Source organism: Pseudogemmobacter sp. TB195 (genome assembly GCF_058313095.1).
Genome location: NZ_JBZEGG010000009.1, coordinates 1 through 56,000, shown reverse-complemented (window position 1 = coordinate 56,000; position 56,000 = coordinate 1). Strand labels below are relative to the sequence as shown.

Sequence of the window (56,000 nt, the reverse complement as noted above, 5' to 3'; positions counted from 1 at the left end):
CCGCGCTGTCACCATAGACGCGGATCTGGATGCGGCTGCCAACCGGCACCTCGAATTCGCCCGCCGTGATGTCATTGAGGTAAAGCACCGGCTTGCCGGTATAGGCCGGGGGCCGCGCCCAGCCCTCCCAGACCGGGCCGGAGGGAATGGCCTGGGCGGGGCCGGGGCCAATGGCCACCACTTCAGCCGCGCGCCAGAACGATCCGAACAGAGCCGCCATCACCGCCGCCGTGAGCGCGACATAGCGCAAAGACCAGCGGTCACGTGACGCGAGTTGCAGATCCGGCGGCACCGCGCGGGCCGCACGCGCCTTTTCCGCCATCCGCGCCAGGTGAACCCGCCAGACCGCCGACGATTGCGCATCATCAGCCCCGATCGCCTGGCTGTCCCGCAAAGTTGCAATGGGGCGCCCGGGCAGCGACGCATCAAGGCGGATCAGCGCCTCATCCGAAGTCGGGCGGCGGAATTTCCGGAAGCCCCAGATCAGCGAGACCAGCACCAGAAGGGCCACCAGCACCAGCCCGATCTGCACCTGCAAGAGCGTTCCGACCTCATGCAGCCCGAAAGCCGCCGCCGAAAACGCCAGCAAAAGCACGGTCCAGAGCGGCCAGAAGGCGCGCGCAAGGCGCTCTGCCCAAAGCCCCGCCAGCGTCAGGCGACGCGGCCATTTCAGCGCGTTAAGCGCTGCTGCGGTCGCGGTGTCGCTGTTCGACGGGGCCTGTCGCGCTGCCATCCGGTCTCCCTTCGCCACGTGCCCCGAAGGGTCTCGCGGAGGTTACTGATCCTTCATCCACGCGGGCAGTCTATCGCGCGCGAGGATTTCGTCAAAGGTAGGGCGTTCCCGAATGACAGCGAATTGATGCCCATTGACAAGAACTTCGGGAATCAGCGGGCGGGTGTTGTATTCGCTGGCCATCACCGCGCCATAGGCCCCCGCAGACCGGAAGGCGACCAGATCGCCGTCGCTCAGCAGCGGCAGATCGCGCGCTTTCGCGAAAGTGTCGCCGGTCTCGCAGACCGGGCCGACCACGTCGAAGGGTTGCGTCGGATTACCTGGCGCCCCCTCAACCACCGGCACGATATCGTGCCAGGCGTCATACATCGACGGGCGCACCAGATCATTCATCGCGGCGTCGAGGATCAGGAAATCCCGCCCCTCGCCGTTTTTCACATAGATGACCTCTGAGACGAGGATGCCGGAATTGCCGGAAATCAGCCGTCCCGGCTCGATCTCGATCTCGCAGCCGAGATGGCCGAGCTTGCGCCGGATCATCTGGCCATATTCGACCGGCAGAGGCGGCGCCTCATTCGAGCGCGTGTAAGGAATGCCCAGCCCGCCGCCAAGGTCGAGCCGGGTGATCTCATGCCCGTCCGCGCGCAGCACTTCGGTCAGTTCGGCCACCTTGTCGAAAGCGGCCTCAAACGGCGCGAGCTCGGTCAGCTGACTGCCGATATGCACGTCGATGCCGACGACTTTCAGGCCCGGAAGCTTCGCGGCCTCGGCATAGACCGCGCGCGCGCGGGCGATGGGGATGCCAAATTTGTTCTCGGATTTGCCGGTTGCGATCTTGGCATGGGTTTTCGCGTCGACATCGGGGTTCACGCGAACGGTGATCGGGGCCAGCTTGCCCAGTTCAGTCGCGATTTCAGAAATCGCCCGCATCTCGGGCTCAGATTCCACATTGAACTGGCGGATACCGCCTTCCAGCGCAGTGCGGATCTCGTCACGGGTCTTGCCAACGCCTGAAAAAACAATGCGTTCGCCCGGCACGCCAGCGGCTTTCGCACGCAGATATTCCCCTTTCGAGACCACATCCATCCCGGCACCAAGATCGCCCAGCACCTTGAGCACCGCGACATTCGACAGCGATTTGATCGCGAAACACACCAGATGCGGCAGCGGCGACAGCGCCTCGGAAAACAGGCGGAAATGGCGGGTCAGGGTTGCGGTGGAATAGACATAGAACGGGGTGCCGACCTCGGCCGCGATCTCGGGGATCGCCACATCCTCGGCATGAAGAATACCGCCCTGGTAAAGGAAATGATCCATGCCCTGCCCTTTCGCATCCCGCATCCGCGCCTTGCTATAGCAGAGCGCCGCAAGAGCGCAATTCGGCGATGGCCCGGAAGGGGGTGGCTCAGAACCCGGTGCTGAGGCGAATCGGCCCGAATCTTGTGCCGACATAACCGCCGCCGGTACTGGCGCCGACCGTCACCCCCGCCAGATTGGCCGAAGCGGAAGGAATGACGGTGCCGGTCCGCGACACATGCAGCCCAAGCGTCGGGTCATAGACCACCTGACCATCTGCCAGCGGGTCGCGTCTGGGCGCGCAACCCGCCAGAATGATGCAAAGGATCAGGCCCGCCCGGATCATCTCAGAAACTATGGCTCGCGCCGAGCCTCAGGCTGCCCGAAAAGCTGACCTTTTCGTCAGGATGCTTTGGCTCGCCCGCGACGCCGCAGGCGGCCAGAAGAACAGTCACTGCGAGAGACGCAATCAGACGCATCGGAAACTCCCTTTTCCCGATCGTGGCTCAGGCGAGCAGCGCTTTCCAGCGCGCGATCTGTTCGCGCACCCTGACCGGCGCGGTTCCGCCATAAGACACGCGCGAATTGACCGAATTTTCTACGCCCAGCACAGTGAAGACCTCATCCGTGATGCCAGGGTGAACGGATTGCATCTGGTCAAGGCTCAGATCCGGCAGGTCGATCCCCGCTTTTTCCGCCATGCCGACCAGGGTGCCGGTGACGTGATGCGCCTCGCGGAAGGGCAGGTTCAGGCGGCGGACCAGCCAGTCCGCCAGATCGGTCGCGGTCGAGAAGCCGGAGGCCGCCGCGAGCGTCAGGCTGTCGCGGTTCGCCGCCATATCCGAGACCATACCGGTCATGGCCGCAAGGCCCAGCATAAGGTTGTCAGCCGCGTCAAAGACCTGCTCTTTGTCTTCCTGCATATCCTTGGAATAGGTCAGGGCAAGGCCCTTCATGATGGTGAACAATGCCACGGTCGCGCCGAGAATACGTCCGAGTTTAGCGCGCAGAAGCTCTGCCGCATCGGGGTTTTTCTTTTGCGGCATGATCGACGAGCCGGTCGTCCATTTGTCGGAAAGACGCACGAAACGGAACTGCGCCGAGGACCAGATCACCAGCTCTTCGGCGAACCGCGACAGATGCATCGCAGTGATCGAGGCCACGGACAGGAATTCCAGCGCGAAATCGCGATCTGATACCGAATCAAGGCTGTTCGCGGTCGGACGGTCGAAACCGAGCGCCCCGGCGGTCATATGACGGTCAATCGGAAAGCTGGTGCCGGCCAGTGCAGCTGCCCCCAGCGGGCTTTCATTCATGCGTTTGCGCGCATCTTCAAACCGCGAACGGTCGCGGGCAAACATCTCGACATAGGCCATCATGTGATGGCCCCAGGTCACCGGCTGCGCAGTTTGCAGATGGGTAAAGCCCGGCATGACCCAGTCGGCCCCCTGCTCTGCCTGGACGATAAAGGCGCGCATCAGCGCGCTCAGACCGGAAATCGCCGCATCGCACTGATCACGCACCCAAAGGCGGAAATCGACCGCAACCTGGTCATTTCTCGACCGCCCGGTATGCAAACGCTTGCCCGCCTCGCCCACGATCTCGGTCAGGCGACTTTCGATATTGAGGTGGATATCCTCCAGCTCGACCCGGAACGGAAAATTACCAGCCTCGATTTCTGACAAGACGGTGAGGAGGCCTTCCCGGATCACCCCGGCATCGCTATCGGTAAGGATGCCCTGGGCCGCCAACATCGCGGCATGGGCGCGCGAGCCAGCAATGTCCTGGGCATAGAGCCGCTTGTCGAATCCGATCGAGGCGTTGATCGCCTGCATGATCGCATCCGGCCCTTCGGCAAAACGCCCGCCCCACATCTGGTTTGCGGCTTTGGACTGGTCCTCAGTAGACATGCTGGGCCTCGGAAAGATGGAGTTGGTGATGCGGCTGTTTCTGGCGGCTCTTTATACCGCGCTGGCGCTTGGTGCAAATGCAGCACTTGCTGAGAGTGCGGGGGGCGACGTGGCCAGCCTGCGCGAGGGCGACATGAAGAAGCTCCAGCTGCATGACGCCCCGATCGATCTGCCTGCGACAGAGCTGGTCACGCTCGACGATACGCCCGCATCGCTGGAGGATTACCGCGGCAAATGGGTGGTTCTGAATTTCTGGGCAACCTGGTGCGCGCCCTGCCGGGCCGAAATGCCATCCCTGAACCGGCTGCAGCTGGCCCTGCCCGACATCGCCGTCGTGCCGGTCGCGACAGGCCGGAATGAGCCCGCCGCGATCAGCCGCTTTTACGCCGAAGCCGGGATCACCAGCCTGCCGGCCCTGCGCGACCCGAAATCTGCGCTTTCGAGCCGGATGGGGGTGATGGCCCTGCCGGTCACCGTGATCCTGAACCCGGAAGGCCAGGAGGTCGCCCGGCTGATCGGTGATGCGGAATGGGACAGCGTGACTGCGCAATCCGTGCTTTCAGCGCTTGTGGCCAGCCACTAGGGCGCGGCGACAAAAGAGAGCCCGCATCCGTGCCGCCTGTGTGTCAAGGTCGCCGCAGCCCGAGAGGGGTCAGAGCGTGCAACCTGACACCTGCCGGCGCGCACGGCCTGCGTCGAACAGTTCATTGCCATGCGACACCTGGGCGGCCCCGATCGCCCCCCAACTGCGCTGGTCCGGTGCATGAGATTCGGGATCACACCGGGTCCGGGGGGCGCATTGCATCAGGTTTGAACTCGTGATGACCGACCCTGCGAGCAACAGCCCCCGCTCTGGCAGCCAACAAGGGTTACGACTCTGACAGAGTTCGGAAACATATCTCGGGCAGCGCAGTGCCGATGATATCGGGCGCAAGAACCTGATCATACGCGTGGCATCGATATGACTGATCACAGCCGCACAACATCGTCAGGTGCTGCTGCTGAGCAGAGGCAGACAGCTTGCCTGCCTGACCCGGCCATGACCGTTTTGTGCAACAAAACGGGCCGATTTCTTGAAAGAAATCGATTGCGCTTACAGATCGAATGTCGCGAAGACCGGGACGTGATCCGAGGGTTGCTCCCAGCCGCGCGCCGCGCGCAGGATCTTTGACCCGTGGCCGGCATTAGAGATATCGGGCGTCGCCCAGATGTGATCCAGACGTCGTCCCTTATCGGCCCCATCCCAGTCTGCGGCACGGTAGCTCCACCAGGAATAGAGCTTGCCTTCAGTAATATCCTGACGGGTGATGTCGACCCATTTCCCCGCATCCTGCGCCGCACCCAGATGCTCGACTTCGATGGGCGTGTGGCTCACGATCTTCAGGAGCTGCTTATGGCTCCAGACATCATCCTCGCGCGGCGCGATATTCAGATCGCCGACAAGGATCGCCTTCTCCGGTCGGTCAGCATGGAAGGCATCCCGCATCTCGGTCAGGAAATCGAGCTTCTGGCCAAATTTCACATTCTGCGCCCGGTCGGGAATATCCCCTCCCGCCGGCACATAGAAATTATGGATGGTCACGCCATTTTCCAGCTTTGCCGCCACGTGCCGTGCATGGCCAAGTGCCGCATAATCGCGATCCCCCGCATCTTCGAGCGGCAGTTTCGACAGGATCGCAACACCGTTATACCCCTTCTGCCCACGCGCCACCAGGTAGCGATAGCCAAGCGCCGCGAAGCCTTCGGTCGGGAATTTGTCGATCGGTGTCTTGATCTCCTGCAGGCAAAGCACATCCGGCGCGCCTTCTGACAAAAGCTTTGACACCAGCCCCTCGCGCAGGCGCACGGAATTGATGTTCCAGGTGGCAAGGGTAAAGCTCATCTCTCTCTCCGGCAGTCATGATCCGGCGCGGAGACTAGGCCGATGGCTGCGCAAAAGGAAGCCCGGCACCGCAGATGAGAAACGCGAGATACCGGGCATAAGTCCAACAGGGAGGTTCGGATAAGATAACACGAATCCGGGCATCACACAGCCTGGGGAAATCCCTGATCTACGGATCGGCAGAAAATCGTGCAAGGCCGCCACATAAGCCCGCACATAAGGTCCAGGCATGCGGTCTGCGGCGCACCGCAGGGCAAAAAAAGGCCGGGCAAGAGCCCGGCCAGTCCAACAGGGAGGATGCCGTGTCATAACCCCGACACGACAAGGGGAACTCTTGCACAACACAATGTCACGCTGACATCGCATCACCTGGCCATCATGCGCCGCAATCCATTAACACGTCGTGAATCAAGCGACATTATGGCGAATTCTAACGACTTTTCACTGGACGGCGAAAACACCACAGCTCACGCCACAAGCCTGTAGCCGCCGCTCTCGGTCACCAGCAGCCGCGCGTTCGAGGGATCGGGCTCGATCTTCTGCCGCAGCCGGTAGATATGCGTCTCCAGCGTATGGGTCGTGACCCCGGCATTATAGCCCCAGACCTCATGCAACAGCACATCGCGTGCCACCACGCCCGATTGCGCGCGGTAGAGGAATTTCAGGATATTGGTCTCTTTCTCGGTCAGGCGGATCTTCTTGTCCTTCTCATCCACCAAAAGCTTTTGCGCCGGACGGAAGCTGTAGGGCCCAAGCTGGAACACCGCGTCTTCCGACTGTTCATGGGTGCGCAGCTGCGCCCGGATCCGCGCCAGCAGCACCGGGAATTTGAACGGTTTGGTCACGTAATCATTCGCGCCGGAATCAAGCCCCAGAATGGTATCGGCATCGGTATCGTGACCCGTCAGCATCATGATCGGGCATTTCACGCCCGATTTGCGCATCCGGCGGCACAGCTCGCGCCCGTCGGTATCGGGCAGCCCGACATCGAGAATCACCAGGTCATAGATCGCGGCCTTGGCCTTCTCCATCCCCTCGGCGCCAGTGCGCCCCTCGAAGACGTCGAAATCCTCGGTCATCACCAATTGTTCAGACAAGGCTTCCCGCAGGTCGTCATCGTCATCCACCAGAAGAATTTTGCGAAGCTGGGCCATGATACGGTCCTTTCGTTTGCTTGGGAAAGAGATGCGCCGCGTTCACATTTCCCGCAAGATTTGCGACAAGGGAGTCACGGCCTCGTGTCGCAGGAGCAGGAAATATTTCAATTCTGTCATCCTGCGCCCAGATAAACGGGGTGAGGAGACGCGATATGACAGCAGCTGCCGGTGGCTTTTCTTCTCTCGGACCCGATATCACCGAGCGCCTTTCGCGCGCGCGCGGCGATTTGCGGATGGGTGTGCCGGTGGTGCTGGCGGGCGAGGGCGAGGCCGCGCTTGCCGTCGCCATCGAGCCGCTGGAGCCGCCGCGCCTGAGCGCATTGCGCAGCTTTGGCGAGCCGGAACTGGCGCTGACAGCCTGGCGGGCCGAAACGCTGAAAGCCTTTGCCTGTGACGGCGACATCGCCCGGATCGCCGTGCCATCGGGTGCTGATACCGCCTGGCTTAAGGCCATCGCCGATCCGCAGGATGATCTGCGCGTGCCGCTGAAGGGGCCGGTGCGGGGGCTGTACGGTGGTTCGGGCGCGTTGCACCGGGCGGCGGTGATGCTGGCAAAATCGGCGCATCTTTTGCCGGCGGCGCTGCTGGTGCGGGTTGAAAACCCGCTGCTGCTGGCCGCCGATCACGGGCTGACCTTCCTCAGGATCGACGAGGCACTGCCGGCCCTGTCGCGGCTGGCACCGCTTGCTGACGTGGTCTCGGCGCGGCTGCCAATGGCATTGGCCGGTGCGGGGCGGCTCCATATCTTCCGCCCCGATGACGGCGGCGACGAACATTATGCGATCGAAGTCGGCCAGCCCGCGCGCGACCGTCCGGTGCTGGCGCGGCTTCATTCCGCCTGTTTCACGGGAGACGTTCTGGGCTCGCTGAAATGCGATTGCGGCCCGCAGCTCCATGCCGCGCTTGCCCAGATGGGCGACGAGGGGGCGGGCGTCCTGCTCTATCTGAACCAGGAGGGTCGTGGCATTGGCCTTGCGAATAAAATGCGCGCCTATTCGCTGCAGGATCAGGGCTTTGATACGGTCGATGCCAATCACCGGCTGGGGTTTGAAGATGACGAGCGTGATTTCCGCATCGGCGCCGAACTGCTGCGCGGTCTCGGATTTCGCGAGGTGCGGCTTTTGACCAACAACCCGCGCAAAGTGGCAATGCTGGACAGCTGCGGGCTGAAAGTGGTCGAGCGTGTGCCGCTGAAGGTCGGAAAGACCCGCGAAAACGCGGCCTATCTGGCCACCAAGGCCGCCAGATCGGGGCATTTGCTGTGATCCACCCGGGACAGACCGCTGATGACCTTGTGCTGAGCCCTACAGGGCTTTTGTTCCGGGGTCGCCGTTTCGCCTGCACCATCGGGCGTGGCGGCATCTCGCGCGATAAACGTGAGGGCGATGGGGCGACGCCTTTCGGGCTGCATCATATCGTTGGCGGTTTCTACCGCCCCGACCGGCTGGCCCGGGCCGATGTGCCGGCCTGGGCGGAACCGCTGATCCCGGGAGATCTCTGGTCAGATGACAGCCGTGACCCGGCCTATAATTCCCATGTCCGGGCGCCGCATGGTTTCTCGCATGAGGATCTGCGCCGCGCAGACCCGCAATATGATCTGGTGCTGGTCACCGACTGGAACTGGCCCGATGCGACACCCGGCCGGGGATCCGCGATCTTCCTGCATTCCTGGCGCCGCCCGGGCTGGCCCACCGCCGGCTGCGTCGCCTTTGCACAGCCCGATCTTTTGTGGATCGCGCGGCGCATCCGCCCCGGGACAAGGCTGATCGTGCCCTATTTCGCCTAGGCACGATCCCCGAAAATCGCCGAGCCGACGCGGATATGGGTTGCCCCATGCGCCACGGCAAGCTCGAAATCCGAGCTCATCCCCATCGAGAGCCCCTCGACCCCGTTGCGCGCCGCGATCCCGGCCAGCATTTTAAAATGCGGCACCGGATCTTCGCCATCGGGCGGAATGCACATCAGCCCCACCACCGGCAGATACATCGCGCGGCAGGCCGAGATGAAATCATCGGCCTGGCCCGGCAGGATACCGGCCTTTTGTGGTTCTTCGCCCGTGTTGATCTGGATGAAAATATCGGGACTGGCGCCACGCGCATTGGCAAGGGTCGCCAGCCGCTCGGCCAGCGAGGGGCGGTCAACCGAATGGATCGCATCGAAAAGATCGACCGCAACCTTTGCCTTATTGCTTTGCAAGGGCCCGATCATATGCAGCTTTACGCCGGGGTATTTCGCCTTCCAGATGGGCCATTTGAAAGCCGCCTCCTGGACGTAATTCTCGCCGAAGACGCGCTGGCCTTCATCCAGCACCGCCTCGACCCGCGGGCCGGGCTGGACTTTCGAGACTGCGATCAGGGTGACAGAGCCCGCTTCGCGCCCCGCGGCCAGTTCGGCGGCGCGCAGCCTTGCGGTGATCCCGATAAGTGACATTGCCCGCACCTTTGCTGCCTCAGAACGCGCCCTGATTACAACGGTCGGGCACAGAAGGGAAACGCCAGAAATGAAAAGAGCGGGCAATGCCCGCTCTTTCCAAAGATATTGATCCGTTAAGATCAGAAGTCGAAGCGAACGCCGAGATCAGCTTTGGTGCCGTTGTTGGCGCCAGCTGCATCGCCGAAGCCCGACTGGATCGAACCCGAGATACGAGCGCCTTCGCCGAGCGAGTAGTCAGCGCCGATACCGTAAGCGGTGTCGTAGCCGGCACGATCCCAATCCGACACATATGCTTTCAGCGTGGTCGCGCCGAAGGTGTAGTTGCCGTAAAGGGTCACTTGCGTCGAGTCCGAAACACCACCAGCAGCGGTGTTGTAGTCGTAGTAGTTCAGGCCGACATTGCCGTCGCCGAAGTTATAGGCAGCACCGATGAAGTAGTCATCGTTGTCTTTGACGCCCCCCGACGACAGATTGATGCCGGCAGCAACCGAGATCTGGCCGTTCGACCAGTCAGCAGCCAGACCGATTTCTTCGTCGGCGTTAGCACCGAGAACAGTGGTCAGGTCCTTAGCGGTTTGATCCGGATCGACATACGAGAAGTACAGATTGATGTCGGAGATCGAATAGAACGCAGCAACACCAACGTAATCGGAGTTCTGGTTGGACGCAGCGCCTTTGGAGTTATAGGCGAAGAAGCCGTTCTGCGCATCGCCGAACGAGCTGTCATCGAAGCCCATTTCCGAATCATAGGTCAGGCGAACCGAGTCCCATGCGGTGTCGACGTTGCCGACCTGAACGGTCAGACCTTCGTAGCCGACCGAGAAGCGGGCCTTGTTACCGACGGTGGTGTCGTTGCCCAGGTCGTTCTGCAGACGCAGACGCGCGCCGAAGGTCACGCCGACATCGGTCTCGGTGGTAGCGTCGATATTCAGACGCAGACGACCAGCGATCTGGGTTTCTTCTTCGGTCCCAGCGATGCCCGAACCCGGGGTAACACCACGATCTTCGATGTACTGGAGACCGAAACGGCCGTAGCCCGAGATGGTCACATCAGCAGCGGCGGCCGAAGCGCCAGCAACCAGTGCGGTGGTTGCGATAAGAAGCTTTTTCATCGTATTCCCTCGATTGACTTCCAAGGATGGCCCAACTCAGGGGAATCCGAATTGGGTATGGATTGTATTTCTGCCTCTCAGGGCCTGATTGCAACGATGATGCCGCGCCCCGCCCGGAAACGCCTCGGCTGTGGTGCAGCAAAGTCACAGTCCTTTTTGCCCGCTGACAGCAGGCCGTCCGGGGCCGGGTGGCACCGGCTCTCTGCCCGGAATGCGGCCTCTGGTATTGGCACATTACAGCAGCATCACAGGCATCGCACCGCCGCCCCCTGGGCCTTACCGGCCAAAAAGCCTTGTTCCACACAGGTGGCTAAGCTAGACAGCCGTTTAAGTTAAACGGGAGTTTCCGATGGCTCTGGCGAAATCCGCGCGCAGCCTGCTTTGTGGCGGCCTGCTTGTTACCCTTGCGGCCTGCGGCGGCAATACTGGTGGAACCGCGGACGGGACCCGCGCCGGGGCGAGATCCGGCAATCAGGGCGCGGCAGAACTGGGCAATTCCCGCGAAAGATCAAACCGCGCAGGCGGCACGATCTGGAATCTCTTCGGCAATGGCGAAGATCCAAACACCACTGTCGAGGTGAACAAGTACATCTGGCAGGCCTCGCTAGAAGTTCTGAATTTCCTGCCGATCGAAAGCATTGACCCCTTTACCGGCGTGATCGTCACCGGCTATGGCCGCCCGCCGGGTGGTGGCCGTGCCTACCGCGCCACGATCTATGTGCAGGATCCGGCACTTGAGGCACGCAGCCTGAAGCTCGCATTGCAAAGTCAGGGCGGCGGCGCCGTGGCACCCGAGACCGTTCGCGCGGTGGAGGATGCGATTCTCACCCGGGCGCGGCAGCTCCGGGTCCGGGACAGCAAACTCTGATCACAGCCAGGATCGGGACGACCTGAGGCGGCTTCGGCCGCCTTTTTCATGTCACAGAAGAATATGCCTTGCAGCAAGGCGGCGCAGGCAGGGATCAGCGCCCCGCCCGCGCGGCTATCCGCAGAAAGACGCGCTCGACCAGCGCAAGCCCTGGCACTTTCATCGTCGAGCGCAGCGTCAGGTCCGCCTCGACCAGATCGGCGATGGCGGGTTCCAGGCTGAGCATGCCCCATTTCCTGAGCTGCCCCTGCATCCGATCCCGGCGCGGCCCGAAGACCCGCGCCTTTTGCAAGCCATTGCCTGCGCCGCCCGGATCGCTTGCCGCAAGATGCAGTGTGCGGAAATACCGTAACGCCTGGATGCAGAGGGTTACCGGCAATACGCCCTGCCCTCCCAGCCGCAGCATCAGCATACCGACCTGGCGGCTTTGCCCCTCGGCCACGGCGTTCAGGAGCTCGTCCACCTCGGCGTCAATCGTTGCCGGTGCCAGTGCCGCGACCTCATCCGGCGTCAAAGGCGTCGGATCCTGCCATTTATACAGCGCGATCTTCTCAAGCGTCTGCCGAAAGTCACCCGGATCCAGCGCCCGCGCAAGCTGCGTCAGATCATCCATCACCACCGCCGGGATCTGCGCGAGCCCGGCTCTGGCCAGTTCGGCTTCGATCTCTTCGCGGGTTGGCGGATCGTCATAAAGCCCGATGCAAACCGCATGGGGCATCTTTTCAAACAATGACTTAAGTGCCGATTTGCCCTTCAGGTCGCCCGCCGTGGCAACGAGCACCGCATCGCCCGGCTTCCAGTCCTTCAGCGCCTCGGTGAAGGTGGCGGTCAGCCCGTCGGTTGCATCCTCGACAAAGGCCACACGGGGCCCGGGGAAGAAACCAACCGCCTTGACCGCATCCGACAACGCCGCCTGGTCCTTGCGCAGATCGGCGCCCGACATGCGCGCAAGCCGCATCTCGGCCTCGCCCTCGGGCCCGATCAGCGCCAGAATCGCCGCCTGGCGCTTCAGCGCGACCCGCATCGTATCGGCACCAAAGATCAGCAGCCCCGCACGGCTGGGGTCAGGCTTTGCCATGTAACGATTGGCCTCGGCGCCGCGCAGCAGCATCAGCCGGCCGAAGGGCTGGAGGCGCGTGCGCTGTTGCGCCGTTGCAGCGCCGCCATTTCCGCGATCAGCCGCGCCACGACCTGATCGGCAAGAATCGACATCAGCCGGCTTTGCGCATCTTCCTCTGCCGCCAGCATCGCCACGGTCGAGCCGGTCGCGTTGAAGGCGGTGAAGCTTTGCACCCGCCCGCTTGCGAGCACGGTGCCGCTGAGCGTATCCGAGATGCGGAAGGTCACGACGCCGGAAATATTGTAGCGCGTGGTACGATTGTCTGCGGTGACGCCGACACCATCGGTTTTGGTCGTGATGGCATAGTCGAGGTCATAAAGATGGCGCTCGGGCCGCCCGAGACGCTCCTCGATTCGCTGCACAAAGGCAAAAGCCTCTTTGGTATCGGGGTCGGCGGCGCGCACCTGGCCCAGCAGAGCCTCGGCCGGTCCGCCCTTTTTATAGGCGGGGGTAAAGCCGCAGGCGGCAAGCGCCAGCGGCATCAGCAGGAAGGTCCGGCGGTCAGTCCCCACGGGTTCAGCCCCTTGATACCGTCACGCGACGACGTTGATGATGCGCCCCGGCACCACGATGATCTTCTTCACCGCATTGCCACCGAGGAATTTCACCACATCCTCATGGGCCAGCGCCAGCTTTTCAACCTCGGAAGCGGCAAGATCCTTCGGCACGCTGATTTCCGCACGTTTCTTGCCGTTGATCTGGATCGGCAGCGTGATCACATCATCGACCAGCAGCGCCGGGTCGGCTTTCGGCCAGCCAGCCTGAGCACAAAGCCCTTCGCCGCCCTGCATGGCCCAGATTTCCTCGGCCAGATGCGGCGTCATCGGCTGCATCAGTTGCGCCAGCACCCGCATCGCAGCTTGCGCGACCAGTGCCGAGGCATCGGCTTTCGCCAGCGTATTGGTCAGCCCGTAAAGCACGGCAATCGCCTTGTTGAAGGCAAAGCCCTCGATCGACTTCGTGACCTCGACCACCGCCCGCGCCACCGCCTTTTGCAGCTCGAGGTCACCGGTGCCGGCATAATCCGATGGCATCGAGGCGACGCGGTCCGACAGCGTCCAGACGCGGGTCAGGTGCTTGCTGGTGGCATCGGCGCCCGAGGCCGTCCATTCGATATCCCGCTCGGGCGGGCTGTCCGACATCACGAACCAGCGCGCGGTATCCGCGCCATATGAGGCGATGATATTCATCGGATCGACAACGTTTTTCTTTGATTTCGACATCTTGGCCGAAGGGATCACCTCGACCGACCTGCCATCGGCAAGGGTCACACCGCTGTCCTGGCGGATCACATCTTCAGGCAGGTGATAGACCGGGCGGCCCTTGTCATCGGTGGTCTTGTAGATCTCATGCGTGACCATGCCCTGCGTGAACAGCGCATCGAACGGCTCGCGCGATTTCGCGGGCAAATGGCCGGTCACATTCATCGCCCGCGCAAAGTAGCGCGAATACAGAAGATGCAGGATCGCGTGTTCGATGCCGCCGATATACTGGTCGACATTCATCCAGTATTCCGCGTCAGCCGCCACAGTCGGCGTGGTGGCGCGCGGCGCGGTAAAGCGGGTGAAATACCAGGACGAATCGACGAAAGTATCCATCGTATCCGTCTCGCGCTTTGCCGCCTGGCCGCATTTCGGGCAAGGGACATCGCGCCAGGTCGGGTGGCGGTCCAGCGGATTGCCGGGCTTGTCGAAGCTTACATCATAGGGCAGCTCGACGGGGAGGTTCTCTTTCTTCTCGGGCACCACGCCGCAGGTCGGGCAATGGACCACCGGGATCGGGCAACCCCAGTAGCGCTGGCGCGACAGGCCCCAGTCGCGCAGGCGGAATTTGGTCACGCCCTCGCCAAAGCCCTTTTCTTCGGCCAGCGCGATGGCATCGAGAATACCCTGTTCACCGGTTTTGACCCCGGCCCCGGCAACATTGCGGATATAGGTGACGCGCTCGGATTTCGCCGGGACGAAGGGTTCCGTGAGCACCGTCTCGGCTCCGCCTTCCGGGACAAAGACCGGGATGATCGGAAGGCTGTATTTGGTCGCGAATTCGAAGTCGCGCTGATCATGGCCCGGGCAGCCAAAAATCGCGCCGGTGCCGTAATCCATCAGGATGAAATTCGCGATCCAGACCGGCAGCTCGACGGAAGGATCCAGCGGATGGCGCACCCGCACGCCGGTGTCGAAGCCGATCTTTTCAGCGGTTTCGATCTCTTCGGCGGTGGTGCCGCCCTTGCGGCATTCGGCGGCAAAGGCCGCGATGGCCTCGTTCTTCCCGGCCAGCACTTTTGCCAGCGGATGATCGGCCGAGATCCCGGCAAAGCTCGCGCCGCCCAGCGTATCGGGACGGGTCGTGTAGACTTCCAGCTTTTCAAAGCCTTCCGGCGCATTCACCGTCTCGAACGCGAATTGCAGGCCCTGCGATTTGCCGATCCAGTTCGCCTGCATCAGGCGCACTTTCTCCGGCCATTTCTCCAGCCCGTCGAGCGAGCTCAGCAGATCATCGGCCATGGCCGAGATCTTAAAGAACCACTGCGTCAGCTCCTTACGCTCCACCAGCGCGCCCGAGCGCCAGCCGCGCCCGTTCTCGACCTGCTCATTGGCGAGCACGGTCATATCGACCGGGTCCCAGTTGACGACGGCGGCCTTGCGATACACCAGCCCGGCCTCGAGCATGTCGAGGAACATCGCCTGTTGCTGGCCGTAATATTCCGGGTCGCAGGTGGCAAACTCGCGGCTCCAGTCGATCGACAGGCCCAGCGGTTTCATCTGGTCCTTCATCACGGCGATATTGCCATAGGTCCAGTCTTTCGGATGGCCGCCCCGCTCCATCGCCGCGTTTTCCGCTGGCATCCCGAAAGCATCCCAGCCCATCGGGTGCAGCACCGAAAAGCCGCAGGACGACTTATAGCGCGCGACCACATCGCCCATCGTGTAATTGCGCACATGGCCCATATGGATGCGCCCCGACGGATAGGGGAACATCTCGAGCACGTAATATTTCGGCTTTGCCGGGTCGATTTTCGCCGTGAAAACCCCGGCCTCATCCCAGGCGGATTGCCATTTCTTCTCGATCTGACCGGGTTCGTAGCGCGACATGGGATGAGCCTCTGTATCTGACAGAGAGGGAATTACCCCTCCCGGCGTCAGAGGTAAAGGATCACAGCGTCAGCTCCATATCGCGATGGGCAATTCCCGCATCCTGGTATTCCGGCCCGAAGGCCCGAAAGCCAAGCGCCTCGTAAAAACCAAGCGCATGAATCTGCGCGCCAAGCTTCGCGCGTGTGACACCGGGCTGCGCGCGCAAAACCGCCACCGCCTCGCGCATCAGCGCCTGGCCGATGCCGCGACCACGCGCTTCGGCCAGCACACAGACGCGGCCGATCTTGCCGGTCGCACCGTCGATCAGGATGCGCGCGGTCCCGAGCGGCTGGCCGTCTGTGGCCAGCAGATGCAGCGCCTCGCCGTCACGCCCGTCGACCTCATCAGCCTCAGACACCGCCTGTTCCTCGATGAAAACGCGGCGCCGCAGCGCCTGACAGGCGGCCAGGTCATCGGTAAGCGCAACCCGGATCATGCGAAATACTCCCTGAGAATGCGGCTGTAGATCGCTTTCAGCTGATGGATCTGCGCGATTTCGACCCGCTCATCGACCTGGTGCATGGTCTTGCCAACCAGCCCGAATTCCACCACCGGGCAGTGATCCTTGACGAAGCGCGCATCCGAAGTGCCGCCGCTCGTGGAGTATTCCGGAGCAACCCCGGTCTCGGCCTGCACCGCCTTGCGGATCATCGCGGAAAATTCGCCCGGCTTGGTCAGGAAACTGTCGCCGGAACTTTTGACCTGCACCGTGATCTTCACCCCGGTCTCAGCAGCCACCGCAGCCGCGTGAACCTGCAGCCAGGCCGCAATGCTTTCGCCGGAATGCAGGTCATTATAGCGAATATTGACCGTAGCCGTGCCGCGCGCCGGGATCACATTGGTGGCCTTATTGCCGCAATCAATCGTGGTGATCGCGAGGGTCGAGGCGTCGAAATGATCTGACCCCGCGTCCAGAGGCTCCGCCTCCAGCCGCGCCATCAGCTTCACCAGCGCCGACATCGGGTTCTTCGCGCGATGCGGATAGGCGGAATGGCCCTGCACCCCTTCGGCGGTGAACCAGGCGGTGACGCTGCCACGCCGGCCGATCTTCATCATCTGACCCATGACATCGGGGCAGGTCGGCTCACCCACCAGGCAATGCGTCATCCGCTCGCCCTGCTCTGCCATCCAGTCCAGCAGCGCCACGGTGCCATGTTCGGCAATATCTTCTTCATCGCCGGTGATCGCGAGGATCACCGCGCCGTCGGGCGGGGTCTCGCGCACGAAATCCACCGCAGCAGCGGCAAAGGCCGCCACACCGGATTTCATATCGGTGGCGCCACGCCCATACATCCAGCCATCGACCTCGGCCGCGCCGAAAGGGTCCTGCGACCAGGCCGCGAAATCCCCCACCGGCACCACATCGGTATGACCGTTGAAGCCGAATGACCGGTTCGCACCTCGCGTGCCCCAGCGGGCATAGAGATTGGAAATCCCACCGCGATCGACCCGCGTACAGGCGAACCCGGCCTCGCTCAGCACTGCCTCCAGCAAGACGAGCGCGCCGCCCTCTGCCGGCGTTACCGAATTGCAGCGAATCAGCTGTGCGGTCAGCTTGGCCGGGTCAACCGGGGTGAAATCGGTCATGGCGGTCTCCTTCAGGCGCTTGCGACAGCCATAATCCGGGCCGCCGCGCGGGGCAACCGGCGCCTCAGTCCGCCCCCCCTGCGCCCCCGGCCGCAACTGCCTCAACCGGCGAAAGCACAATCGCTGTCGCATTCTTCACCGTCAGAACCACGCCCGGCAACAGTCCGACCCGCGTCCGCGCTTCGGCCCGGAAGGCCGCGTCGATATTTGCGATGCCGCCCAGCACCTGCAACAGGGCCGGCGAGGTGCCGAGATTGTTATGCCCCGCCCCCTGATTATAGGCGGCGGTGTCGTAATAGGTGACCTCAAGATCAGAGATCGCCCGCAGATCCGTCAGGTTGCCCAGCCGGTCAGGCGCGCCTGCGATGCGCGACGAGATGTTCAGGATGGTGTCACGGGTGCTGCCAAAGATCAGGAAGGGCTGTGGCAGTTTCCCCATCGCATGGGCCTGGGCGCGGAACAGGTCAACATCGAGATCGGGCGAGATCAGGATCACCCCCGCCATGCGGTCCATCACTTTGCGGTCGCCGCGGATCGAGGCCTGACGCAGAGTTTCCATCGTCAGGGCGCCACCCATCGAATGGGCCACGATGATGATCCGCTCCGCCCCGGCGCCGGCAACCTCACGGAGCAAGGCCTCAAGCCCGTCGCGACCGAACAGGGCGGAATCGCGGTCATAGACATAGCCAAGTGCCGACCCGCGCGAGGGCCAGGCATAATGCACCGCCACGCCCGGCACTTTCAGATCGTAATGCATCTGCGCCACGCGATAGATGCTTTCCGCCATGGTATTGTTGAAACCATGCACATAGACGGTCACGTCACGACTGCCGCGCTGCCCCAGGTTTTTCGCCAGCTCTTTGCGGAAATCGCCTGCCGTTGCGAATTGCTGATCCGCGAGCGTCAGGAAATCCTTTGCCGGATCCGCCCGTTTCACCGATTTCGGCCAGGTGACCTCGCCCACCTTATGATCACGCGGCATCAGGATGTCATAGCGCATGAAGCTCGCGAAATCCGACCGCGCGAACCCGAATTCACCATTCTCTTCGCGCCGCGACGTGCCGACATAAATCGGCACCCGGATCGACACCTCTTCCGCCGTCGCGATCTTTTCGGGCGTCAGCTCTTCAAGCATCACGAAATTCCCGCGCGGCGCGCAGGAGGCGAACAGGACAAACGCCAAAAGGGCAACAAAAATTCTCATGCCCCTTTCCTGACCGGCCTGCCGCAACCGGTCAAGCCCCGCCGCTTCACCAGATGTTTCAATCCGGTCAGGAATTGCCCTTCCCCGTCATAAAAGCACGCAGGAGGAGGCGGGGGCAGGCCCCCGCCCGCGACGTCACAACACGTAGCGGGAAATATCAGCCGAGCGCGCCAGGCCGCCGACATTCTTTTCGACAAAGGCCTCATCCACCACCACCGCCTCACCCGGGCGGTCCGGCGCGGTGAAGGAAAGCTCCTCGAACACCCGCTCCATCACCGTGTAAAGCCTGCGTGCCCCGATATTCTCGACCGAGCGGTTCACCTCGGCCGCGAGCGCCGCAATCGTCGCGATCCCGTCTTCGGTAAAGCTGACCGCCACCTCTTCGGTCGCCATCAGCCCGGTATATTGCCGGGTCAGCGCATTGTCAGTCTCGGTCAGGATCCGGACAAAATCACCCTCGGTCAGCGCCTCAAGCTCGACCCGGATCGGCAGACGGCCCTGCAATTCAGGCAGCAGGTCCGAGGGTTTGGCGATATGGAAGGCGCCAGAGGCGATGAACAGGATATGATCGGTCTTCACCGGCCCGTATTTGGTCGAAACGGTTGTTCCTTCTATCAGCGGCAGCAGATCACGCTGCACGCCTTCGCGGGACACATCGGCGCCGCGGGCCTCGGATTTGGCGCAGATCTTGTCGATCTCATCAAGAAAAACGATACCATCGGCCTGCACCACCTGCAGCGCGCGCGCCTTCACCGCCTCGTCATCCAGAAGCTTGTCGGCCTCCTGGCCCAGCAGCAGATCATAGCTGTCCGCCACCGTGACCCGCTTTTTTGTCGAGCGCTGAAACGCCTTGCCGAACATCTCCTGCAGGCCCTGAAGCTGCATCTCCATCCCCTGGCCGCCGCCCATCATCGGCATGGCGGGCACCGGGTCCTGGACCTCGATCTCGATCATGGTCTCGTCCAGCTCACCCGAGCGCAGCTTTTTGCGAAACATCTCGCGGGTCTGGTCGCGTGCATCCTTGCCGGCAATCGCCTCGATCACCCGCTCCTCGGCGGCGCGTTTCGCCTTTTCGCGCACCTCATCGCGCATCATCGCGCGGGTATCGACGATGGCGACATCCATCAGATCACGGATGATGCTTTCCACATCGCGGCCGACATAGCCGACTTCGGTGAATTTAGTCGCCTCGACCTTGAGGAACGGCGCTTTCGCGAGCTTCGCCAGCCGGCGCGAAATCTCGGTTTTCCCGACCCCGGTCGGCCCGATCATCAGGATGTTCTTCGGGTAAACCTCGTCGATCAGATCGGCGGCGAGGCGGTTCCTGCGCCAGCGATTGCGCAAGGCCACAGCCACGGCGCGCTTGGCATCTGCCTGGCCGATGATGAAACGGTCCAGTTCCGAGACGATTTCGCGGGGGGTCAGGTCGGTCATACTTCAGGCCTCGAATAGGGAGGAAGCCGGTCTTTGCCGGGAAAGTCGGGAAGGGTGCGCATCAGCCAGCCGCGCAGCTGCACCCACCAGGTGCCGATGGCGGTGATCAGCGCGCCCAGAAGCAGCAGCGCAAAGGCCCAGGAGCCGAAATCGCCGCCCCCCGTCGCCCAGACGATCACGAAGGCCATATAGCCAATGGCAGCCGAGACAAACGAGCGCCGGTCGATCACCAGCGCCAGCCCGGTGATGATCAGCAGCGCGACCAGCAAAAGCACCATGCCACCCGAGCCGTAGAGCGTCACCGCCACGGTATTGACCAGCGCGAAAGCCGCCAGCAGATGCAGCCAGAAGGCCGTTGCGGCATTCCTTCCCAGCCGGTGCGGGTCGCGCATGTCAAACCACATCCCCGCAAGGAAAGCCGCGATCCCGAAGCCCAGCGTCGCGAAAGCAAAGGCCGGGCTTTCGCGCAGATCAAAGAGCCCGTTCATGCCGCCGGAACGCGTCCCGATGGCGAGCCCGATCAGCGCATCGGTCGAGGTGGTCAGCGCATAAAGCGTCAAAAGCGCAAATCCGCCCAGCACGAACATCGAAAACGGCAAGCGGAACCGGCGATACCAGGCCGCCATGCCCAAAGTCGCCACCAGTGGCGGCAGCATCAGAAGGCCCCGGGACGGCTGGCCGGCGTTTTGCAACACAAGTGTGGTGACCGCGATCAGCAAACCGCCGCCAAAAACCAGTGCCAGCACCATCGACGGCAGGTTCATCCGCCGCCTCAGCGTGAAATACTCTGCCCACCACCAGGCGATCCCTGCCGCAATCAGCGGCAGAACAATGGCGATTGTCGCGCCTCCGGCCCAGGCGATCCAGGAAAGCGTGCCTGAGAGCAGGATGATCAGGCCAAGCGAGATGAAGATCTCGGAAAAGCCTTTGAAAAACTCAAAAGGCTCGTCCTCCGCCGGCATTGCCGCGCGCCGGCCGGCGCGGGCCGCGACCAAGGTCGACAGGGACGCGGCCTGAGCCTCGGTCAGGATACCGGCCTGAACGCCGGCGCGAAGGTCATCAGAGGTCATTTGCGGATCGTCTCCACCGTCAGATTGCCATTGGTGTAGACGCAGATCGACGCGGCAATCGCCATGGCTTTGCGCGCCACATCCTCGGCCGGCAGATCGCTCTCCATCAGCCCGCGCGCGGCGGCGAGCGCGAAATTTCCGCCCGAGCCGATGGCCGCGACATCATGTTCCGGCTCCAGCACATCCCCCGCGCCGGTCAGCACGTAAAGCTGGTCACCATCGGTCACGATCAGCATCGCTTCGAGATTGCGCAGATATTTGTCCATCCGCCAGTCTTTCGCGAGATCGACACAGGCCCGCGCGAGCTGCCCTGGCGCCGCTTCAAGCTTTTTCTCAAGCCGCTCAAGCAGGGTGAACGCATCCGCCGTCGAACCGGCAAAGCCTACCACCACATCATGCCCGCCAGGGGAAAGCCTGCGCACTTTGCGCGCCGTTCCCTTGATCACCGTCTGGCCCAGACTGACCTGGCCATCCCCCGCCACCACAACCTCGCCCCCCCGCCGCACGGCGAGGATCGTGGTCCCGTGCCAGCCGGGGAATTTGTCGTCAGCCATGGGAATGCCCTTCGCATTGTTCCGTGCCCCTATATGGAGCGCCGGCCGGACTGGCACAAGTCAGCGGCGTAAGGCTGGACTTCCGGGGGGCAGACGGCCATGATCACCTGTCTTTCATGACCCCGACCCAGGCGAGCCGATGTCCAGCCCGATTTCCAGCCGGAACCTACCGAATATCACGGCGCTGTTCCCGGTGCTGATCGGAACCTGCGCCCGCAATGGCTTCGGGTTGCCACGCCGCTGAGCCGGCGGGCAACCCCCTTCTCTGAACCTGCTTGATTTTGACAGACCGCGCCTGGCGCGGCTTCAGCTATGGGACAGCCATGACAGTCTGGAACGATCTGGCCCGCGCCACCAATGCGGCGGGCGATGAAATCCTTTTGCGCCAGCGGGATAGCCTTTACGAGATCCGCTATAACGGCATCGAGCTGATGTCGAACCTCAACCATCAGTCCGAAGCGGTGCTGGCGACCCGCGCGCTGCGTCTGCTGGGCCGTGCGCCGCGCGATGTGCTGATCGCAGGCCTTGGCATGGGCTACACTTTGCGCGCGGCGCTGGATCTGCTGGGACCAGGGGCGCAGGTGACGGTATGCGAACTGGTGCCGGAAATCGTCGCCTGGAATCACGGGCGGCTCTCGCATCTCGCCGGTCATCCGCTGACCGATCCGCGCGTAAGCGTTGAAATCGCCGATGTGACAACGGTTCTGGCGCGCAATCCGGGCCGGTTCGACGTGATCCTGATGGATACCGATAACGGGCCGGATACTCTGGTGCGGGAAACCAATGGCGCGATCTATACCGAAAGCGGCCTGAGCCGCAGCCGGGGGGCGCTGGCCAAAGGCGGTATTGCCGCTTTCTGGTCGGCCGAGATCGCCCCCGGCTTTGAGCAGCGTCTGACCCGGCAGGGCTGGCCCTGGCGGCGCGATGATATCGCGCTGATGCCGGGGCGGGTCGATGCAATGCATCACATCTATTTCGCCGCTGATGACGCGGCGGCTCTGGGCCTGAAAAAGGCCGCCTGAAACGCAAACGGCCCCGGGGTTTCCCGGGGCCGTCCGCATTCGTCCGACAGATCAGATTGCCGCCTTGATCCAGTTGTCGAGCGCGGCTTTCGGCGCGGCGCCGACCTTGTTCGACACAACCTGGCCATCCTTGAACAGGAACAGAGCCGGGATACCCCGCACGCCAAGCGCCGCCGGGCTTTCCGGGTTCTCGTCGACATTGACCTTCACGATCTTGACCTTGCCGGCATATTCGGTCGCCAGCTCTTCCAGAGCCGGGCCGATCATCCGGCACGGGCCGCACCATTCGGCCCAGAAATCCACCACCACCGGCACGTCCGACTGGCGGACTTCGGCGTCGAAAGTGGCATCAGTAACAGCGACAGTTGCAGCGCCCATGGGGGTCTCTCCTGAGAATTGGGTTATATGGAAGCTAGGTTTGACCCTGGCGAACGTCAAGGACCGGTCCGGATGATCAGACCTGCGCGCGCTGCAAGGCAGCCTGGACCCTGGCGGGATCCACCGGCATCAGCCGGGGCACCCTGGTCCAGAGGATCGCCGCCCTGATCTCGCGCCCGGGGTAAATCAGGGCCGCCGCATGGGCATAGGCACCAAGCTGGCGCAGATAGGGCTCGGGGATGCCGTCCTCACCGTCGGGCACCACGGCGTTCGATTTGAAATCGACCACCGTGATGCGGTCGGGCGTGATCACCAGCCGGTCGACCGAACCGGCCAGCCAGCCGCCATTCCAGGGCGCCGAAAGCTCGGCCTCGGCAAGGCTTCCCGGGCCGAACATCCAGGCCAGATCCGGTGCGGTCAGGATCGCCCGCGCCTCACCGAGAAGCGCCTCGCCCGCGCCCAGCCGCGCCGCGAGATGCGGCCAGGCCGCAACCGGCGCCTCGGCCAGATGTTGCAGCAAAAGATGCAGCCTGGTGCCGCGCTCCAGCGGATCGTCTTCCTCGAAATCCAGCACCAGATGGAATCGCCCGCCTTCGACCTTCGCCTCGCCGCCGCCGAGGCCCGAGGGCGACCAGATCCGCGGCGGCGCCACCGCGCCCGGCAGCGGCGCAAGGCTGAGCGCATGCGGCACCTCTGGCGCGGCTGCCGCCGCAGGCGCATCCCCCGGCCAGTCGCCAAAGCCCAGACGGATGCGCCCGTCCTCGCCCGGCACAGCGCCCAGAGCCTCCGCCCCGGTCAGCACAGAATGATGCCATGATCCCGGCCCCGCCTCGCCCGCCGCCGCAACGATCAGCCAGTGCTTTGCCCGCGTCATCGCGACGTAGAGCAGCCGCAGGTTTTCGGCCTCACGCGCCGCCGCGCGGGCGGCTTTGGTCTCGGCGACCAAGCCGGTATCTTCTGCCTTGCGCCCCGACCAGGTGACCATGCCCTCACCGATCGCGAGGATCATGTCCTTGTCGGTCAGCCGCCGGTCGCCGGTATCGGGCAGGATCACCACCGGCGCCTCAAGGCCCTTCGATCCATGCACCGTCATGACGCGGATAAGCCGCCCCTCGCCCTCGGCCTGGCGCTTGACCTCGACCTCGCCGGCCTCCATCCAGACCAGAAACCCGGTCAGGCTGGGCACTTCGCCGCGCTCATAGGCCAGCGCCTGCTGGCTCAGCTCGTCAATCGCATCCGCCGCTTCATCGCCCATCCGGCCCAGGAGCTTTGCGCGCCCCTGATGCCGCGTCAGCACCCGGTCCAGCAGATCATAGGGCCGCATATATTCGGCAAGCTTCCTCAGATCATCCAGCACCGACAGCGTCCCGGGCTCGTCGAGATGGCGCAGACGCTCCCAGAGATAGCCCTTGCGCCCATGCGCCAGCGCGTAAAGCCGCGCTTCGGACCAGCCGAACAGCGGCGAGCGCAGCACCTGGGCCAGTGCCAGATCATCCTCGGGCGTGTTGAGGAAGGACAAGAGCGCCAGCAGGTCACGCACCGCCAGCTCGCCGGTCAAAGTCAGCCGGTCCGGTCCGGCAATCGGCAGGCCAGCGGTCTTGCAGGCGCGGATCACCGCGTTGAAGATCGGCCCGCGCCGCTGCACGAGGATCAGGAAATCCCCGGCATGAACCGGACGGAACCCGCCAGGCGCGCGGTGATCCGGGATCTGCCGTCCCGCCGCAATCATCGCCGCTATCTCAGCCGCGATCTGACGGGCCAGCACTTCTGTCGCGTCTTCCTCGCCGACCTGATCGATGGGGTCGAACCACTCGCCCGGCTCCGGGTCTTCGGGTTTCGGGACCACCGGCCAGACCTCCACCCGTCCGGGCAGCGCCTCGTGGAAAGGGCGGTGGCGGAAGGCGCCGCCAAGCGCCGCCTCGGCCTCGCCCGGGAAGGACTGATCGACCAGATCCAGCAGCGCGCGAGACGAGCGGAAAGAATATTCCAGCGCCTGTTCGGTGACCGGCACACCCGCCGCCGCAAAACCTTGCGCGAAACGGGTTTTCACCGCATCAAACCCCGCCACATCGGCGCCCTGGAAAGAATAGATCGACTGTTTCTTGTCACCGACCACGAAAAGCGACCGCTCGGTGTCGCGCGCGCCTTCCCCGGCCATGAACTCTTCTGTCAGCGCCGCGATGATCTTCCATTGCGCGGGCGAAGTGTCCTGGGCCTCATCAACCAGCACATGGTCGATAGAGCCATCAAGGCGGTACAGCACCCAGGGCGCCACACTCGGGTCGGTCAGCAAGGCCGTCGCGCGGGTGATGAAATCATCGAAATCGAGCCAGCCATGCGTGGCTTTCGCGCCCTCATAGCGGCGCAGGAAATCGGCGGCGAACCGGTGCAGCGCCAGCGCCTTGCGGAACGCGCCAAGGCCAAGCCGCAACGCCCGCCCGCCTTCGACCCGGCGCATCAGGGATTGCAGCCCGTCGAGATGAGTGCCCAGCGTCAATCGGCAGTCTTTGGTCGGGAAAGTGTCCAGCTTTGCGCCAAACGGCGCTTTCGCCGTGGCACCAAACAGGAACAGCCCCTCCAGCACCGGCAGAGCCGCGATCCCCAGCGCGGGCAAAGCCGCAAGTGCAGTCCCGGCCTTCTGATCGGTCACCTTTGACGAGGACATCAGCACCGGCGCCACCGCCGCCAGCATGGCCTGATCACCCGGCCCGAAGACCTCCTCCTCCAGCGCCGCCTCATCAAGGCCCGGCGGCAGCCCGAACGCCACCCGCAGCGCGGCCTCTTCCGGCACCTGCATCAGCTCGGCCCGCATCCCGGTGAGTTTTGCGAGGAAAGGATCGATCCGCTCGCCCACCTCGGGCAGGATCGCCTCGAACAGGCCGCGCGCCTCGCCTTCGGCCATTTCCTCAAGGATCTGATTGCGCAGAAGTTCCGCCGACCGGTCATCAAGCTCGCTGAAAGACGGGCTGACCCCGGCCTCCAGCGGAAAGCGCCGCAACAGACCGGCGCAGAAGGAGTGAATGGTCTGAATGCGGATGCCGCCCGGCGTCTCGATGGCGCGGGCAAAGAGCTGGCGGGCGCGTTTCAGCGCGGCTTCCGACAGATCGCCGCCTTCGCCCAGATCGCCAAGGTTCCGGCGCAGCCCCGCATCCGGCGCCATCGCCCATTCCCCCAGCCGGCGGAAGAGACGGTTCTGCATCTCTGCGGCGGCGGCCTTGGTATAGGTCAGGCAGAGGATATTCTGCGGGTCGGTGCCGCGCAGCAAAAGCCGCGCCACCCTGTCGGTCAGCACCTTGGTCTTGCCAGACCCCGCGTTGGCCACCAGCCAGACATTGACCGAAGGATCTGCCGCCGCGATCTGCGCCAGGGATGCCGGATGCTGGGTCATGGCATATCCTCCGGTTCGGCCTGTTCAGTGATGTCCCATTCGCCAAACCGCGCGAGATCATCATAATCGCTGTGCTCGCGCGCGCCCAGCATGGCCTGGCGCGCGGTATAGCCCCGCTCAGGGTCTTCCCAGGCGCGGATCAGGCGGCGGAATTCTTCCAGCAGCCGGTGCAGGTCATCGGGGCCGAGAACCGCCGAGATCGTCTTCAGATCGGCCGCGAGGCGGATATAGGCGATCTCGACCTCATCGGGGAAACCGGCCTCGGGAAAGCCGCCAAGGCTCGCCATCACCGCCGCCAGATGCAGCTGTTTCGCGAACGCCGCCTGTTGCTTTTCCGTCGGCGGCGCGCCGGTCTTGTAATCGACGATCCTGAGCTTGCCCTCGGCTGTCACATCCAGCCGGTCGGGCTTGCCGACCAGCACGAAATCCGGGTCCTTCAGCTCGACCCGGTATTTCTGTTCCAGCGAGACCACCTCGCCGCCCTCGGCCAAAAGCCCCTGCACGAAGGGCATCGCCAGTTCTGCCATCCGCGCCCGCCAGATCGCTCGCATCGCGGGCCAGGCCACGTCTTCCTCAAGCACCCGGTCGGTGATCCGCATCAGCGCGGCTGCGGCGTCAGCAGCCGTGGGCGGCAGGCCTTCGCGCAAAAGCGCCTCGGGCACCTTATGCAGGATCTCGCCCCTGAGCCGCGCATCCGCCATCGGGCGCAGAGGCATCAGCGGGCGCAGCCGCAACAGGTGCCGCGCATAGATCGCATAGGGGTCGCGGATCAGCTTTTCGATCTCGGTCAGCGACAGCGATTTCGGGCGGTCCGCCACCTTCGGGCGCGGCGAGGGGCGGCGCGCGCGCGCCGAGAGGATCGGCGCCCCCACAAGGCCCGCATCCCGGATCAGCCGGTCGCCGCGCGCTTTCATCGCGGCAAGCGCGACGCGCCCGCCCTGATCTGGCAGACCATCGAGCAGGTTCATCAGCCGGTTCAGCCAGCGGGACGGCACGGTTTCAGCCTCGGCATTCCTGTGCGCGTGGCTCAGCACCACTTCGGGCGCCGCGACCGCCATCTGGAAGTCATGTGCCGAAAGCCCGATGCGGCGCTCGGGCAGCAAAAGCCCCAGCTCCATCCGCATCTTGCGGTTCAGCCAGGGGTCCGGGTCGGGCTGCGCCGGCCAGACGCCCTCGGTCAGACCGGCGAGCACCACAAGATCCGCGCCCTGGACCCGCGCTTCCTGGGCGCCAAGGATCACGATCCGCTCATCCGCCGGGATCAGGCTGCGCACCTGGGCGCGGTTGATCACCCCATCCGCCAGCGCGGCATAATCGCCAAGGCCGAGATGCAGCGCCCCGGGCGCCTCGGCGGCGAGGTCTTCGATCACGCCGAGCGCCGCTTCGCCCGCCGCATCCTGCCAAAGCCGCCCGGTGCCCGCGTCGGTGCCGCGCGCGAAAGCCTCGGCCAGCGCGCGGTGCCGGGTGATCAGATCGGGGAGGGGTGCCGGGGTGCAGGCCTCCAGCTCTGCCAGCACCGCGCCGAGCCAGTCCGCCCAGGGGGCGGCGAAGGGATCGCGCTGCTCTGCCGCCCAGGCCTGCAGCGAGGCGAGATCAGGATAGGCCGGACCGCGCGCCCTGAGCCGCAGTTCCAGCTCATGTGTCAGCCGCAGATGCGGGCCGCGCTGATCGGTCGAGAAGCACAAAGGGTGTTTCAGCAGCGTCAGCACCTCATCTGCCATCAGCCGCTTGCCCATGCCGCGCGCGACCAGCCGCAGCATCCGCCCCGCCGGGCTGTGGATCAGCGGCGAACCGGCGGAATCGTCCGGGACCAGCCGCCAGCGGTCCAGCGCCGCCGTCACCCGCCGCGTGAGGTCACGGTCCGGTGTCAAAAGCGCCGCGCGTTTTCCCGCCGCCACCGCCTCGCGCAGACAAAGGGCAATCGCCTGGGCCTCGTCACGCGGGCTCGCGGCCTCGATCAGGGTCATGCGCGCGGTTGCGGCCTGCAAATCGCCCAGTTCCGGCCCCTGAGCGATCCATTGATCGGTGACCGGCGCCGGACGAAGCGCCAGCGAAATCAGCCGGCCCCGCGCCGGATCGGGGGCGCCCTGACCGTCCCAGTCCTGCACATTGCCAGGGCCAAGGCCCAGCGTCTGCATCAGCCGGTGATAGCGATATTGCGGGTGATCCTCCTGGCCGGTCCCGTCAGCAAGGCTGGCCCAGACCTCCTCCGGCTGATCGAAATCAAAGCCCGGCACCAGGATCGCGCCCTGCGGCAGACGCGCCACTGCCTGCATCAGCAAAGCCGAGGTTCCGCGCGAGCCGGTCGATCCGGCGACAATCACCGGATCGGGGGTCGGTGCCGCCTCCCAAGCGCTGATCTGCGCCAAAAGCGCAAGCCGCAACCGCGCCTCACTGTCCGGCGCCGCACCTTCGGTGAAAAACTGCGCGATCAGCGAGACGAAACGCCGGGTGCGCGACCAATGCGCGGCATGGCCCTCGATATCAAGGAGGTCAAGCGCGCCCGGATCCACCTCTTCCGCCCGCATCTCATCCATCAGCCCAGCAAGGCTGTCGGCCAGGTCATAAAGCGCGTGACGCGGCGCGAGATCGGGCTCTGCCGCCAGCAGCCGGTCGATCAGCACCGCCAGTTCCAGCCGCCGCCCCAAAGGCGAGGCGGCCTCGACCTGGCCAGTCAGCAAAGGATCATTCCCCGGTTCCGACACCAGTTTCAGCCGGGGCAGGAAACCGGCGCCCTGGGCCAGCAGCGTCTCGCGCAAGCGGCGACGCATCCGCTGGCTGTTCAGATAGACCGTCACCCGCGCCATGGCCTCGGGCGGCTGGCCCTCAAGCCGCGTGCGCAGGCCCGCCGCCAGCCTCGCTGGGAAATCAGCGCCGGGGGGCAGGCCGAAGAGGCGGGGTCCGGATCCGGGAAACATCATGACGCCAGCAAAGCCTCAGCCTCGGCGAGGCCCTCGGGGCTGCCGACATCGCACCAGCCGCCCTCCCAGATCAGACCGTACGCGCGTTCGTTGCGGATCATGTCATCCCAGGCGAGGTTCAGGGAAAACACCCGCTCAGGATGGCTTAACAGCCAGTCCGTACGCAGGATCTGCGCGCCGAGATAGACCATGCCATTCGGGTCAAGGTCTTCGCCGGTCTCGCTGTCGCGGCGCATCCGCGTCAGGCGGCCATCCGCGCCCAGCGAGAAATCTGCCCCGCCCTTGCGGCCCGGCAGGCCCTCGCGCGGCTTTACCAGCAGCAGCGCCCCCATCTGCAAAGGGTCCCAGGCCTGCGACAGCGCGCTGAGCGGATTGCCCCCCGTCCAGACCACATCCGGGTTGAGCGTCATCACCGCGCCATGGCCAAGTGCCGGCAGCGCCGCCTTCAGCCCGCCGCCGGTCTCGAGGATCTCGGGTTCATGGCTGATGCGGACCGGGCGGCCCCTCAGATGATCGGCGATCTGCTGCGAGAGGTAATGCGTATTGACCACCACCGGGTCGCAGCCTGCCCCGGCCCCCAGATCCAGCGCGCGGTCGAGGAGGCTCTGCCCGGCGACCTCGATCAGAGGCTTCGGTCGGTTCCGGGTCAGCTCTCGCATGCGGGTTCCGAAACCGGCGGCAAAGACCATCAGGGGGAAGGCGGGCTGCATGACCTGATCCTTTCAATGATGGCGGGCGTGGGGTCTGGCAGGAGAGCGAGGGTTTCACCGCGCAGTTCCGCCAGGACCGGATGGGCGAGGTTGCGCAGCAGCTGGCCCCAGACCCGGGGCAGAAAGGCAAGATAGCGATCCTTGCCCGCCACCATGGTCAGCCGCGCGAAAATCCCGATGATCCGCAGCGCCCGAAGCGCGCCAAGCGTGGCATAGGCCGCCGTGATATCGCCCCGCCCTGTCTCTCGCGCGAAATGCGCAACCATCGCGGCCTCGACCCCGGGCGACACGTCACGCCGCGCATCCTGCAACAAGGATACGAGATCATATTCCGGTTGGCCAAGCTGACCGAGCTGGAAATCCAGCAGCCCGACCCGTGCGACACCCTGACGATCGGGCAGCCAGAGAAGGTTCTCGGCATGGTAATCGCGCAGGATCAGGACACGCGGCCCGTCGGCATGGGCGCGGATTGCGACCTCGAGCGCCTTCAGGAACGGCGTCGCATCGGGGCGTGTGCCGGTGGCGGCAAAGCCATAGAATTCCGGCGCCAGAGCGGCTGACGCGGCCCAGTCCTCCGCACTCAGATCTGGCAAAGGGCTGGGCGGCGCAGCGCCTTGCAGGCGGATCAGCACATCCACCGCCGCCGTATAAAGCGGCAGTTCCGCTGCGGCATCGGCCTCGAGCAGCCGTGCATAGATCCCGTCACCGAGATCCTCGATCAGCATGAGGCCCTGCGCCTCATCCATCGCAAGGGTCAAAGGAGGCGAGAGGCCAAGCCCCGCCAGATGCGCGCCGATCCGGTGGAAATCGCCGATATCATCGCCACATCCGGGCGGTGCATCCATCAGAACCGCGCGCTGATCGCCCAGCACCAGCCGCTCATAGGACCTGGCCGAGGCATCCCCCGCGAGATGACTGCGCCAGGCCGCAGCCCAGCCGGCCCGGGCCAGGAACTCTGTCTTTGCAACCTCTCTCATGGCGCCCCAGCGAGGCAGGCGAGGAAACCCTCCGGCCCGGTGACCAGCAGCCGCCGCCCTTCCCCCTCATAGGACAGCGTCACGCGGATCGCCTCGTCAGGCGCATAGTGCCCCAGCCTGTCGGGCCATTCGATCAGCAGGATGTCGCGCCCGATGGCTTCGGCGAGGCCCAGTTCTTCGACCTCGCCAATATGGCTCAGCCGGTAGAGGTCGGCATGCCAGACCTCGCCGGCTTCGGTCTCGTAGCTTTGCACCAGGGTGAAAGTGGGCGAAGGCACGTCGATTTCAGCCCCTGCCATGGCGCGGATCGCCGCGCGGGCGAGATGCGACTTCCCGGCGCCAACCGGGCCTTCCAGCAACACGGTCATGCCAGGGCGCAGGCACAGCCCGAACCGCGCCCCGAACAGGCGCGCCGCCTCTTCATCGGGCAGGAACAGATCGACAGATTTCATGGCGCGAGTTTCGGCTTTTGCCCGGTCAGGCGCAAGCCTCAGCCGATCTGACCGCGCCGCCCGGCAGTCTGGCCGCGGTCCAGCAGGATATGATCGAGGATCACACAGGCCATCATCGCCTCACCCACCGGCACCGCGCGGATGCCGACACAGGGGTCGTGGCGGCCCTTGGTCACAAGGTCGAGCTCCTGGCCGAATTCGTTCACGGTGCGGCGCGGCGTCAGGATCGACGAGGTCGGCTTGACCGCAAAGCGGCAGACCACCGGCTGACCGGTGGAAATTCCGCCGAGGATCCCGCCCGCGTGGTTCGACAGGAACTCGACCCCATCCTGGCCCATCCGCATCTCATCGGCATTCTCGACCCCGGTCAGTGCGGCCGAGGCCATGCCATCGCCGATCTCGACACCTTTGACCGCATTGATCGACATCATCGCACTGGCCAGGTCAGAATCCAGCTTGCCATAAAGCGGCGCGCCGATCCCTGGCGGCACGCCCTCGGCCACCACCTCGATCACCGCACCCACCGAATTATGCGACCGGCGCAGATCGTCGAGATAGACCGCCCAGTCCTGCGCCGCGACAATATCAGGGCAGAAGAACGGGTTCTCGCGGATCTGGCCCGCATCAAACCGCAACCGGTCGATCTTTTTCTCGCCCATCTGCACCATATAGCCGGTGATCGACACCCCGGGCGCGATCATGTCGAGAACCGCCCGCGCAACCCCCCCCGCCGCGACCCGCGCCGCCGTCTCCCGCGCCGAAGACCGCCCGCCGCCGCGATAGTCGCGCAGGCCATATTTCAGATGATAGGCGACATCGGCATGACCGGGGCGGAAGGCATGGGCGATCTCGCCATAATCCTTGCTGCGCTGGTCGGTATTCTCGATCATCAGCTGGATCGGCGTGCCGGTCGTCACGCCGTCAAACACGCCCGACAGGATCTTCACCTCATCCGCCTCACGCCGCTGCGTGGTGAATTTCGAGGTGCCGGGTTTCCTCAGATCCAGCCAGGGCTGAATATCGCCCTCGGTCAGCCGCACGCCCGGAGGACAGCCATCCACCGTGCAGCCAAGCGCCGGGCCGTGACTCTCGCCCCAGGTGGTGACGCGGAAGAGATGGCCGAATGTGTTGAGGCTCATGACGGTGCTCCGTGCTGACAGGGCGGGCTGACACAGGCGGCATAGCGCCCGCCCCTTGCAGGTTACAACCTCATTCCACAAAAAAGTGAAGCGCGGGGTTGAAATGGCACCGCCTGCCCCCATTTCACCGATGCGGGCCGGGCCCCTCTGGCACTCAGGGCCAGTTTCTTTCGGGAAACGCCTGGTGTGATGTCGGACCGCATCGGGAAACGCGCCCGATGGATTGCCCGGCATTTTTCCCGATCCGTATCCACGGTTCAGCTGACGGTCATTCCCTCTGGCGCCTTGTGTAAAGGGCTATGGTCGGATGGAAATCCTGCTGACATTGTTTCTGGGCAAGCCGCTTTGGCTCTGGCTCACCTTCCTTGCAATCGTCCTCGTGCTGCTGGTGCTTGACCTCGGCGTCCTGAACAAGGGCGATGAGGAAATCGGCGTCGCGAAAAGCCTGAAGCTCTCGGCCTTTTATGTCACGCTGGGCGTCCTTTTCGCGGGCTTCGTCTGGTGGCAGATCAGTGCCGAGGCGGCCGGCCTCTACCTGACCGCTTTCGTGGTCGAAAAATCCCTGGCGATGGACAATGTTTTCGTCATCGCGATGATCTTCGGCTTCTTCGCGATCCCCCGCAAATACCAGCACAGGGCGCTGTTCTGGGGCATCCTGGGCGTCATTATCCTGCGAGGGCTGATGATCGGCTTTGGCGCGGCTCTGGTGCAGAACTATCACTGGGTGCTCTATATCTTTGCCGCCTTCCTGATCTTCACCGGCCTTAAAATGCTGCTCGCCAAAGAAGATCACGCGCCGGATATCGCCAGAAACCCCCTGCTGAAATTCCTGCGCAAACGCCTCAATGTCACAGACGAGCTGCATGGGCACGCTTTTACCGTGCGCAAGGAAGAGCCCGGGACCGGCAAGCTGAAGCTCTATGCCACACCCCTTCTGTTGGCGCTGATCATGGTGGAAATCGCCGATGTGATCTTCGCGGTAGATTCGGTCCCGGCGGTCTTCGCGATCACCTCTGACCCCTATATCGTCTTCACCTCGAACATCTTCGCGATCCTCGGGCTGCGCGCGCTCTACTTCGCGCTGGCCGCGATCCTGCACCGCTTCGCCTATCTGAAATATGCGCTGGCCGTGCTGCTGATCTTCATCGGCTCCAAGGTCTTTGTCGCCTCGCTGTTGGATCTCGAGAAATTCCCGGCCTCGGTCTCGCTCGGCGTCACTTTCGCGATCCTCGCCACCGGCGTCGTCGTCTCGCTGTGGAAGACCCGCGGCCAGCCAGCTCATGCCACTCTTCCGGGCGAGCCAGGCGACGACCACCCCGCCCGCCCCTGAAGCCGCAAGGGGCGCTGACCGCGCCCCTTCCTCATTTTCTGTCGCTAAATATCCCGGGGGAGAGGCTCGCCAGAGCCTCGGGGGCAGCGCCCCCTCCCCCGGCTGCCCCTTGCACCCCGCCGGCATTCCCCTATGCTCCGCCCCACCTCGGGGTGCCCGTCACGGGCTGAGATGCGTCATGCGGACCCGTTGAACCTGAACCGGCTCATACCGGCGGAGGGAAGGTGCATCGGATCTCCCCTTGCGCATCGCCCCCGTCGCAACAGGAGGACCTCCATGCGCCCGATGCGCCCCTTCCTTGCGGCATGTCTCGCTTCCCTGCCCCTGGCGGCAGCGGCAGAGACCCCCGTGCTCACCGTCATGACCTATGACAGTTTCACCACCGAATGGGGCCCCGGCCCGGCGGTGGAAAAGGCGTTTGAAGAGGTCTGCGGCTGCGATCTGCGCTTTATCACCGGCGGCGACGGCGCGGCATTGCTGGCGCGCCTCCAGCTCGAAGGTGCCGCCACCGAGGCAGATGTAGTTCTTGGCCTCGACAACAACCTGACTGCCCAGGCGCGCGCGACGGGGCTTTTCGCCCCACATGGCGAAGCGGCCCCGACCGGCCTGCCGGTCGCCTTTGAGGATGATCTCTTCCTGCCATGGGACTGGGGCTGGTTTGCCTTTGTCTATGACCGCACCAGAACCGCGATGCCGCCCGAGGATTTCCGCGCTCTGGGTGACAGCGATCTGAAAATCGTGATCCAGGATCCGCGCTCATCGACGCCGGGCCTCGGTCTGCTTATGTGGGTCAAAGCCGCTTACGGCGATCGCGCGCCCGAAATCTGGACCGGGCTTTCCGACAATATCCTGACCGTGACGCCGGGCTGGTCCGAGGCTTACGGCCTCTTCCTCGAGGGCGAGGCGGATATGGTTCTCTCCTACACCACATCCCCCGCCTATCACCGGCTGGCCGAGAAAGACGACAGCAAAGACTGGGCCGAATTTGCCGAGGGCCATTACCTGCAAATCGAGGTCGCGGGCATCCTCGCCTCCTCAAAGCAGCCCGAACTTGCGAAGGAGTTCATCGCCTTCACCCAGTCGCCGGCCTTCCAGTCGGTGATCCCGGAAACCAACTGGATGTATCCCGCAACCGAGATCGCGCTGCCCGAAGGGTTCGAGACCCATCGTCCGGCGAAATCCCTGTTGCTGACGGCCGATGAGGCGCTGGAGGCGCGGGGCCCTGCGCTGGCGGAATGGCAATCCTCGCTCGGGCAGTAAGCCTTACCGCCGCGCTCCTGGTCACCGCGCCGCTGGCGGCGGTGGCCCTCAGGGCGGGCGGCCTGCGGCTCAGCACGCCCGACCTTGCGGCGCTGCGGTTTACCCTGTTGCAGGCCGGGCTTTCGGCGCTGATCTCGGTCGCGCTGGCGGTGCCGGTGGCAAAAGCGCTGGCGCGGCGGCGCTTTCCCTTGCGGGGCCTTCTGATCACCCTGATGGGCGCCCCGTTCCTTCTGCCGGTGATCGTCGCGGTGATCGGGCTGATCACGGTTTTCGGCCGCTCGGGCTGGGTCAATAGCGGGCTTGCCGCGCTCGGCCTGCCCGGGTTCAGCATTTACGGGCTGCATGGTGTGGTTATCGCGCATGTCTTCCTGAACCTGCCGCTGGCTGTGCGGATGATCCTTCAGGCCTGGGTCTCGGTACCGTCAGAGCGCTTCCGCCTTGCGGCCTCGCTGGGCTTTGGCCCGCGCGACATCGCACGCCATATCGAGCGCCCGATGCTGGCCTCGGTGCTGCCCGGCGCGCTGGCGACGGTTTTTGCGATCTGCCTGACCTCTTTCGCGGTGGCGCTGACGCTGGGCGGCGGCCCGCGTGCGACCACGCTGGAACTGGCGATCTACCAGGCAATCCGGTTCGAATTCGACCTTGGCCATGCGGCGGGACTATCGCTGATCCAGACCGGGATCGGGGCGTTTGCCGCGCTGCTGGCCTGGCGGCTGGCGTCAAGCCCGGGCTTTGGCGCAGGCCTTGACCGCGCGCTTCCGCTGCCCGCGCCTGCGGGCTGGCGGCGCCTTGCGGATGCGGGCTGGCTTTTGCTGGCGGCAGCTTTCCTGCTGTTGCCACTGCTCGCGCTGATCCTGCGCGGTCTGCCGGGGCTGGCGGAGCTGCCGCCCAGCCTCTGGGGGGCCTCGCTGCGGTCGGTTCTGGTCGCCCTGATCTCGACTTTGGTGACGGTGGGGGCAGGGCTGGTCCTTGCGCTGGCGGTGGCCCGCAGGGCAGCGCGGGGGATGGAGCTGACCGCCGTGCTGCCGCTGGCGGCCTCGGGCCTGGTGCTTGGGACCGGGCTTTTCCTGATCGCGCGGCCCTTTGCGTCCCCCGGGCAGCTGGCACTGCCGGTGACGGTGCTGGTCAATGCAGTCATGGCGCTGCCTTTCGTCTACCGGCTTTTGATCACCGATGCCCGCGCGCTTGAGGCGGATTACGGGCGGCTGGCGGCGTCACTGGATCTGCGGGGGGTCGCGCGGTTGCGCTATCTGACCCTGCCCCGGCTGGCGCGGCCTTTGGGATTTGCGGCCGGCGTGGCGGCGGCTTTGTCGATGGGGGATCTGGGCGTGATCGCGCTTTTCGCCAGCGGCCAGGAGGCGACATTGCCGCTTCTGGTGCAGCAGCTGATGGGCGCCTACCGGACTGAGGCGGCGGCCGCGGCGGCACTGGTCCTGATCACGCTCAGCTTCGGGCTCTTTTGGATTTTCGATGCGGGAGGGCGGCATGTTCAGGCTCGATAACCTGGTTCTGGAGCAGGAAGGCTTTCGGCTGTCCGCGGACTGGCAGGCGGAGCCGGGGGCGAAGATCGCGGTGATCGGGCCTTCGGGGGCAGGGAAAAGCTCGCTTCTGGCGGCGATTGCCGGCTTCTATGCGCCGGCCTCGGGCCGGATCTGGCTTGACGGGCGCGATCTGACCGGACTGCCGCCGGGGGAGCGGCCGCTCTCGATCCTGTTTCAGGATCAGAACCTGCTTCCGCATCTGAGCGTGGCGCAAAATCTTGGGCTCGGGATCCGGCCGGACCTGCGTCTGGCGCCGCCGGATCACGCACGGGTGGCGGAGGCGCTGGAACGGGTCGGGCTGGCGGGGTTTGGCGCGCGAAAACCCGCGCAGCTTTCCGGCGGTCAGGCGAGCCGGGCGGCGCTGGCGCGGGTGCTGCTTCGCGCACGACCGCTTCTCTTGCTGGACGAGCCCTTTGCGGCGCTTGGACCGGCTTTGAAGGGAGAGATGCTGGCTTTGCTGGCCGAGGTTGCCGGCGAGACCGGTGCCACCGTGCTGATGGTGACGCATGAGCCCCGCGACGCGCTGGATTTTGCCGGGCAGACGGTGCTTGTTGCGGATGGCGTGGCGGCGGCGCCGGTTGCGACGGGGCCCTTGCTGGCCGATCCGCCGCCAGCGCTGGCGGCCTATCTCGGATTTAAGACGTAAAAGGAAAAGCCCCGCCGGAGGGGCGGGGCTTTGTACCTGGTCTTTTCGGAATCACGCCTGATCTCAGGCTGTGAATTCCTTGCCTTTAACCCGCGCCCAGATCTTCTTGTTGGTCAGATAGAGCAGCACCGACAGAAGGATCAGGAAGGTCACCGCGACGAAGCCCGCTTTCTTGCGGTCCATCATCTTGGGCTCTGCCGACCACATCAGATAGGCCGAAACATCCATCGACATCGCGTCGATGCTTGCGGGGCTGCCATCTTCAAAAGTGATCTGATCTTCGGTCAGCGGCGGCGGCATTGCGATCCAGCCGCCGGGGAAGGCGTGGTTTTCGTAGAAAGTGGTGCCGGCTTCTTCCTTGGTCTCGCCGGTATAGCCGGTGAGGATCGCATGGATATATTCCGGGCCACCGATGCCGCGCAGGAGCTGGTTGATCCCGGTGCCTTCAGGACCGTGGAACCCCGCGCGGGCCTTGGCCATCAGCGAGAGATCCGGCCCCATACCTTCGCCCGAACGCGCGGGGAAGTTGTCGGTCCATTCGCGCGGACGGGTGGTGCCATCGGGCAGGTCGATCTCTTCGAGACCGGCCGCATAGGCGCGGACCTGATCGGCCGGCAGATGCGGGCCGCCGTCATCCGCGAGGCTGCGGATCGGGACGAATTTCGCCCCGTGGCAGGCCGAGCAGACTTCGGTGAAGACCTGGAGACCGCGCTGCAGCTGCAACTGGTCATAGGTGCCGAACGGGCCTTCAAACGAGAAGTCCACATCCTCGATATGGCCGGCATCGCCAGCTGCCAGCGCTGCGCCCGTCAGGGCGAGCGAGGTGGCTGCAGAAAGAATGATCTTGCGGAACATTTTGCGTCAGATCCTTTTCTTCACTCAGCCGCGTGCGGGTAGTGGGATTTGAAGTCTTCCTCGATCGTCGCCGGTTGCGGCAGCGGCTTTTCGATGATGCCAAGCAGCGGCAGGATCACGAGGAAATAGGCGAACCAATAGGCCGCACCGATCAGCGAGATCGTGGCATAGGGTTCTTCTGCGGGCATAGCACCGGCCCACATCAGCACCACGAAATCGACAGCAAGCAGCGCGAACCACCATTTGAACATCGGACGATAGCGCCCCGAACGCACCGAGGAGGTGTCGAGCCAGGGAACAATCGCCATGACCGCGATCGCGCCGAACATCGCGAGCACGCCGAAGAATTTGGCGTCGACGATCCCGAAGGTCACCCATTCCGCCGCAATCACGATCCAGACATCGGCGGTGAAAGCCCGCAGGATCGCGTAGAAGGGCAGGAAGTACCATTCCGGCACGATATGGGCAGGCGTGGAGAGCGGGTTGGCCTCGACATAGTTGTCGGGGTGGCCAAGGAAGTTCGGCATGAAGCCGACAATCGCGAAGAACACCACCAGGATCACGGCCAGCGCGAAAAGGTCCTTGATGACGTAATAGGGCCAGAACGGAACCGTGTCTTTCTCGGCATTGGCCTTGCTGTCGCGGCGGACCTCAACACCCGTGGGGTTGTTGTTGCCGGTGTGGTGGAAGGCCCAGATGTGAAGGATCACGAGGCCTGCAATCACGAAGGGCAGCAGGTAATGCAGCGAGAAGAAGCGGTTCAGCGTCGGGTTGTCGACCGCCGGGCCGCCAAGAAGCAGCGTCTGGATCGGCTCGCCGATGCCCGGGATCGCGCCGAAGAGGCCGGTGATCACGGTCGCGCCCCAGAAGGACATCTGGCCCCAGGGCAGAACATAGCCCATGAATGCCGTGCCCATCATCATGAGATAGATCAGCATCCCGATGATCCAGGTCACTTCGCGCGGAGCTTTGTAGCTGCCGTAATAGAGGCCGCGGAAGATGTGCAGATAGACGGCGAAGAAGAACAGCGAGGCGCCGTTCGCGTGCAGATAGCGGATCATATGCCCGCCATTCACGTCGCGCATGATGCGCTCGACCGATGAGAAGGCGAGGCTGACATGCGGCGTGTAATGCATCGCAAGGATGATGCCGGTCACAATCTGCAGCGCCAGACAGAATGCGAGGACAATGCCCCAGATCCACATCCAGTTCAGGTTTTTCGGGGTAGGCACCATCAGCGTGTCATAGACCAGGCCAACGATCGGCAGCCGCTTGTGCAGCCACTTCTCGGGGGCGGTCTTCGGTTCGTAATGGTCGTGCGGAATACCGGCCATGTTGCGTTCCTCAGCCCAGCAGGATCGTGGTTTCGTCGGTGAACTGAGCCACCGGCACTTCGAGGTTCCGGGGGGCCGGACCTTTGCGGATACGGCCAGCCGTATCATAGTGAGACCCGTGGCACGGGCAGAACCAGCCACCGAATTCACCGGCGCCATTGCCCAGAGGCACACAGCCCAGATGGGTGCAGACGCCCATCATCACCAGCCATTCGCCGGCTTCGTCCAGCGAGCGGTTCTGGTCCGAGGCATCGGTGCCCGGCTTGTTCTTGTTCTCGGAATTGCGGTCAATGAGCGAAGCATCATCGCCGGAAACGGCGCGGGCCGCTTCGATTTCTTCGGCGGTGCGACGACGAATGAAAACGGGCTTACCGCGCCATTTCACCGTCAGCTGCGAGCCAACGGCCACATTCGTCACATCGACGTAGATCGAGGCGAGCGCACGCGTATCGGCCGAGGGGTTCATCTGGTTGACGAGCGGCCAGGCGGCGGCTCCGGCCGCAACTGCTCCGGCGCCGGCAGTGGCGTAATACAGGAAGTCGCGGCGGCTGCCTGCGTGATCATCTGCTTGGGACACGAGTTCCTCTCCCTGGCATGGCCGCGCGCGGCCAGATATTTGTGTGGGGGCAGACGGATTCCCGGCTGCCCTGACGGGCGCGGTTGTAAACAAGCCGTGATAGATCGTCCAGCGAACAATCCGACGCAATCGCCATCAAATTCAAGGATAAAGGCGATTGATGCGAACATGCCGCAGGCGCTGCGGCCCGCAGCTACCCCTTCGGGACGGTTTCCAGCATCGACGGACGTGCCGCAAATCCGGCCTCCCAGGCCGCGAGCCCGGGTCGTCCGGCCCGCCAGTTCCGCGCACCAAGGCGGAAATCGACATAGCCAAGAGCCACGCCGAGCGCGATCTGCCCCGCCGTCAGCACGCCCTGCAGATCCGAAAGGCGCGCAGCCTCGACCAGATCCAGAGCCCTGGCGATTTTGGCCCATTGCCCTTCGATCCAGGGGGTAAAACGGCTTTCCTCGGGGCGCAGCCGCGCCTCATAGACCATCAGCAGCGCGGCATCGAGAACGCCATCGGCCAGCGCCTCCAGCGTCAGCACCGGCCAGAGCGCTTCGCCCTCCGGGTAGAAGCCACTTCCGGCATAAGCATCGAGCCAGCGCGTGATCACACGGCTGTCAAACAGCGCCTCGCCCGAAGGCGTCACCAGTGCCGGCACCTTACCCAGCGGGTTGACCGCCGCCACCGCCGGCAAGCCCGAATCTACCGGAGTGGCTGACGCCTGGATCATCGCAATTGGCCCCAGCCCGGCCTCGATCGCCATGACCTGCACCTTGCGCACATAGGGCGAGGTCGGCCCGCCATAAAGCTGAAGCCCCGCGCCCGTTTTGCCTTCGGGCCCCGCTTTTCCGTCAGTCACTGCCGTCGCTCCCTGAACCGCAGCCTCGCGATAAGGCCTGCGTCGATTTCCCATTCCCGGCCGCGAAAGCCGATGATCCGCTTCAGCCGCAGGCTGGCATTTTGCTGCCGCGCCTCCGGAGCAGCGCCGCTCGCCGTTTTGTGCAGCAAGAGACCTTCGCCAAGATCATCCAGCGCATCCTCGGCACGCTGATCGCGCCGCCCCTCGCCGGCCCTTGGGGTCACCCATCTCACAAAGCCATAGCCCGCCACAGCGGCCAGACCGATTCGCAACGCCAGCGGAACAAAAGGCAGGGGCATGGCAATCTCCACCAGAGGGACAGGTGCCGGGTATCATCACCGGCCAGACTGGTGCGGGCGATTCGCAGTGTCAACCGCAGCGGCAGTCAGATGCGCCGGAAATGGAAAAGGCCGCTCCGGTTTCCCGAAGCGGCCCTGTATCCGTCAGCTGGTAGCTGCACTCAACCCTGGCGGGCTTTGTAGCGACGCTGCGTCTTATTGATCACATAGACCCGGCCCTTGCGGCGCACGACCTGGCAATCGCGGTGACGCGTCTTCAGCGAGCGGAGCGAATTGGCAACCTTCATGGCTGTCTCCTGTCCTTCGCGGCGCATCACGCGCCTGATTAACCCGTGCCCCGGGTATGACCCCAAAAGCGATGAAATGGTGGGCGGTACTGGGATCGAACCAGTGGCCACTACGATGTCAACGTAGTGCTCTACCGCTGAGCTAACCGCCCACTCTGACCTACACTCTGCCCGCGCTTCTCTGATCTGGCCATCAAGGCAAAACCATTAAGGCGCGGCTGACCGCGTCGGCGTGGAGGGGTCTATACTCAACCCATATCCTGGCCGCAAGGGGTTTCGGAACGAAGAATTATGACGTTATATCGCAGGATACCGCCAGGAAGAGGAAATCCCGCCCTGATTTTCAGCCGGGACTTCTGCCGCGCCAGCCCGTCCCTGCTTGAACCGAGGCCATTTTGCAAGGAATCACCTCTTCCGACGCGTATATTCTGCACCGGCCCGGGCAACAGACCTGCCCGGTCGTTTTTTCCTCGCCGCATTCCGGGCGCATCTATCCGCCGGATTTTCTGCAGGGCAGCGCGCTGGACAGCCATGCGATCCGCTCTTCCGAGGATGCGTTCATCGATCAGCTGTTCGGCGCAGCCCCCGCGCTTGGTGCGCCCCTGCTTGCCGCCAGGGCACCGCGCGCCTTTGTCGATCTTAACCGGGGCCCGGATGAGCTGGACCCGGCGGTGATCGAAGGGGTGGAGCGACCGGCACATAATCCGCGAATCTCTTCGGGGCTCGGGGTGATTCCCCGCGTGGTCGCAGGCGGGCGGCACATCTATCGCGGCAAAATGGCCCGCCCTGAGGCGGAAGCGCGACTGCAAAGCTTCTGGCATCCCTGGCATGATGCGCTGCGCGGGCTGATCGAAGAGACCCGCGAGACATTTGGCAAGGCGGTGCTGTTTGACTGCCACTCGATGCCACATGAGGCGGCAGATCTGCAATCGCGGGGTGGCCAGCCCGGGCCACAAATCGTTCTGGGGGATCGCTTCGGCGCCAGTGCGGGCCGGGATGTGGTCGATCAGATCGCCGGCGCTTTCGAAGCGGCCGGTCTGCGCGTCAGCCGCAATATGCCCTTTGCCGGCGCCTATATCACCCAGGCCTATGGCCGGCCCTCGCGCAATGTTCACGCCGTCCAGATCGAGATCGACCGCCAGCTTTACATGGATGAAGCGCGAATCGAGCCGCATGGGGGTTTCGAAGGGTTTCGCCAGCTGATCACCGGGGTCATTGCCGAAGTGACCGGGGCAGATATCCACGCCGCCGGGCTGATGACCAGCAGCCGGCCCCCGCTCGCGGCGGAATAGACACGACCGGTGCAGCGGGCAGAGAAGGGCTCAGTCCTCTCCTGCCCGCCATACCTGTCGCGCAGTCAGGCGCTGCCCGTCGCTGAACGGGCAATACCACCGCCGGAAATCCGGCTCAGATCAGCAGGTCAGATTCGTTTTTGCCCGAAGCCAGCGCCTCGGCATACCAGCGCGGCTTGCGGCCACGACCGGACCAGGTGTCTGCCGGATTGGCCGGATTGGCATATTTGGCGCCAACCAGCGCCCGCTTGCGCGGAGCCGCCGTCCCGGTCAGTTCCGCCAGCGACGCAAAACCGAGCTCGCGCGCGGTTTCGTCCAGCTTTGCCAGCGCTTCTTTCTTGCGACGATCCTCAAAAGTCGAAATGGCTTTGCCGACTTTCGCCTGCAGCGATTTCAGATCTTTCAGATCAAGGGAATTGAGATCGAGTTCCATTCAGTGCTCCTGATACTCATCATGAGCCTTCCCTATTGCAAATAAATGCGGGCCGCAATTAAAGCCTTCAGCGTGGGCTGCGTTTTGCAAGAATCCGCTGCAAAGTACGGCGATGCATGTTCAGCCTGCGTGCCGTTTCGGAAACATTACGGTCACACATTTCGTAAACGCGCTGGATATGTTCCCAGCGAACCCGGTCCGCCGACATCGGATTTTCCGGCGGCGGCGGCAAAGCCTCGCCTTTGGCCAGAAGCGCATTTGTAACATCATCCGCATCAGCCGGTTTCGACAGGTAGTCCAGCGCGCCGATTTTCACCGCCGCAACCGCCGTCGCAATCGCACCATATCCGGTCAGCACCACGATCCGGCAATCGGGCCGCTTTTCACGCAGCGTCTCCACCACATCGAGCCCATTGCCATCCTCAAGCCGCAGATCAACCACCGCATAGGCCGGCGGGCGGGTCTGGGCGATCTGCCGGCCCACCGCCACGCTTTCTGCCGTCTCGGGCTGGAAGCCACGCTTTTCCATTGCCCTGGCAAGGCGTTTGACGAAAAGCTCGTCATCATCGACCAGCAAAAGGGTCCGATCCGGCCCCAGCTCGGCATGCAGATCTCCGGACATTCGCTATCTCTCCTGACGGGTGCCTGACCCGAATGCCAGACCCGGAGAGGCTTCCCCGGTCTGGCAGAATTTACGGTCCTGGACGGCCGGGGTCAATTCAGCCCGTTACATCCAGCATACATCCGACGCCTTTGGCGATCTGTTCGGGTGTCGCATCGCGGCGGTAAAAATCGGCAAAACCGATACCGGGCAGCATCAGATAGGTAAAGGCCGAATGGTCAACCATATAGAAATCATCGGTGGCCGGCTGGAGGTTATAATAGACGCGATACGCCTTTGCCGCAGCGTCAATCTGTTCCGGAGTGCCCGTCAGACCAATCGCCGTTTCGCTGAAGGCTTCTGCGTAATCGCCCACAACCTGAGGTGTATCCCGCTTGGGATCGACCGTGACGAAAACCAGCCCGACATCGCGACCCGCGTCCTTCAGCAAATCCAGGGCCTCGGCATTTCGTGACATATCGAAGGGGCAGACATCGGGGCAGAATGTATAGCCGAAATAAACCAGTGTCGGCCGGGTGATCACCTCTTTATCGGTCACCTCAGTGCCGGTTTTGTCGAGAAGCGTAAACGGCCCGCCAATATCTGCGCCGCCGACATTCCCTTCACGACATTGCGCCAGCGGATCGGCATTGCTTTGGCCGGCAAAGAACAGATAGCCCGCCGTCCCCCCTATCAGCGCGGCCAGCAGCCCCGCCGCTCCGATTGCGTAAATCCTGTTCATCGCCTTCTCCGCTTTTGCCACCAGGAACGCCCCGCGGAGCTTCCTCGCTGTCCAGTTGCCCCATTGATCCCCTGGAGCGCGGGCCGTAACAAGGCATAACGATACGAGTAAAGGCGCATTCACAATGCGACAAATCGCGGGCTTTGGTTTTGTCGCCGGAACAGGTGCGGCAGACCGCGTCTGGCTCAGGACGCTGATCCTCATCCGCTGGCTGGCGATCTGCGGTCAGCTTGCGGCCATCTCCCTCGCCGATCTGTGGTTCGGGATCGCGCTGCCGCTGGGGCTTTGCCTGCTCGCCATCGGGGCCTCGGTCATCGTCAATCTGATCGTGACCTTCATCTTTCCCGGCAACCGCAGACTGAGCGAAACCGGCGCGCTCCTGTCGCTGCTGTTTGATCTCTGCCAGCTTGGGTTTCTGGTCTTTGTCACCGGCGGGCTGACCAATCCTTTCGCGCTTCTGTTCATCGCGCCGGTCACCATTTCAGCCTCGGTGCTCGGGATCGGCCCGACAATGATCCTGGGCACGGCTTCGATTGCGATGGTCTCGGGCCTGGCGGTGGTGAATATCCCGATCACCCTTGCGGGTGGCATCACGCTGACCATCCCGCGGCTTTTCACCTTTGGCTTCTGGGCGGCCATCGTGGTCGGCATCGTCTTTCTCGGCGTCTATGCCCGCCGCGTCGCGCGCGAGAGCCGGGCGCTCTCGGATGCGCTGCTCGCAACCCAGATGGCGCTCGCGCGCGAACAGAAGCTGACCGATCTTGGCGGCGTAGTCGCAGCGGCGGCGCATGAGCTCGGGACGCCGCTCGCAACGATCAAACTGGTCTCGGCCGAGCTGATGGACGAGCTGTCGGATCAGCCGGAGCTGCTGGCCGATGCGCGGCTGATCCGCGAACAGGCCGACCGCTGCCGCGACATTCTGCATGGCATGGGGCGGGCCGGCAAAGACGATCTCCAGCTGCGCCAGGCGCCGCTTTCGACCCTGCTGCGCGAGGCCGCAGAGCCGCATATGAACCGCGGCAAAGAGCTGGTGTTCGAACCCGGCCCCGCCAGCAGCGCCCTGCGCGAACCGATGGTGCGCCGCAGCCCCGAAACTATCCACGGGTTGCGCAACCTGATCCAGAACGCAGTCGATTTCGCGGCAGGCCATGTCTGGATCCAGTATGACTGGAGCGGCGACCATATCGCGCTGCGCATCGTCGATGACGGGCCTGGCTATCCGCCCAATGTGATCAACCGGATCGGCGACCCCTTCGTGCGCTCGCGCCGCAACGAACAGGATCTGAGCCGGCGCCCGGAATATGAGGGCATGGGTCTTGGCCTGTTCATCGCCAAAACGCTGCTCGAGCGCACCGGCGCAAGTCTGACCTTCACCAATGCCCATGATCCGTTCCTGCCCGACGCCGACCGCCAGGAACGGTCAGGCGCGCTGATCGGGGTCCGCTGGCGCAAGGCGGATCTCCTCGCCTCAGACATCGCGCCGGGCGCCGCCAATGCGCAGATCGAGATCTGACAGCGGCGCTGTTTCAGCATTAACCCGCAATTAACGCATCGCACATTAACCTCTTCACCGGAACGTGAAGCAGTGGGCTGATTGCATGCCAGGTATGGAAGCGGACTGGATATTCGCAAGCGGGCTGGTGATCACTGCGGCCCTGATTGCACTCGCCTGTCTTCTCGTCATGGCGGCGGTGCAGTCGCGCAGCCCGGCAGCATCCTCGGTCTTCGGATCCGTCCTGCCTGAAACCGTGTTCATTTTCGATGGCGAGGCGCTGGTCGATGCCACCCCTCCGGCCCGCGCGCTGATGGCGACCGGGGTCGAATCCGGCGGCCCCTGGTTCCGGGCTCTCTCGCGGCTCGAGCCGATGTTCCCCGGGCTCTGGACGCGGCTGGAAGGGTTGCAGCGTGAGGGACGTTTCGTGCTCTGCTCGCGCGAGGATGTCACCCCGCCGATGGTACTGCGCGCCGAATATCTGGGCGGGCTGACACGGCTGACCCTGGTGGATGGCGAGGGCGAGGCCGCCCGGCCCGGCTCGGACGGCCTGGCGGAACTTGCGCTGCGCGATGAGCTGGCCGGGCTGCATGACACGCTTGCGCGCGCGCCGCTGCCGATCTGGCGCGAAACGGCAGATGGCGAGGTGATCTGGGCCAATGGCCCCTATCTCGCAGCGGCGGCCGAGCGGCTGGAACCCGGCAAGGAACTCGCCTGGCCCCTCCCCGCAATCTTTCCGCGCAAACCGGATGACCCTGAAGCCGGTTCCGCCAAAACCAGCGCCCTTGCCGCGAAATCACGGGGATTACCCAATGCGACCCGCGCCTCGCTGACGCTGGGCCAAACGGTCCAGTGGTATGATGTCCTGTCGCGCCCCCTGCCCGGGCGGGGCAGCAATGCAGGGCGTCTGTGTTATGCCCTGCCCGCCGACGGGCTGGTCGCGGCGGAAAGCAGCCTGCGTGACTTCACCCAGACCCTGGCCAAGACCTTTGCGCAGCTGCCGATAGGCCTCGCGATTTTCGACAAATCGCGGGTTTTGCAGATGTTCAATCCAGCGATGCTGGATCTGACCGGGCTGCCGGTGGAATTCCTGATCGCGCGCCCAAGCCTGCCGGCGTTGCTCGACGCATTGCGCGAACGCTCGATGCTGCCGGAGCCGAAGGATTACCGCTCCTGGCGGCGCCAGATGGCCGAGATGGAGAAAGCCGCTGCTGAAGGCCTGTTCGAGGAAACCTGGGCCCTGCCATCGGGCCGCACCTGGCGGGTCACCGGGCGGCCGCATCCCAATGGTGCACTTGCCTTCATGCTGGAAGATATCTCGACCGAAATGACCCGCACCCGCCGCTACCGTGCAGATCTGGAACTCGGCCAGGCGGTGATCGACGGCTTGCCGGATGCGGTCGTGGTCTTCGCCCAGGATGGATCGGTTGCAATGGCCAATGCGGCGGCGACCCGGCTCTGGGGGCAAAGCCCGCTGGAAGGGCCGGATAACAGCAATGGCGGCAAGGCGATCCACTTCTGGCGCGAAAAAACCGCCCCGACGCTCCTGTGGAATGATCTTGAAGAGTTCATCGGCCTGTTCGGCACCCGGGAGGCCTGGGACGGCGATCTGCGCATGACTGACGGCCGCGCCTTTTCCTGCCGCGTCGCACCAATGCCGCATGGCGCAACGCTTGTCACATTCCGCCTGTCAGAGCCCGCCGCCACGGGGGAGGCCGGTGGCTCCCGCGCTATGCTGATTGCCTGAGCCGTCCCCGTGGCGCCCCGGGCCGGTCTTGCGGCACCACAGCCTGCGGGACTTCGCGCCAATTCACGATCGGCAGTCTGATTTTTGCGCCTCCCTGCCGCGGCGAATCACAAGACGCATCAACGGAAAAGCCGCCGACCTGCGCCGTCGCCTGATCCGGCCCGTACACGGAGGTTTCGCGCGGTTCGGCCCGTTTACCTGGGCATCATGCGACGCTTCACGATCTGCCCCGGTAAAGCCTCACCTCGTCTGGACAACAGAGGCGCCATAAACCCGAAACCATCTGTCATATGAGGCGTCCTGCGATCCCCGGCAGCCACGGGCGGAGGCTGTATGAAATCAGCCAGTCGGTGACTGGTGATTGCCGCTGCCTGACTCAGTCCGGTAATTGCGGACCCGGATTTCGGATTTCGAGGGGGGCTTTCTATACGGGTTTTCCGATAGCAAATCTGGCGTCTTCGCGGCCAGATCAATTCTGGACCGCGCGCATCAGTCCTCCGATTCCGATCAGCGAGATCATGCGTCTGATATTCCAGGCGAGGACATTGAGGCCCATACCCGTTCTCACGCTTTTCAGGCCGTGCGTCCGGAAATGACTGCGCCCCCCCCCAGGCTTTGATGGTACCGAAGGGATGGCCGCCGGTCGCACAACGACCCCTCGTTCGTCAGCGGGGCTGTGCCGCCTGGCGTGCGACACATCGACAAGATGCTCGTGCTTCCACCGTAACACCCGGCGCTCATGTCCCGTCGTGCAGCGATCCTTGAGATCGCACGCCTTGCATGCGTTGGCCGTTAGCGCCGCATGAGCATTCCCTGCTGCTCAGTCGAGGTGCGATGCATCAAAACCTGGCCTGCCGGGCAGCGATATTCATCGGCACTCGGCTCAACCCGGCTCACAGGCGAAATTGGGTGTCACAAAGAGCCCTTTGGCCCGACTGCCCGACATGTCCGACATGTCCGAACGCGGCACGGTCGCGGTAATGCCTCCCTTATAGCAGGCGAGGATGTCGTGGGGAACGATCAGATGGGTCTCGGCATCGACAACGCTTTGGACATTATAGCCAACAGTCCCGCTGTGCTGCGCGCGGGGAGCGATGGCACGCGCGTCGGAATCGGTCCGAGATATCTGACCGTCCGGCGCATGACCCAAGGCCCGCTCCTTTGACGGAAGCCGTTCAATCTCACGCAGGAGGCCATGATCCCAGCCGGTCAGACGGGCGGTACGTTCGGCGCCGGCCTCGCCCATTCCCCAACAGTCGAGCCGTTCGGCCTCGTCGATATAACGCCCGGCCTCGGCTTTCACGTGCGCCAGGCGGCTGGCAACCGTCCCCTTGCTGAAGTTACGGTCGCGGTTGTTGACCGCCATGAATTTGCTGCCGTCGCCTTCAACTGTGTCGCCCTTCAGCACACCGGTCGGACGACAGAGCTGAACGAACTCTGCGCAGGTCTTCCGGATGGCAGCACGATTATTGCGCCTGAAATCGGTGATGGTCGTGGGATCGGGGCCCCGTCGGCCGGTCAGCAACATAAGGTCCACATTGCGCCCGGCCTCCGGCTCCAGCCGCAGGCTGGACGGGATGCAGTTCAGTTAGCCATAGATGAACAGCTTCAGGAGCATTGCCGGGTCGTATCTGGGACGAGCAGTCCGTGCGGCGGCGTGGCGATGGAAGCCGAGCGCTGCCAGATTCAGGTTCACGACGAACAATCGACAATACGAGTGAGGTTCTCTCCCACTAGGTAAGCCCAGGCACATATTCGGGACTGCGACACCGGCGCACAAACAAGGCAGCGGCGGCCTTGTTACAGGCCGCCGCCAGGGAGGAGATCCCCTTCCCATTCCTGTCAGTGGGCTCAGAAACCGAAGACCAGCGACAGGCCGAGTTTGTTATCCGTGCGGATTGCCCGGCTGTCATTGTATTCGGTCAGGTAGCTGACCCGGGTCGAGATCGCGTCAGTCACCTTGAAGTTGACGCCGAGATCGTTGTTCGCCCGCAGCGCGGAGTCCGAATTCAGCACGTCGGTGTCATTGGTGAAGAATACGTTATCGTTGATCTTGTAGTAGAAGCGCGACGACGCGATGTAGCCGGTCTCGGTGGTCGACTCCCCCAGACCATTCTTCAGATAGCTGACACCGACACCAGCCTGCACGCGCCAGGCCATATCCGTCTCGTTGATGATGCGGTAGCCCGGACCCACGCCGAGGAAAGCGTCCTGTTGCGTCTGGCCACGCAGCTGTTCGGTATCGCTGATCGCATCGGCGCGCTGTTCATCCGTCAGCCGGTCGGCGAGACCGTCCGACACAACCCGACCCAGCACGAAACCGTAGAAGCGGTCATCGAAGGAATAGGTCGCGTCATAGATACCGAAGACATCACGCTTGGTCGACTTGTTGTCGGCCTCGGAATAATCGATCACTGCGCCGATGGTCTGGCTGAAGGCTCCGGCGCCGTGGCGAACACGCAGACCGATGGTCAGGTCCTGCGATTCATTGTTGCCGGTCTTGCCGGAATAGCCGATCGAGGCCGAGCCCGAAAAGCCCTGACGGAAATCCGGGCTGCCGAAACGGGCATTGTCCTCGGCGCGGGCCATATCCCGGGCGACATCGCGCTCAACATCCTCGATCTGGTCATCAATCGATGAAATCCCGACAATGTCAGTCTGTGCGAAGGCAGGCGCCGTCAGTCCGAGCGCCAGGATGGCTGAAGTCAGATAGAGCGGTTTCATGGCAATTCCTTTCACGGGTTACGTCCGTCCCAACTCAGGGGCGGTTGATGAGAAGGAATTGGTTGTTTTGCCGGGATTCGGAACCTTCACGAAACTTGAGCCATCCCCGAGAATTACTCGTGGAACCAGATCTTTTCTGGGGAAATGGCACTGCACGGGGCTGATGAAAGGATTTTTCTTGTTTTATCTCAGGCAGATGCAGTGAACTTTGTTCATGTTTCGCGCAACGCAAGCACTTCGGCATTGGTGTCTGACGCCTGGCTGGCGGCTTCCAGCAGTGTTTCCTTTGCAACAGCGAGCAGCTTCTCGCCGAGGTCATCGCGCCACAAAGACCAGACCGGAAGCTGGAAAACCGGCGCATTCGCGACCGGATGCAGCTGCGCCAGGTCGAGAAAGCGCTTTGCATGCCGGGCGGGAAGATAGGCTGCAAAGGGGCGGGTCTGGATAAACAGCGCGGCCAGCGAGCCGAAGGCCAGTTGCAGACGTGTGCCATGCAGCGAGGGGAGCGCCTCTTCGTGAAAGCGCATGAACTCGGGTCCCCAATCCACCAGCGCATAATTTTCGCCCAGATCCGCGACGGTCAGCCCCTGGCGCGACGAGACCAGCACCAGCTGGTCATCAAGCAGCTGCTCTGCATGGATCCCGGGCCGGTTCGCGACGGAATAGGACAGGGCGACATCGATCCCGCCTTGCAACAGGTTATGCGTCAGCGTTTCCGCCCGCGCCATCTCAGCCCGCAAAGCAAGATCGGGCAGGCGGGCGCGCAACAGATCCAGCCAGCCAAATCCGAGGCGCGGCCAGAGCGAGGGCTCTGAGCCGATCACCAGGCGCAGGCCTTCGTCACCAGATGCCGAGACCCGCAGCCGGGCCTGTTCCCAGTTGCGCAGGATTGCAATGGCAAAGCCACGAAACTCACGACCTGCCGCTGTCAGCGCCACCCCGTCTTTGGATCGGGTGAAAAGCGGGCGGCCCAGCTGCTCTTCGAGCCGCTGGATCCGGAGACTGACCGCCGATTGCGTGACAAAAAGCCGCTCCGAGGCTGCGGCAAAGGATCCGGTTTCCGCCGTCTCCATAAAGGTTCGGACAAGTTGCAGTTCTATGGCCTGATCCTCCGCACTGAGACGAGACCCACTCGCCCCGCCAGAAGTCAGAAGTCAACGGACAGCCTGCCGGCAGGGGCGCTTCCATGCGGGATCTCGCCCGGAAGGCAAACGACCGGCGCGACGCCCCTCCCCGGTCAAGCGCCTACGCTGAGCCTGCCTCATCGGTGCGCAGGACGGGCAGCCGGCGTTTTCGAGGCGTCGAAGATGGAATATCGGCGCTTTGATCCTGATGACGTCAATCCTCCGTGCACCTATAGCCTGACATGTTTCCGGGATGGCGCAGTCCCGGCACGCATTATTAGATCGGCATCGTTCGTGTAAATTCCGCTTGCCCTTGCCCCTCCCTGCTGTGGGTGGTGCTGATCGCCGCCGATAGCGGTAACCCCGGCATGGCGCTCGCGTGCCGATCATGATACCCGTGCCGCTCAACAAGAAGGCGAGCAGTACAGTGCCTCAGGACGAGCAGAGCTTTATCCGGCTGGACGATGATGACATCCGTTACCTCAGCATTCAGCTGCGGGGCGTTAAGCAGGCGCGGGTGCGCTTTCTGACCGCCACGCCCGAGTTTCAGCTTGAGGTGATCGAGGTCCTTCTGGCGCTTGGCGTATCGGCAACGGCCGAGAGGCTGGCCCAGATCGCGCCCTATCCGAAGCGAAGATTCGGGATCCGCTATAAGGGCGACACCGCGATCGTCACTGTGGCTCAGGACGCGCTGCTTCTGGGGTGAGGCCTTCGAAGCCTGTCGAGGCGGGACCCGCCACCACAAGCGGGCCGAAACCAGCGCAGGAGAAACAGATGCGCAATACTATCTTTCTGATGGCAACCTCCGTGGTTTTCGCCATCACCCTCATGTCACCGCTACAGGCCGGTGTTGCCGGAGAGTATGAGGTTGTCGGGGTTGAGGCCGAAGATATGCTGAAAATGCGATCCGGACCCGGCATTGGCTACACCATCATCCTCGGACTGCCGAATGGCACATTGGTCAGGGTTCACAGCTGCGAGCAAAGCGGCAGCACGCGCTGGTGCAAGGTCTCACTTAAGCAAGCCCGCGCGCTTAAGGGCTACGTGTCGGCATCCTACCTGCGGAAACTGTGATCTCTCGCCCGTTCTGAGGCCAACGGTTATACTCTGACCGTGACGGTGCCTCTGACTTTTATCCGGCGTGAGCGAGCTCCGGGCTTGAGTTCTGCCCATTCGGGTGAGTTGAGCAACGTGGGCTGGTACAGTGCCTTGCAGGTTGCGCAGCGCCAAACCCCGTTGCAGGGCAAAGGTTTGGGCAAACTCGGCTAGGGTCTGCCAGTCGAGAAGGGAGTGGGGCCGTTCAGCGTTATCGTCCGTGCACCAGGCGGCCAGGGTTGCGCGGGCATGGTGCAGGGGCGGGAACTGGGTCTCGTTCAACAACTCGTCGCGCAGGATTCCGTTGAAGCTCTCAATGAGGGCATTCTGGGCCGGCTTTCCCGCGCGCAGTCATCCACCACGGTCATGATCCGGAAGCGACTACCATCCGTTAGTTGATCGGATGTCGAGCCATGGAGCGCAACTGGTTCGAGTAACCATTGCGAGGGTCCAACAACCAGCGCTGGTTCGGCATGACCGGCAGCGTCATCGGTGCCCGCGTGCGGATGGCCGGCTTCCTCCCGCCAAGGCGGCGCACGTGCAGTGTCATCGGGGAAACGATCCCCCCGGATCGTTTCCTGATCCTCCTCCACCTCTAGCCGCTTCAGCCCCTTTGCCTCGCTGACATCCATACCGCCAGACCTGGCCTTGCCCTTGTAAACGGTGGCACCGCTGACGCCATTCTTGCGGCATAGATCGGCGACGGAAACCCCCGTCTCATGCTCTTTCAAAATGCCGACGATCTGATCTTCGGGTAAACGTCCGGCCTGACCGCTATCCGTTCCGGCGCCATGGGAGCAGGTCGTCAACCTTTGTGATCTTGTAGTCCGGGATGCGGGCGAGGGTGTTGGCGAGCCATGCGTGGGGATCGACGGCGTTGAGCTTGGCCGTCTCGATGAGGGTGTAGGCGATGGCAGCGGCCTTTCCGCCCGCTTCCGAGCCGACGAAGAGGTAGTTCTTCGGCCCAAGAGCGATGGCGCGCATGCCGCGTTCGGCGGTGTTATTGTCCAACTCCAGCATGCCGTTGTCGAGATAGGGCCGCAGGCTTTCCATGCGGGCCAGGGCATAGCGGATGGCCGCAGCAAGCGGGGATTTGCCCGAGATCGTGGTGAGTTGCATGGCAAGCCAGCGCTCCAGATCGTCGAAGATCGGGGCGGAATGGGTGCTTCGCAGTTCAGCGCGGCGATCTGGCGGTGACCCTCGGGCCTCCTTCTCGACGGCATAGAGTTGCGCGATCCGGGCAATGGCCTCTTCGGCGATGGGGGAGCCCTGCGAGCGGTGGATGTCGACGAACTTGCGCCTGACATGGGCCATGCAGGCGACCTCGCGGATGGTGCCCGCGCGGTAAAGGTCCTCGAACCCGGCATATCCGTCTGCATGCATCCAGCCGCGGAAGCGGGCGAGATGGTCCTTGGGATGCTGGCCCTTCCGATCACCCGAGAAGCGATACCAGGCGGCGGGTGGTGCAGTGCCGCCCCACGGCCGTTCGTCGCGCGCATAGGTCCAGAGCCGTGCCGTCTGGGTCTTGCCGGTTCCGGGGGCGAGCATGCTGACCGGCGTGTCGTCGGCGAAGATCGCCTCGGCCGACAGGACATGGCGGCCGATAGCATCTGCGAGGGGTTCCAGCAGGGCCGTGGATTTGCCCACCCAATCGGCCAGGGTCGATCTGTTGAGGTCGAGACCTTCGCGGTCGAAGATCTGGCTCTGGCGGTAGAGCGGCAGGTGATCGGCGTATTTGCTAACCAGGACATGGGCCAGCAGGCCTGGCCCTGGGCGGCCGCGCTCGATGGGGCGCGACGGAAGCGGCGCCTGGACGAAGCGTTCGCAGCAGGCGCAGGTCAGCCGAGGCCGGACGATCCGGTTCACGATGAAGCGGCCTGGGACATACTCGAGTTCTTCGGTGACGTCTTCGCCGATCTGGCGCAGGCGACCGCCGCACTCGGCACAGGCGTCCGAGCCGGGCGTCAGCTCGACTTCCATCCTCGGGATATGATCCGGGATCGGGCGGCGCTTGGGTTTGTCATTCTCCTCGATGTCCGGCAGCTTCATCCGTGCTGTCATCGCGGCGGCGGCGATCTCGCTGGTCTCGAGGGCCAGTTGCAGCTGTTCCGCCGTCTCGGACGAGGCCCCGAACCGATGCGCCCGATGACCTGCCAACTGGTGCCGCAGCTTCTCGATCAGGATCGCCTGCGCCTTGACCTCGGCCAGGAGCCGCGCTGTGAAGCTGCGCAGTTCCTCGGGATCTTCCGGCAGGGTCAGGGACTGATCAAGCATGCAAGGAGTTTATCCCACTGTATTCCTTGTGGGAATCGTTATCTTGTGCCCCCCTGATTATCCCGCTGCCAAGGGCCGCCATGTCCGCTGCGGTGCCCGCCAGTCGATCCCCTCCAGCAGCATTGACAACTGTGCGGGCGACAGCGCCACCTTCCCTTCCTTGGCCGAGGGCCAGACGAACCGCCCCTTCTCCAGCCGCTTCAGGAACATGCACGCGCCCTGACCGTCCCACCAGATGACCTTGACCAGATCGCCACGGCGACCACGGAAGACAAAGAGATGTCCGCCAAACGGCTCCTGCTTCAGCACCGCCTCAGCCTGCGCCACCAGGGCCGCAAAGCCCTTGCGCATGTCGGTGACCCCGGCTGCCAACCAGACCCGCGTCTTGGCCGGAACCGGGATCACGCTGTCAGGCCCCGGATCAGCCGCGCCAGCGCCTCAGGATCATAGCTGCCGCTGATCCGCATCCGGTGACCGCCCGCCAGCTCGATCTCGATGCGGTTCCCGGCGGCAGGTGCTGCCGGGGCAGACCTCGTCTCCGCGACGATTTCTACGGGCAGAAAGCGCGCCTCCTCTGCTGGGGGCGCAACCGAGGTGGGGTCCGGCGGATAACGGGGATCGCGCAGCCACTTGAAGATCAGGTTCGCGTTCACCGCGTAGCGCCGCGCCATCTGAGCCACAGAAACGCCCGGCGCCGCCGTCTGGAAACAGATCGAACGCTTCTCCTCATCCGTCCAAAGTCGCTTCGTCCGACGCGCCACGCAATCACCATAGTGTCCACTATCGATGGTGGACACTATCCGGCTCTATGTGCTCGCGGCAGAGCGGTCAGCCCGGACGCTTACTTTCAGATCGGGGTGTGGTGCGATGTTGCGTTCATTCTGGGGATTTCTTTGGAACGCAAAAATCCCGCCTTTTGGGCGGGCGGTTTTGAGGATGTTTTGGTTGCGGGGACAGGATTTGAACCTGTGACCTTCAGGTTATGAGCCTGACGAGCTACCTGGCTGCTCCACCCCGCG

54 protein-coding genes, 2 tRNA genes, 3 pseudogenes and 1 riboswitch (1 of these 60 running past the window's edge) are annotated in these 56,000 nt (G+C 63.8%); of the genes and pseudogenes, 14 read left to right on the top strand and 45 right to left on the bottom strand.

The genetic code is table 11. From position 1 onward, the window contains the following. The 5 genes from AC4FS3_RS10845 to argH all read right to left on the bottom strand — a co-directional run. Positions 1–733, bottom strand: the 5' portion of a protein-coding gene (locus AC4FS3_RS10845) for a DUF4175 domain-containing protein (protein WP_491020571.1). 1,784 nt of this gene lie to the left of the window's left edge; the window shows 733 of its 2,517 coding nt (coding positions 1–733); it begins with the start codon at positions 731–733; its stop codon lies beyond the left edge, outside the window. A 42-nt stretch (positions 734–775) separates the two neighbouring features. Continuing rightward, positions 776–2,050, bottom strand: a complete 1,275-nt coding sequence (gene lysA / locus AC4FS3_RS10840) for a diaminopimelate decarboxylase (protein ID WP_491020570.1) — start codon at positions 2,048–2,050, stop codon at positions 776–778. 88 nt (positions 2,051–2,138) lie between these two features. Further along, positions 2,139–2,375 carry a hypothetical protein gene (locus AC4FS3_RS10835; protein WP_491020569.1) on the bottom strand — a complete coding sequence of 79 codons (237 nt, stop codon included), beginning with the start codon at positions 2,373–2,375 and terminating at the stop codon, positions 2,139–2,141. Position 2,376: 1 nt separating this feature from the next. Further along, entirely contained in the window at positions 2,377–2,508 is a 132-nt protein-coding gene (locus tag AC4FS3_RS10830) for an argininosuccinate lyase (protein WP_283176352.1), read from the bottom strand. Positions 2,509–2,535: 27 nt separating this feature from the next. Continuing rightward, complete coding sequence (argH, locus tag AC4FS3_RS10825; RefSeq protein ID WP_491020568.1) at positions 2,536–3,939, bottom strand: argininosuccinate lyase; 1,404 nt, start codon at positions 3,937–3,939, stop codon at positions 2,536–2,538. 25 nt (positions 3,940–3,964) lie between these two features. On the opposite strand from argH, the gene AC4FS3_RS10820 reads away from it, so the two are divergent. Continuing rightward, a complete protein-coding gene (locus AC4FS3_RS10820) occupies positions 3,965–4,522 on the top strand; it encodes a TlpA family protein disulfide reductase (RefSeq protein WP_491020677.1) in 558 nt (185 codons plus the stop codon). 510 nt (positions 4,523–5,032) lie between these two features. Here AC4FS3_RS10820 and AC4FS3_RS10815 read toward each other — a convergent pair. Together AC4FS3_RS10815 and AC4FS3_RS10810 are read right to left on the bottom strand one after the other, a co-directional pair. Beyond that, positions 5,033–5,821 (bottom strand): exodeoxyribonuclease III, encoded by a 789-nt coding sequence (locus tag AC4FS3_RS10815; RefSeq protein ID WP_283176354.1) that lies wholly within the window; start codon positions 5,819–5,821, stop codon positions 5,033–5,035. Between the two features lie 467 nt (positions 5,822–6,288). Further along, on the bottom strand, positions 6,289–6,975 hold the full coding sequence (locus AC4FS3_RS10810; RefSeq protein WP_092899859.1) for a response regulator transcription factor: 687 nt from the start codon (positions 6,973–6,975) through the stop codon (positions 6,289–6,291). A 155-nt stretch (positions 6,976–7,130) separates the two neighbouring features. Between AC4FS3_RS10810 and ribA the strand changes: the two genes are divergently transcribed. Beyond that, positions 7,131–8,243 carry a GTP cyclohydrolase II gene (gene ribA, locus AC4FS3_RS10805; RefSeq protein ID WP_491020567.1) on the top strand — a complete coding sequence of 371 codons (1,113 nt, stop codon included), beginning with the start codon at positions 7,131–7,133 and terminating at the stop codon, positions 8,241–8,243. A 29-nt stretch (positions 8,244–8,272) separates the two neighbouring features. After that, positions 8,273–8,764, top strand: coding sequence for a L,D-transpeptidase family protein (locus AC4FS3_RS10800; protein WP_491020566.1), 492 nt, complete (start codon positions 8,273–8,275; stop codon positions 8,762–8,764). On the opposite strand, the gene AC4FS3_RS10795 is transcribed toward AC4FS3_RS10800, so the two are convergent. Beyond that, complete coding sequence (locus AC4FS3_RS10795) at positions 8,761–9,408, bottom strand: YggS family pyridoxal phosphate-dependent enzyme (protein WP_491020565.1); 648 nt, start codon at positions 9,406–9,408, stop codon at positions 8,761–8,763. The genes AC4FS3_RS10800 and AC4FS3_RS10795 overlap by 4 nt on opposite strands. 122 nt (positions 9,409–9,530) lie before the next feature. After that, complete coding sequence (locus AC4FS3_RS10790; RefSeq protein ID WP_491020564.1) at positions 9,531–10,523, bottom strand: porin; 993 nt, start codon at positions 10,521–10,523, stop codon at positions 9,531–9,533. A 349-nt stretch (positions 10,524–10,872) separates the two neighbouring features. On the opposite strand from AC4FS3_RS10790, the gene AC4FS3_RS10785 reads away from it, so the two are divergent. Next, positions 10,873–11,391 (top strand): DUF3576 domain-containing protein, encoded by a 519-nt coding sequence (locus AC4FS3_RS10785; protein WP_283176358.1) that lies wholly within the window; start codon positions 10,873–10,875, stop codon positions 11,389–11,391. A 94-nt stretch (positions 11,392–11,485) separates the two neighbouring features. On the opposite strand, the gene AC4FS3_RS10780 is transcribed toward AC4FS3_RS10785, so the two are convergent. The 9 genes from AC4FS3_RS10780 to hslV all read right to left on the bottom strand — a co-directional run bounded on the left by AC4FS3_RS10780 (position 11,486) and on the right by hslV (position 21,494). Further along, positions 11,486–12,502, bottom strand: a complete 1,017-nt coding sequence (locus AC4FS3_RS10780; protein WP_491020563.1) for a DNA polymerase III subunit delta — start codon at positions 12,500–12,502, stop codon at positions 11,486–11,488. Further along, positions 12,502–13,023: an LPS assembly lipoprotein LptE gene (gene lptE / locus AC4FS3_RS10775; protein WP_370584833.1), complete on the bottom strand. Its 522-nt coding sequence runs from the start codon at positions 13,021–13,023 to the stop codon at positions 12,502–12,504. The genes AC4FS3_RS10780 and lptE overlap by 1 nt, the downstream gene beginning before the upstream one ends. A 21-nt stretch (positions 13,024–13,044) precedes the next feature. Beyond that, positions 13,045–15,603, bottom strand: a complete 2,559-nt coding sequence (gene leuS / locus AC4FS3_RS10770; RefSeq protein ID WP_491020562.1) for a leucine--tRNA ligase — start codon at positions 15,601–15,603, stop codon at positions 13,045–13,047. Positions 15,604–15,664: 61 nt separating this feature from the next. Then, a complete protein-coding gene (locus AC4FS3_RS10765; protein ID WP_491020561.1) occupies positions 15,665–16,081 on the bottom strand; it encodes a GNAT family N-acetyltransferase in 417 nt (138 codons plus the stop codon). Then, on the bottom strand, positions 16,078–17,232 hold the full coding sequence (gene dapE, locus AC4FS3_RS10760; protein WP_491020560.1) for a succinyl-diaminopimelate desuccinylase: 1,155 nt from the start codon (positions 17,230–17,232) through the stop codon (positions 16,078–16,080). The genes AC4FS3_RS10765 and dapE overlap by 4 nt, the downstream gene beginning before the upstream one ends. A gap of 64 nt (positions 17,233–17,296) precedes the next feature. Continuing rightward, positions 17,297–18,436 carry an alpha/beta hydrolase gene (locus tag AC4FS3_RS10755; protein WP_283176363.1) on the bottom strand — a complete coding sequence of 380 codons (1,140 nt, stop codon included), beginning with the start codon at positions 18,434–18,436 and terminating at the stop codon, positions 17,297–17,299. 135 nt (positions 18,437–18,571) lie between these two features. Continuing rightward, positions 18,572–19,870, bottom strand: a complete 1,299-nt coding sequence (gene hslU / locus AC4FS3_RS10750; RefSeq protein WP_283176364.1) for an ATP-dependent protease ATPase subunit HslU — start codon at positions 19,868–19,870, stop codon at positions 18,572–18,574. Continuing rightward, a complete protein-coding gene (locus AC4FS3_RS10745; RefSeq protein ID WP_283176365.1) occupies positions 19,867–20,940 on the bottom strand; it encodes a hypothetical protein in 1,074 nt (357 codons plus the stop codon). The genes hslU and AC4FS3_RS10745 overlap by 4 nt, the downstream gene beginning before the upstream one ends. Beyond that, on the bottom strand, positions 20,937–21,494 hold the full coding sequence (gene hslV / locus AC4FS3_RS10740; protein ID WP_283176366.1) for an ATP-dependent protease subunit HslV: 558 nt from the start codon (positions 21,492–21,494) through the stop codon (positions 20,937–20,939). The genes AC4FS3_RS10745 and hslV overlap by 4 nt, the downstream gene beginning before the upstream one ends. 323 nt (positions 21,495–21,817) lie before the next feature. Here hslV and AC4FS3_RS10735 point away from each other — a divergent pair, with 323 nt between their 5' ends. Beyond that, entirely contained in the window at positions 21,818–22,516 is a 699-nt protein-coding gene (locus tag AC4FS3_RS10735; protein ID WP_491020559.1) for a spermidine synthase, read from the top strand. 51 nt (positions 22,517–22,567) lie between these two features. On the opposite strand, the gene trxA is transcribed toward AC4FS3_RS10735, so the two are convergent. From trxA to aroC, 7 genes are all read right to left on the bottom strand, one after another. Continuing rightward, positions 22,568–22,894, bottom strand: a complete 327-nt coding sequence (gene trxA / locus AC4FS3_RS10730; protein ID WP_092899883.1) for a thioredoxin — start codon at positions 22,892–22,894, stop codon at positions 22,568–22,570. A gap of 76 nt (positions 22,895–22,970) precedes the next feature. Further along, positions 22,971–26,282, bottom strand: coding sequence for a double-strand break repair helicase AddA (addA, locus tag AC4FS3_RS10725; protein ID WP_491020558.1), 3,312 nt, complete (start codon positions 26,280–26,282; stop codon positions 22,971–22,973). After that, positions 26,279–29,203 (bottom strand): double-strand break repair protein AddB, encoded by a 2,925-nt coding sequence (addB, locus tag AC4FS3_RS10720; RefSeq protein ID WP_491020557.1) that lies wholly within the window; start codon positions 29,201–29,203, stop codon positions 26,279–26,281. Before addB ends, addA begins: the two co-directional genes overlap by 4 nt. Next, the gene (locus AC4FS3_RS10715) at positions 29,200–29,913 is read right to left on the bottom strand and encodes a nucleotidyltransferase family protein (protein ID WP_491020556.1); all 714 of its coding nucleotides are present in this window, start codon (positions 29,911–29,913) and stop codon (positions 29,200–29,202) included. The genes addB and AC4FS3_RS10715 overlap by 4 nt, the downstream gene beginning before the upstream one ends. Beyond that, entirely contained in the window at positions 29,892–30,890 is a 999-nt protein-coding gene (locus AC4FS3_RS10710; RefSeq protein ID WP_491020555.1) for an aminoglycoside phosphotransferase family protein, read from the bottom strand. Before AC4FS3_RS10710 ends, AC4FS3_RS10715 begins: the two co-directional genes overlap by 22 nt. Beyond that, positions 30,887–31,342, bottom strand: coding sequence for a tRNA (adenosine(37)-N6)-threonylcarbamoyltransferase complex ATPase subunit type 1 TsaE (gene tsaE, locus AC4FS3_RS10705; protein WP_491020554.1), 456 nt, complete (start codon positions 31,340–31,342; stop codon positions 30,887–30,889). Before tsaE ends, AC4FS3_RS10710 begins: the two co-directional genes overlap by 4 nt. 38 nt (positions 31,343–31,380) lie before the next feature. Beyond that, on the bottom strand, positions 31,381–32,481 hold the full coding sequence (aroC, locus tag AC4FS3_RS10700; protein WP_491020553.1) for a chorismate synthase: 1,101 nt from the start codon (positions 32,479–32,481) through the stop codon (positions 31,381–31,383). A gap of 307 nt (positions 32,482–32,788) precedes the next feature. On the opposite strand from aroC, the gene AC4FS3_RS10695 reads away from it, so the two are divergent. The 4 genes from AC4FS3_RS10695 to AC4FS3_RS10680 all read left to right on the top strand — a co-directional run bounded on the left by AC4FS3_RS10695 (position 32,789) and on the right by AC4FS3_RS10680 (position 37,258). Further along, a complete protein-coding gene (locus tag AC4FS3_RS10695; protein ID WP_491020552.1) occupies positions 32,789–33,811 on the top strand; it encodes a TerC family protein in 1,023 nt (340 codons plus the stop codon). A 138-nt stretch (positions 33,812–33,949) separates the two neighbouring features. After that, a riboswitch (TPP riboswitch) is annotated at positions 33,950–34,050 on the top strand. 46 nt (positions 34,051–34,096) lie between these two features. After that, on the top strand, positions 34,097–35,071 hold the full coding sequence (gene thiB / locus AC4FS3_RS10690; protein ID WP_491020676.1) for a thiamine ABC transporter substrate binding subunit: 975 nt from the start codon (positions 34,097–34,099) through the stop codon (positions 35,069–35,071). Beyond that, positions 35,047–36,573 (top strand): thiamine/thiamine pyrophosphate ABC transporter permease ThiP, encoded by a 1,527-nt coding sequence (locus AC4FS3_RS10685; RefSeq protein WP_491020551.1) that lies wholly within the window; start codon positions 35,047–35,049, stop codon positions 36,571–36,573. The genes thiB and AC4FS3_RS10685 overlap by 25 nt, the downstream gene beginning before the upstream one ends. Next, positions 36,557–37,258: a thiamine ABC transporter ATP-binding protein gene (locus AC4FS3_RS10680; protein ID WP_491020550.1), complete on the top strand. Its 702-nt coding sequence runs from the start codon at positions 36,557–36,559 to the stop codon at positions 37,256–37,258. The genes AC4FS3_RS10685 and AC4FS3_RS10680 overlap by 17 nt, the downstream gene beginning before the upstream one ends. Before the next feature lie 63 nt (positions 37,259–37,321). Here AC4FS3_RS10680 and AC4FS3_RS10675 read toward each other — a convergent pair whose 3' ends face one another. From AC4FS3_RS10675 to AC4FS3_RS10645, 7 genes are all read right to left on the bottom strand, one after another. Beyond that, positions 37,322–38,113, bottom strand: coding sequence for a cytochrome c1 (locus tag AC4FS3_RS10675; RefSeq protein ID WP_249497383.1), 792 nt, complete (start codon positions 38,111–38,113; stop codon positions 37,322–37,324). 20 nt (positions 38,114–38,133) lie between these two features. Next, positions 38,134–39,447, bottom strand: a complete 1,314-nt coding sequence (petB, locus tag AC4FS3_RS10670) for a cytochrome b (RefSeq protein WP_092899905.1) — start codon at positions 39,445–39,447, stop codon at positions 38,134–38,136. A gap of 10 nt (positions 39,448–39,457) precedes the next feature. Further along, positions 39,458–40,024: a ubiquinol-cytochrome c reductase iron-sulfur subunit gene (gene petA / locus AC4FS3_RS10665; protein WP_092899907.1), complete on the bottom strand. Its 567-nt coding sequence runs from the start codon at positions 40,022–40,024 to the stop codon at positions 39,458–39,460. A 193-nt stretch (positions 40,025–40,217) separates the two neighbouring features. Beyond that, on the bottom strand, positions 40,218–40,871 hold the full coding sequence (locus AC4FS3_RS10660) for a glutathione S-transferase family protein (RefSeq protein WP_491020549.1): 654 nt from the start codon (positions 40,869–40,871) through the stop codon (positions 40,218–40,220). Next, positions 40,868–41,170, bottom strand: a complete 303-nt coding sequence (locus tag AC4FS3_RS10655) for a hypothetical protein (RefSeq protein WP_283176376.1) — start codon at positions 41,168–41,170, stop codon at positions 40,868–40,870. Before AC4FS3_RS10655 ends, AC4FS3_RS10660 begins: the two co-directional genes overlap by 4 nt. A gap of 161 nt (positions 41,171–41,331) precedes the next feature. After that, positions 41,332–41,457 carry a type B 50S ribosomal protein L36 gene (gene ykgO / locus AC4FS3_RS10650; protein ID WP_198837904.1) on the bottom strand — a complete coding sequence of 42 codons (126 nt, stop codon included), beginning with the start codon at positions 41,455–41,457 and terminating at the stop codon, positions 41,332–41,334. A 77-nt stretch (positions 41,458–41,534) separates the two neighbouring features. Continuing rightward, positions 41,535–41,609, bottom strand: a tRNA-Val gene (locus AC4FS3_RS10645). A 243-nt stretch (positions 41,610–41,852) separates the two neighbouring features. Between AC4FS3_RS10645 and AC4FS3_RS10640 the strand changes: the two genes are divergently transcribed. Continuing rightward, on the top strand, positions 41,853–42,749 hold the full coding sequence (locus AC4FS3_RS10640) for an N-formylglutamate amidohydrolase (RefSeq protein WP_491020548.1): 897 nt from the start codon (positions 41,853–41,855) through the stop codon (positions 42,747–42,749). 115 nt (positions 42,750–42,864) lie between these two features. On the opposite strand, the gene AC4FS3_RS10635 is transcribed toward AC4FS3_RS10640, so the two are convergent. From AC4FS3_RS10635 to AC4FS3_RS10625, 3 genes are all read right to left on the bottom strand, one after another. After that, complete coding sequence (locus tag AC4FS3_RS10635) at positions 42,865–43,182, bottom strand: H-NS histone family protein (protein WP_491020547.1); 318 nt, start codon at positions 43,180–43,182, stop codon at positions 42,865–42,867. Between the two features lie 67 nt (positions 43,183–43,249). Further along, positions 43,250–43,804 carry an ActR/PrrA/RegA family redox response regulator transcription factor gene (locus tag AC4FS3_RS10630; protein WP_283176377.1) on the bottom strand — a complete coding sequence of 185 codons (555 nt, stop codon included), beginning with the start codon at positions 43,802–43,804 and terminating at the stop codon, positions 43,250–43,252. 97 nt (positions 43,805–43,901) lie between these two features. Continuing rightward, entirely contained in the window at positions 43,902–44,525 is a 624-nt protein-coding gene (locus AC4FS3_RS10625) for an SCO family protein (protein ID WP_491020546.1), read from the bottom strand. Between the two features lie 124 nt (positions 44,526–44,649). Between AC4FS3_RS10625 and regB the strand changes: the two genes are divergently transcribed. Continuing rightward, on the top strand, positions 44,650–46,038 hold the full coding sequence (gene regB, locus AC4FS3_RS10620; protein WP_491020545.1) for a sensor histidine kinase RegB: 1,389 nt from the start codon (positions 44,650–44,652) through the stop codon (positions 46,036–46,038). An 85-nt stretch (positions 46,039–46,123) separates the two neighbouring features. Then, positions 46,124–47,764, top strand: a complete 1,641-nt coding sequence (locus AC4FS3_RS10615; RefSeq protein ID WP_491020544.1) for a PAS domain-containing protein — start codon at positions 46,124–46,126, stop codon at positions 47,762–47,764. Positions 47,765–48,233: 469 nt separating this feature from the next. Here AC4FS3_RS10615 and AC4FS3_RS10610 read toward each other — a convergent pair. From AC4FS3_RS10610 to AC4FS3_RS10595, 4 genes and pseudogenes are all read right to left on the bottom strand, one after another. After that, positions 48,234–48,545 (bottom strand): annotated as a pseudogene (locus tag AC4FS3_RS10610) (transposase); the annotation flags it as partial. 102 nt (positions 48,546–48,647) lie between these two features. Next, positions 48,648–49,292, bottom strand: coding sequence for a hypothetical protein (locus AC4FS3_RS10605; RefSeq protein ID WP_491020543.1), 645 nt, complete (start codon positions 49,290–49,292; stop codon positions 48,648–48,650). 323 nt (positions 49,293–49,615) lie between these two features. Then, a complete protein-coding gene (locus AC4FS3_RS10600; protein WP_283176381.1) occupies positions 49,616–50,488 on the bottom strand; it encodes a DUF481 domain-containing protein in 873 nt (290 codons plus the stop codon). 212 nt (positions 50,489–50,700) lie between these two features. Further along, a complete protein-coding gene (locus AC4FS3_RS10595; RefSeq protein ID WP_283178725.1) occupies positions 50,701–51,582 on the bottom strand; it encodes a LysR family transcriptional regulator in 882 nt (293 codons plus the stop codon). A gap of 457 nt (positions 51,583–52,039) precedes the next feature. On the opposite strand from AC4FS3_RS10595, the gene AC4FS3_RS10590 reads away from it, so the two are divergent. Both AC4FS3_RS10590 and AC4FS3_RS10585 read left to right on the top strand, forming a co-directional pair. Beyond that, positions 52,040–52,318 carry a hypothetical protein gene (locus tag AC4FS3_RS10590; RefSeq protein WP_491020542.1) on the top strand — a complete coding sequence of 93 codons (279 nt, stop codon included), beginning with the start codon at positions 52,040–52,042 and terminating at the stop codon, positions 52,316–52,318. A gap of 68 nt (positions 52,319–52,386) precedes the next feature. Continuing rightward, positions 52,387–52,686, top strand: a complete 300-nt coding sequence (locus AC4FS3_RS10585) for an SH3 domain-containing protein (RefSeq protein ID WP_491020541.1) — start codon at positions 52,387–52,389, stop codon at positions 52,684–52,686. 150 nt (positions 52,687–52,836) lie between these two features. Here AC4FS3_RS10585 and AC4FS3_RS10580 read toward each other — a convergent pair. The 6 genes and pseudogenes from AC4FS3_RS10580 to AC4FS3_RS10555 form a co-directional block, all read right to left on the bottom strand. Continuing rightward, positions 52,837–53,049, bottom strand: a pseudogene (locus tag AC4FS3_RS10580) (integrase core domain-containing protein); the annotation flags it as partial. Between the two features lie 245 nt (positions 53,050–53,294). Further along, a pseudogene (locus tag AC4FS3_RS10575) lies at positions 53,295–53,516 on the bottom strand (transposase); the annotation flags it as partial. After that, entirely contained in the window at positions 53,482–54,981 is a 1,500-nt protein-coding gene (gene tnpC / locus AC4FS3_RS10570) for an IS66 family transposase (protein WP_491020540.1), read from the bottom strand. The pseudogene AC4FS3_RS10575 and the gene tnpC, both read right to left, overlap by 35 nt. 57 nt (positions 54,982–55,038) lie before the next feature. Then, complete coding sequence (gene tnpB / locus AC4FS3_RS10565) at positions 55,039–55,386, bottom strand: IS66 family insertion sequence element accessory protein TnpB (protein WP_491020539.1); 348 nt, start codon at positions 55,384–55,386, stop codon at positions 55,039–55,041. Further along, the gene (gene tnpA / locus AC4FS3_RS10560) at positions 55,383–55,778 is read right to left on the bottom strand and encodes an IS66-like element accessory protein TnpA (RefSeq protein ID WP_491020538.1); all 396 of its coding nucleotides are present in this window, start codon (positions 55,776–55,778) and stop codon (positions 55,383–55,385) included. Before tnpA ends, tnpB begins: the two co-directional genes overlap by 4 nt. A 145-nt stretch (positions 55,779–55,923) precedes the next feature. Further along, positions 55,924–56,000: transfer RNA gene (locus AC4FS3_RS10555), tRNA-Met, on the bottom strand.

Excerpts from the sequence above, each read along its gene's own strand:
- lysA (WP_491020570.1), bottom strand. The coding sequence starts at position 2,050 with ATGGATCATTTCCTTTACCAGGGCGGTATTCTTCATGCCGAGGATGTG.
- AC4FS3_RS10835 (WP_491020569.1), bottom strand. The coding sequence starts at position 2,375 with ATGATCCGGGCGGGCCTGATCCTTTGCATCATTCTGGCGGGTTGCGCG.
- AC4FS3_RS10830 (WP_283176352.1), bottom strand. The coding sequence starts at position 2,508 with ATGCGTCTGATTGCGTCTCTCGCAGTGACTGTTCTTCTGGCCGCCTGC.
- argH (WP_491020568.1), bottom strand. The coding sequence starts at position 3,939 with ATGTCTACTGAGGACCAGTCCAAAGCCGCAAACCAGATGTGGGGCGGG.
- AC4FS3_RS10815 (WP_283176354.1), bottom strand. The coding sequence starts at position 5,821 with ATGAGCTTTACCCTTGCCACCTGGAACATCAATTCCGTGCGCCTGCGC.
- AC4FS3_RS10810 (WP_092899859.1), bottom strand. The coding sequence starts at position 6,975 with ATGGCCCAGCTTCGCAAAATTCTTCTGGTGGATGACGATGACGACCTG.
- ribA (WP_491020567.1), top strand. The coding sequence starts at position 7,131 with ATGACAGCAGCTGCCGGTGGCTTTTCTTCTCTCGGACCCGATATCACC.
- AC4FS3_RS10795 (WP_491020565.1), bottom strand. The coding sequence starts at position 9,408 with ATGTCACTTATCGGGATCACCGCAAGGCTGCGCGCCGCCGAACTGGCC.
- AC4FS3_RS10790 (WP_491020564.1), bottom strand. The coding sequence starts at position 10,523 with ATGAAAAAGCTTCTTATCGCAACCACCGCACTGGTTGCTGGCGCTTCG.
- AC4FS3_RS10785 (WP_283176358.1), top strand. The coding sequence starts at position 10,873 with ATGGCTCTGGCGAAATCCGCGCGCAGCCTGCTTTGTGGCGGCCTGCTT.
- AC4FS3_RS10780 (WP_491020563.1), bottom strand. The coding sequence starts at position 12,502 with ATGCTGCTGCGCGGCGCCGAGGCCAATCGTTACATGGCAAAGCCTGAC.
- leuS (WP_491020562.1), bottom strand. The coding sequence starts at position 15,603 with ATGTCGCGCTACGAACCCGGTCAGATCGAGAAGAAATGGCAATCCGCC.
- AC4FS3_RS10765 (WP_491020561.1), bottom strand. The coding sequence starts at position 16,081 with ATGATCCGGGTTGCGCTTACCGATGACCTGGCCGCCTGTCAGGCGCTG.
- dapE (WP_491020560.1), bottom strand. The coding sequence starts at position 17,232 with ATGACCGATTTCACCCCGGTTGACCCGGCCAAGCTGACCGCACAGCTG.
- AC4FS3_RS10755 (WP_283176363.1), bottom strand. The coding sequence starts at position 18,436 with ATGAGAATTTTTGTTGCCCTTTTGGCGTTTGTCCTGTTCGCCTCCTGC.
- hslU (WP_283176364.1), bottom strand. The coding sequence starts at position 19,870 with ATGACCGACCTGACCCCCCGCGAAATCGTCTCGGAACTGGACCGTTTC.
- AC4FS3_RS10745 (WP_283176365.1), bottom strand. The coding sequence starts at position 20,940 with ATGACCTCTGATGACCTTCGCGCCGGCGTTCAGGCCGGTATCCTGACC.
- hslV (WP_283176366.1), bottom strand. The coding sequence starts at position 21,494 with ATGGCTGACGACAAATTCCCCGGCTGGCACGGGACCACGATCCTCGCC.
- AC4FS3_RS10735 (WP_491020559.1), top strand. The coding sequence starts at position 21,818 with ATGACAGTCTGGAACGATCTGGCCCGCGCCACCAATGCGGCGGGCGAT.
- trxA (WP_092899883.1), bottom strand. The coding sequence starts at position 22,894 with ATGGGCGCTGCAACTGTCGCTGTTACTGATGCCACTTTCGACGCCGAA.
- addA (WP_491020558.1), bottom strand. The coding sequence starts at position 26,282 with ATGACCCAGCATCCGGCATCCCTGGCGCAGATCGCGGCGGCAGATCCT.
- addB (WP_491020557.1), bottom strand. The coding sequence starts at position 29,203 with ATGATGTTTCCCGGATCCGGACCCCGCCTCTTCGGCCTGCCCCCCGGC.
- AC4FS3_RS10715 (WP_491020556.1), bottom strand. The coding sequence starts at position 29,913 with ATGCAGCCCGCCTTCCCCCTGATGGTCTTTGCCGCCGGTTTCGGAACC.
- AC4FS3_RS10710 (WP_491020555.1), bottom strand. The coding sequence starts at position 30,890 with ATGAGAGAGGTTGCAAAGACAGAGTTCCTGGCCCGGGCCGGCTGGGCT.
- tsaE (WP_491020554.1), bottom strand. The coding sequence starts at position 31,342 with ATGAAATCTGTCGATCTGTTCCTGCCCGATGAAGAGGCGGCGCGCCTG.
- aroC (WP_491020553.1), bottom strand. The coding sequence starts at position 32,481 with ATGAGCCTCAACACATTCGGCCATCTCTTCCGCGTCACCACCTGGGGC.
- AC4FS3_RS10695 (WP_491020552.1), top strand. The coding sequence starts at position 32,789 with ATGGAAATCCTGCTGACATTGTTTCTGGGCAAGCCGCTTTGGCTCTGG.
- thiB (WP_491020676.1), top strand. The coding sequence starts at position 34,097 with ATGCGCCCCTTCCTTGCGGCATGTCTCGCTTCCCTGCCCCTGGCGGCA.
- AC4FS3_RS10685 (WP_491020551.1), top strand. The coding sequence starts at position 35,047 with ATGGCAATCCTCGCTCGGGCAGTAAGCCTTACCGCCGCGCTCCTGGTC.
- AC4FS3_RS10680 (WP_491020550.1), top strand. The coding sequence starts at position 36,557 with ATGTTCAGGCTCGATAACCTGGTTCTGGAGCAGGAAGGCTTTCGGCTG.
- AC4FS3_RS10675 (WP_249497383.1), bottom strand. The coding sequence starts at position 38,113 with ATGTTCCGCAAGATCATTCTTTCTGCAGCCACCTCGCTCGCCCTGACG.
- petB (WP_092899905.1), bottom strand. The coding sequence starts at position 39,447 with ATGGCCGGTATTCCGCACGACCATTACGAACCGAAGACCGCCCCCGAG.
- AC4FS3_RS10655 (WP_283176376.1), bottom strand. The coding sequence starts at position 41,170 with ATGCCCCTGCCTTTTGTTCCGCTGGCGTTGCGAATCGGTCTGGCCGCT.
- ykgO (WP_198837904.1), bottom strand. The coding sequence starts at position 41,457 with ATGAAGGTTGCCAATTCGCTCCGCTCGCTGAAGACGCGTCACCGCGAT.
- AC4FS3_RS10635 (WP_491020547.1), bottom strand. The coding sequence starts at position 43,182 with ATGGAACTCGATCTCAATTCCCTTGATCTGAAAGATCTGAAATCGCTG.
- AC4FS3_RS10630 (WP_283176377.1), bottom strand. The coding sequence starts at position 43,804 with ATGTCCGGAGATCTGCATGCCGAGCTGGGGCCGGATCGGACCCTTTTG.
- AC4FS3_RS10625 (WP_491020546.1), bottom strand. The coding sequence starts at position 44,525 with ATGAACAGGATTTACGCAATCGGAGCGGCGGGGCTGCTGGCCGCGCTG.
- regB (WP_491020545.1), top strand. The coding sequence starts at position 44,650 with ATGCGACAAATCGCGGGCTTTGGTTTTGTCGCCGGAACAGGTGCGGCA.
- AC4FS3_RS10615 (WP_491020544.1), top strand. The coding sequence starts at position 46,124 with ATGCCAGGTATGGAAGCGGACTGGATATTCGCAAGCGGGCTGGTGATC.
- AC4FS3_RS10605 (WP_491020543.1), bottom strand. The coding sequence starts at position 49,292 with ATGTTGCTGACCGGCCGACGGGGCCCCGATCCCACGACCATCACCGAT.
- AC4FS3_RS10600 (WP_283176381.1), bottom strand. The coding sequence starts at position 50,488 with ATGAAACCGCTCTATCTGACTTCAGCCATCCTGGCGCTCGGACTGACG.
- AC4FS3_RS10585 (WP_491020541.1), top strand. The coding sequence starts at position 52,387 with ATGCGCAATACTATCTTTCTGATGGCAACCTCCGTGGTTTTCGCCATC.
- tnpC (WP_491020540.1), bottom strand. The coding sequence starts at position 54,981 with ATGCTTGATCAGTCCCTGACCCTGCCGGAAGATCCCGAGGAACTGCGC.